We start from the raw sequence: 54,768 nt of genomic DNA on the forward strand, positions 1-54,768 counted from the left end.
TGGCGGGGCGGGGCGTAAGAAGCAACCGCAGCAGCGCCGGAGGGGGCACGGTTAAAAGAGCAGCTCGAGCGCCTCTGCCAGGGTGGAGACCTCGCGGACCTTGAAACCGGACGGAATGTTCCCGGGCCCGCTGGGAGAGGCAGGCACCACTGCGTGCGTAAACCCGAGGCGTTCGGCCTCGTTGATGCGCCGCCCGATCCCCGGGACCGGGCGTACCTCGCCGGCCAGGCCCACCTCGCCGAAGGCAATCAGCTGTGCCGGAAGAGGTTTGTTCATTTTTGCCGAGGCTACGGCCAGCGCCACCGCCAGGTCCGTCGCCGGCTCACCCAGTTTTACGCCGCCCACCGTGGATACATAGCTGTCATCCTTGGCCAGGCTCATTGACGCCCGCTGTTGCAGGACAGCAAGCAGCATGGCCACCCGGGAGGAATCCACGCCGCTGGTGGCACGCCTTGCCTGGGCGTTGCCGGTTTCAGCGACCAGGGACTGCACCTCGGCGACCAGCGGACGCTTGCCCTCGAGCGTCACAGTGATGCAGGTGCCGGAAACCGGATCCTTGGTCCGGGAAACGAAGAGCCCGCTCGGGTCCGCGAGTCCTTCAATGCCGTCTTCGGTCAGGTCAAAACAGCCAACCTCATCCGTGGGTCCGTAACGGTTCTTGACCGCCCGCAGCAGGCGCAGCCGGGAATGCCGATCGCCGTCGAACTGGCAGACGACGTCCACCAGGTGCTCCAGCAGCCGGGGACCCGCAATGGAACCGTCCTTGGTCACATGCCCTACCAGCAGGGTGGTCATGTTCCGCGTTTTGGCAGCATTGATCAGGGATGCGGCTACCTCCCGGACCTGGCTGACGCCGCCGGCGCTGCCGTCCACTGCGGTGCTGCTCAGAGTCTGGACCGAGTCCACAATCAGCAGTCCCGGAGACACCTGCTCCACCTGGCCCAGCGCCTGCCCAAGGTCGGTTTCGGCACTTAGGTACAGGTGATCGGACACGGCACCGATGCGTTCAGCGCGCAGTTTCACCTGTGCGGTGGATTCCTCGCCGGTCACGTACAGGACATCACGGCCGGCACCAGCCACGCGTGCCGCAACGTCAAGGAGCAGGGTGGACTTACCCACGCCCGGCTCGCCGGCCAGCAGGATCACCGCCCCCGGGACCAGCCCGCCGCCGAGTACCCGGTCCAGTTCGCCCACACCGGTGGCCTGGTAGGCGGCCGTGGTGGCATCCACGTCACCGATCCGCAGGGCGGGCCGGGCAACCACCGTGGCGGCCGTAGTGCGGGCCAGGACCTCCCCGGCTTCCTCCACGGTTCCCCAGGCCTGGCACTCGCCGCAGCGGCCCACCCATTTAGCCGTGGTCCAGCCGCATTCCGAGCAGCGGTAATTGGCGGCCTTCGGCCGTGCAGTCTTTGTTGCCATATCTTCAGGCTATCCCGCGGCACCGACAGTCCCGCGGCGTACGAAGCCGCGCAGTTACGGAAATGGAGGACAGTACCGACGGGAATAGGAACCGGCTGCCGGATGCCCGTTCGGTGCTTCGGCCAGCCGGCGGCTAGATCTCCGAGAGGTACGTGACCGCCTCTTCATGGGTGAGTCCGGTGGATTCGAGCAGATCCACCACGAGGGGGCGGAAGAGCATGATCAGCGCATCACCCTGCAGGTCAGTGATGCCCAGCGCCTTGGGATGCAACCGGCTGCCCACGGCGGCCAGTTCGTTGCGTGCCTGGCGCAGATGGCGCAGCCTGGCGTCATTGCCTTCCCCGCCGCCGAGCGCCCGGGCCAGGATGTCGACGGCGTCGGCCGTGTCGTTGACGACCTCGGCGACGTTTTCGATCGCCTCGTCGTTGAGCGAGGCGTGGTTGATGACCGACGTCGTTCGGCGCGCGAAGACGCGGCTGTTGCGCACCGCCAGGTCCAGGAAGCCGATAGAGCCGCGCAGATCACCGAGCTCTGCCAGATACCGCCGGTAGGCAGGGGAAATGCGGGCAACTTCCCGGGCATCCCGGACGCTGCGGGCCAGGGTGTCCAACTGGGGCTGGGTATTGCGTGCCCGGACCAGTGCGTGCCAGGCGACGGTGGAATCGCTCTTGGCGATCGCCTCGGAGCATTGGCGCAGGACCGCCGAGAGCTCGTGCAGCAGTTCCCGGATGTTGGATTTGGGCTCGCGCCGGGGATCCCGCGGGGCAAGCATGGTGACCACAAGGGCGAAGACGCCACCCACAATGGCATCCACGCTGCGGGTGAAAACGCCGCCGTCGGGGGCCGGCAGCAACACCACCAGCAGCGACTGCAGGGCCAGCTGCGTGGTGAAGATGACGCCGCGGTCCAGGAAGCGCGCGAGCATCACGGAGGTAAACAGCACCACGGCGGCCTGGATCAGCCCCACGCCTAGCAGCGTCAGCAGGATTTCACCGACGGTGATGCCCAGGGTGCAGCCGATTCCCACTTCCAGTACCCGGCGGGTGCGCGGTTCGCGTGAGAAACCGAGCGAGATCAGGGCCGCGGTGGCCGCGAACAGCGGACCTTCGTGGCCAAGTACATACTCGGCAAAGGCATAGGCGCCCACGGCGCAGACGGTCATCTGCAGGGCGGGAAAGACCGAATGCCGGCTTCGCTGCAGGCCCACCCGGACACGGTTCCGCAGGAAACCCCGGCTTTTGGCGAAGGAGCTGCGTTGGGGCATGGACCCAGTCTAGGGCGAGGTACCGGAACCTGTGGGCGCGGTTACTTCCGGCTGTAACCGGGATGGCGGTGACCCTGATGTTCCACGGTTCCCCCGCCCCCGTTAACTTTCCGTTCACCTTGCTTAGCCACGCTTGGGAAGGAACGTGCAGCGACTTTCGCAACAGCGGAAGCGTCCGCGCGGCCAGCCTCCCGGCGCATCCGCGCCCCACCACCCTCGAAAGGGAAAAGCGTGTTGGTTCAGAATCTCGGCCGTACCACCTCTTTGCTGTCAGTATCCGCTGTTGCCGTGCTTGCCCTGGCAGCCTGCGGCACGGACAGTGCAGCGCCCGCCTCCACTCCCGCTGCGGCTTCGGAAAGCACGGTAGCGGGCACCCTCTCGGGCGCCGGCGCCAGTTCCCAGGACTCGGCCATGCAGGCCTGGATCGCCGGTTTCGGCGAAGCCAATCCGCAGGCTGCCGTTCAGTACTCCCCGGACGGCTCCGGTGCCGGACGCGAGGCGCTGCTGGCCGGCGGGGTGCAGTTTGCCGGTTCCGACGCCTACTTGGATGAGGAAGAAGCCGCAGCCGCGGAGGAAGTCTGCGGACCGGAGGGCGCCCTGCACATCCCCGCATATATCTCTCCGATTGCCGTGGCGTTCCAGCTGGAGGGCATCAGTGAACTGAATCTCGACGCCGACACCCTGGCAGCCATCTTCCGGGGTGACATCACGGTCTGGAATGATCCGGCCATCGCCTCGCAGAATGAGGGCGTCAGCCTGCCGGATACTCCCATCACCGCGGTGCACCGCGGTGACGAATCCGGAACCACCAAGAACTTCACCGAATACCTTGCCGCCGCCGCTCCGGAGATCTGGACGGAGAAGCCCTCCGGCGAATGGCCCGCCGGACTGCCAAACGGGGAAAACGCATCCGGCACGGGCGGCGTCATTTCAACCGTGACCGCTACGGAAGGCGGGATTACCTACGCGGATGCCTCCGCCGCCGGGAATCTGGGGACCGTCCGGGTAGAGGTGGGCGGGAACTACGTGCCCGTCAGCGCCGAAGCAGCGGCACTCGCCGTCGAATCCTCCACGCCGGTCACCGGCGGGAACCGTCCGGCTGCCGACATGGCCATGCAGCTGGACCGGGACACCGCAGAATCCGGGGCCTACCCGGTGGTCCTGGTGAGCTATCACATATTCTGCACCGGCTACGAGGACCAGGAGACGGTGGATCTTGTCCGTGCCTTCGGGGACTACGTTGTCAGTGAGGAAGGACAGGCGGCAGCAGCGGAGGCAACCGGAAGCGCGCCGCTCTCCGCGGCTCTGCGTGAACGCGCTGTCGAAGCCTTGGAGACCATCAGCGTCCGGTCCTAAACGCCGCATTTATCTCCGGTTCCCCCGTTCGCGGGCGGGGGAGCCGGTCCGCCCCGCCGGGCAAAGTACCTAAACTGATAGAAAAGCCCGCAACACCGTCGAAGGGTCTGAGCATTGTCGAGCAAGTCAATAACTGGTGAGGGCGGCGCCGGCCGTGCCGGAGACAAGATTTTCTCCGGCATCACGGTGGCAGCCGGGTGCCTGATCCTCTTTGTGCTCTTCTGCGTGGCCGTGTTCCTGATGTGGCAGGCGCTGCCGACCTTCCTGGCCGACCCGTCCGACATCTCCGGAGGCGGCGGCTTCGGCAAGTACATTCTGCCGCTGGTCATCGGCACCGTCATTGCCGCGGCGATAGCACTGCTGATCGCCACCCCGGTGGGGATCGGCGTCGCGCTGTTTATCTCCCATTACGCGCCCCGCCGCCTGGCGCAGGGGCTGGGCTACCTGGTGGACCTGCTCGCGGCCATCCCCTCGGTGGTCTACGGCGCCTGGGGCATGACAGTGCTGGCCCCCGCCCTGGTGGGACCGTACAACTGGCTCGCCGAGAACGCGGGCTGGATCCCGCTGTTCTCCGGGCCCGCAAGCCAGACAGGCAAGACCATGCTCACGGCAGGCATTGTGCTCTCCGTGATGGTGCTGCCCATCATTACGTCGCTGACCCGCGAGATCTTCCTGCAGACTCCCAAACTGCATGAAGAGGCAGCCCTGGCCATGGGCGCCACCCGCTGGGAAATGATCCGGATGGCCGTGTTCCCCTTCGCCCGCCCCGGCGTGATCAGCGCAGTGATGCTGGGCCTGGGCCGTGCCCTCGGTGAGACCATGGCAGTGGCACTGGTGCTTTCCTCCGGCGGCCTGATTGCCAGCCTGATCCGCCCCGGCAACCAGACCATTGCCGCGGAGATTGCCCTGAACTTCCCTGAGGCGTTCGGGCTGCGTCTCTCCGAACTGATCGCCGCCGGACTCGTGCTGTTCCTGATCACCCTGGCAGTGAACGTCATTGCCCGCTGGATTATCAGCCGCCACAAAGAATTCTCGGGAGCCAACTGATGCTCGAATCACCCTCCGTACTGAACCGGCCCGGAGCAATGCTGACCAAGAACCGGCTGCCGCGCTACATGCCATGGGTCATCCTGGCCGTAGCGGTGGTCCTGGGTGCGGCAATCTCCGCCCTTATCGGTTTTTCCGTGGCTGCCTTCACCATTTTCACGGCGCTCATTTTCGTAATCGGCGGCACCGCCGTGACCTGGATGGTGGAGGGCCGCCGGCACGCCGTGGACCGGCTCGCCACGAACCTGGTCTACGGGGCATTCCTGCTGGCGCTGCTGCCGCTGGTCTCGGTCATCTTCACCGTCCTGGTCCGGGGCCTGCCCGGCCTCAACCCGGATTTCCTCCTCACGTCCATGGGCGGAATGACCGGCGCAGTGGACAACGCCACGGTCCAGGACGGTTCCCCGGTCCTGGGCGGTGTCTACCACGGCATTGTGGGCACCCTGCTGATCACCTTCTGGGCCACCGTGATTTCCGTACCGGTGGGATTGCTGGCCGCCGTGTACCTCGTGGAATACAGCCGCGGCGGTGCCCTCTCGCGGGCCATCACCTTCTTCGTTGACGTGATGACCGGCATCCCCTCGATCGTGGCCGGCCTGTTCGCCGCTGCCTTCTTCGGACTCGTGTTTGGTCCGGGCACCCGCACCGGCTTCGTGGCCGCCGTCGCCCTGTCGGTACTGATGATCCCGGTGGTGGTCCGCTCCACCGAGGAAATGCTGAAGATTGTTCCGAATGAACTGCGCGAGGCCTCCTATGCCCTGGGTGTGCGGAAATGGCGGACCATCCTGAAAGTGGTGGTGCCAACGGCCATTTCAGGCATTGCCTCCGGCGTAACCCTGGCTATTGCCCGCGTCATCGGCGAAACCGCCCCGCTGCTGGTGACGGCCGGTTTTGTGAACACCATCAACTTCAATGCCTTTGCCGGCTGGATGAGCACCCTGCCCACGTTCATCTACCGGCAGCTGATGAGCCCCACCTCGCCCACGAACACGGATCCCAGCACCCAGCGGGCATGGGCTGCGGCGCTGATCCTGATCCTGATGGTGATGCTGCTGAACCTGGCCGCACGCCTGATCGCCCGGATCTTCGCCCCCCGGACCTCCCGCTAAGCCCTGCCGCGACTTACCCCAAAGGAACACATGTCCAAGCGCATCGACGTCAAAGACCTGAATGTCTACTACGGCAACTTCCTTGCCGTCCAGGACGTCAATATCAACATTGAACCCCGCTCCGTCACCGCGTTCATCGGCCCGTCCGGCTGCGGCAAGTCCACCTTCCTGCGCACCCTGAACCGGATGCATGAGGTCCTGCCGGGCGCCCGGGTTGAAGGCGAAGTGCTGCTCGACGGCGAAAACCTGTACGGCCCGGGAGTGGATCCCGTGACCGTGCGCAGCCACGTCGGAATGGTTTTCCAGCGGCCCAACCCGTTCCCCACCATGTCCATCCGGGACAACGTGCTGGCAGGCGTGAAGCTGAACAACAAGCGCATTTCCAAGGCGGACGCTGATGATCTGGTGGAACGTTCCCTGACCGGCGCCAACCTGTGGAAAGAGGTCCGCGACCGGCTGGATAAGCCCGGGTCGGGGCTATCGGGTGGCCAGCAGCAGCGCCTGTGCATTGCACGCGCGATTGCCGTCTCACCCGAGGTCATCCTGATGGATGAGCCTTGCTCGGCACTGGACCCCATCTCCACCCTCGCCATCGAGGACCTCATCGAGGAGCTCAAGAGCGATTACACGGTGGTGATCGTGACGCACAATATGCAGCAGGCTGCGCGGGTTTCGGACAAGACGGCGTTCTTCAACATTGCGGGCACCGGCCAGCCCGGCCGGCTGATTGAGTACGCCGACACCCCGGTTATCTTCAGCAACCCGGCAGAGAAGGCCACCGAGGACTACGTCTCCGGCCGCTTCGGATAACCCCTACAGCAGGGGGCTCAGCGCCAGGAACAGAATCCCGCCCAGGACCGCGGTCACCGGTGCAGTGGTCAGCCAGGTGACCAGGATTTCCCGCAGCGGAATGAACCGCACGGTGGCGAACCGCTGGTTGGCTCCGGCGCCCACAATGGCGGAGGCCATGGTCTGGGTGCTGGACAGCGGGATATGCAGCCAGAAGGCGCCCAGGAACAGCATGGAGGAACTCACCGCCTGGGCGCTCATGCCGCGCAGCGGATCCATTCGCACCAGGCGGTGGCCCAGGGTGTGGGTAATCCGCCAGCCGCCGCAGAGTGTGCCGGCCGCCAACGCCAGGGCAGCGGAAACCTGGACCCATGTCGGTATGCCCGCATCGGTGGTTTCACCCGCCGCCAGCAGGGCGAGCACCACCACGGCCATGGTCCGCTGACCGTCCTGGATCCCGTGGCCCAGGGAGAAGACGGAGGTGAAGACGGACTGCGCAATCCGGTTCCCGGCGTCACCGCGGCGGGGCGAGCTGTACCGCATCAGCCACGTGGCGGGGAAAACCAGCAGGTAGGCCAGGGCGAAGGCGATCACCGGGGACAGCAGCAGAGGCAGCGCAAGCTGTTCCCAGATCACGCGGGAAGATCCGGCAATGTTCTGCCCGCCCACCAGGGTTGAGGCCGCCCCTGAGCCCACCACTCCGCCCACGAGCGCGTGGGTGGAGGAGGAAGGCATTCGCCGCCACCAGGTCCAGATACCCCAGCCGCAGGCGGCCGTAAGCCCCGCGATCAGGATGCCCAGCCCCTGCGGGCCCTCGGGCAGTTCCACAAAACGGACCGTCAGGGCCACGGCCAGGGCGGTACTGACCAGCGCCCCCAGGAAGTTGAAGGCGGACGCCAGGGCGATGGCCACCGTGGGGGTCAGGGCGCGGGTGCGCACTGACGTCGCCACGGAATTGGAGGCATCATGAAAGCCGTTGAGGAAGGCGTAGGCGCCGGCCAGCAGTACAACGGCGCACAGGAGGAAGAACGCCACCCTAGGATTCCCGCACGAGGACGCCGCCTACGAACGTGGCAGCACGGCGAAGCTGGGTGGCGGTGCCGGAAAGACGGTCGGCGAGGTCCCGGTGCCGGGCATAGGGCATGGGTTTATGCTCACGCATCAGTTCCGCAACCCAGATCCGGCGGGTGCGTTCGGCCCGCCGGGCAAGCCGCAGCATCTCGATCCAGTACTCTTCCAGGTCCTCGAGCGAAGCCAGCCTGCGCATGGCTGAGGCCGTCAGCTCCGCCTGCCGGCCGATCACTTCCAACTGTTCGGAGGCGCGGCCGGAAACCCCGGTGAGTTTATAGAGGGAGACCGTCTCGGCTGATGCGTCCAGGCATTCCATGGCCGACATCAGAATCAGGGAAAGCTCGTAGAGGTCTTCCCGGGGGAGGGGGTTGATGAAGCTGGTCCGCATCTGGGTGAGCAAAGCGAAGTGCAGGTCCGTGGTCTCAGCATCGATCTGGTGCAGCTGCTCGGTGAGGCGGTCGAAGTCTTCCGGATCAGCGCCCAGGATTTCGGCCATTATGCCCGTGCCGCGCAGCAGCTGGGAGGCCATGCGCGAAAGCAGCTCCAGGCCCGCGTTTTCCTGCGGGAAAAGTCGAAGTTTCACGCCGGACGCAATTCGTCCGCGGAAGGAGGATCCTGCACGAAGGTTCTCACTGCCTCAGAATATCCGATGGGAGGCCGTGGATCGGGCTAAAGGTGCGGCACAGCCGCGCTGATACCCGATGAGGAAATGTAACGGTGCCGGACCGGGAGCGCCTCTCGGCGGAAGGCCGCTCGAAGCGGCTCAGAGTTGAAGCCCGGGGGTTCCGCAGTCCGACACCAATTTCAGTTTTCTACGCCTGCCCGGCGATGTCAACACGGGCCCTGGTGCAGCCGCAGAGGTGTGACGAGCGCCATGGCAAGGGGCTCCTGCAGCCGGCTCAGTCCAGTTCGCCCCGCCGCCAGGCAGCGGCTGAGTGCTCCAGATCCTCTGCGGTGCGCACCAGCTGCCGGGCATTACGGGTGAGCATGGTGGCGCGGTTGCCGTTGGAGGCCTCGGAGGAGTCGGCGTGGTTCGTCTGCCCCAGGGCAACCACCCGGCAGAAGGCAGCGAAACGCTCCAGTGCGACGTCGAATTCGCCTTCGAAGGCGCCGGAGAGGATGGTGTCTGCCATGGCCCGCACCTCGTCTGCGCCGAGAGGTTCGGCGACGCCGGCAACCACCTTGGATACCTGGGCAACGTCTTTGCCGGCGGAGTAGAACGCAGCCACCCGTTCCGGGTTCTGCTGGATGGCGGCCCGCAGGGCGTAGAGCCGCCAGAGCGCGCCGGGCAGCGAACGGGCCGGACTTTCGGCCCACATCTCGGCGACGGCTTCGACGCCCTGCTGGTCTGCGAGTTCAACCAATCGGCGGGTGACTTCCGGATCGGTGCTCTCGCGGCCGTGGTGGACCAGTGCCTGGGCGGCCAGATGGGCGGCCTCGGAGACGCGGGCCGGATCGGCTCCGCCGGGGAAGTTGGCGAAGTCCACGGGTGCAAGGGGCTTTGGCTTGTGATGGCGCGGCATTGAATTGGACTCACTCATAATTTGAGAATACTCCCGCCAATCCGCAGAATCGAGGCGTCTTCCGGTGCACCCGGCGGCCGGGCTGCGGGACTGTTTCCGACGTCCGCCGGGCCCGGGTCCAGCAACGGCAATCCATCCGGTGCCAGGTTTTCCGCGATCTGTGCCGTGTGCGATAAAGTGGGACAGTCGGTCCGCGGCATTCGCCTCCGGACCGGTGGGAGCGCCTATAGCTCAGTTGGTAGAGCAACGTCCTTTTAAGTCGTGGGTCGCAGGTTCGAGCCCTGCTGGGCGCACTCCCGATACGAAAAAGAACGGCCCGTGTAAACGGGCCGTTCTTTTTTATGCTCCCGTTTATAGGCTCTCGCGCGGCAACGGGGAGCCCGGGTACGTCCGGTCTCAGTCTTCCGCCGGTGCAGCTTCCCGGGCCGGTGCAGCGGCGTCCTCTGCAGCCTGCCGGGCCGGTTTGGGCACGGGCCGGCGGCGGGTGGTGTCGAACTTCATCAGTTTGTGCGTACCGTCGCAGTACGGCTTGATGGCTGACCCGCCGCAGCGGCACAGGGCCACGGTTTCGCGGTCCCGCGGCAGTGGAACGCCGTCGGGAGTGACAATTTCAAAGTCGCCCCGGACCAGCAGCGGTCCGTTCGGATAGGCAACTATGGACGCCGGGGCGGCAGGTCCCTTGGAAGCGGGGAGGTCCTGAGGTGCGGGAAGGTCCTGGTCCCCGCGGACCGGCTCCCGGGGTTCAGCAGCGGTCACGGGGTCACACCGCCGGCCATGGCCGCCATGGCCGCCGCGGCCAGCGCGGCGGAGGCGGCGGTGTCCGGAGCATTGTCCTGCGTGCCCTGCAGCGGCCGCAGCAGAGCTGATTCCCCGGCCTTCCACGCAGTGAGCTGCTCCTCACCCAGCAGGGCATCGATGGCCAGGACGCTGGCGGCACCGAAGATGATGTCACCCAGCAGTTCGGGTTCCGCTTCGGCGAGTCCGCCCGCCAGGTCCCGGGCGGCTATCTGCTCGTGGACGGCGTCGGCCTCCACATGCTCGTCAAAGTAGTAGGTGACGTTGTCGTCGAATCCGTGCCGGCGGAAACCGCGGGCATAAAACGAGTTGGGAATCGAGGAAGTCATTTCAAACGCCGCGAGGTGTCCGGCGATGGCGCCGCGCAGCCGCCGGTTCAGGCCAAAGAGGGACATGGCATTGGAGGAAGCCAGCGTGAGCGCGGGCACCTCGTCAATGTAGTAGCCGTACCCGGCGTTGAGCCCAAGGCCCTCCATGGTGGTGGCGAAAAGCTTCGAATGCATCCGTTCGGGGCGGCCGCCGCCGTACTCGTCGGCCTGGATTTCAATTAGCGCGGCCTTTGCCCGGCCGGCCGGCAGGCGGGGGATGACCCAGCTGTGCGGGTCCGCTTCCTTGAGCTGGTAGATGGAGCGCAGGATCAGGAACTCCCTCAGCTGCTCCACGCTTGCCTTGCCGGCAACGTAGCGGGACACGTCGGGTCCGCTGTCCTCTGCGGCAAGGCTGAAGAGCGTAGCCGCCACGTCCTCGCTCCTGGGAGCCGGGAGCACGGGAACCGGCACAATATCCCGCAGTACTGCTTCAAACGCGGCTTCCAGCCGGGACCGGATGGCGATCAGCTGCGGATCCCACTCAGCCGCATCCTCCACGCCCTCCAGTCCGCTGTAGTGCAGTTCGTACAGGCAGAAGAGGGTCAGCTGCAGGTCCTCGTCGCGCAGGAGGTCCGTGCCGGCGGCCAGTGACTCCTCAACGGCAGCAACCAGGGACGGATACCCCTCGTTCCGGGTGGTACTGGTGAGCAGGTCGAGCAGGGTGGCGCTGACGCGCCCTCGGGGGGCGGGAATCTTCATTGCTTTCCTTACGTCTCCGGCACTTTTGGCGCGGGTGGTGGTCCTTGGACATGGAAAAGAATCCAGCTGTCAGCATACTTGGTATCCCGGTTCCGGCGCTTCGGGACGGACGGGTCCGCCATTGACCTTTGCCTCCGGGTTAGGTGCAATGGAGGCAGGAAACGCAAGGAAAGGAGCCGACATGCCCGAGGCTGGCCCGACCCTCGTCCTGCCGCTGCTGCTGCTCGCCGGTGTGCTGGCAGCCGGCGCTGCCGGTCTGGACCGGGCGCTGCGCAAACGGGACGGTGAGAGCCTGTTCTGGACCGGCTTTATTGCCTTTCTTGGCGTTCTCCTGACTGCTGCCTGGGGTGTCAGCACCGGGCCCGGCGGCACCGCAGCCATCGGTATGCTGCTGGTGGCCGGCAGTACCGCGGCCGCCGCGTGGCTGGCCGGCCGGCACCGGGCACGCGTCCGCCGCCTGGAAAGGAAACAGCGGCAGGCCGCCCTGGCTGCGGTCTCCGGCCGGCACCGCGAGATCCTGACCCGCTGGAGCGCCTATGAACTCGATCCATGGCTCGCGGCCGAGCATCCGCAGCTGCAGGATGTCCGCTCGCCGGAAACCCGGGACTTCATCCGGGCGCTGAAGGAAGCTGAACGCCTGCGCCCGGAGGTTGCTGCCGGGGCGGATGCGGATGATTCCGCCGCCTATGCCGAAGCGGTTGACCGCCTGGAGGAGTCACTGAGCCGGGCCGAACAGGCCGCCCGCGGCGGAAGGGCAGCCTGAGGGCGCCCGTGCGTGTGCTGCCGGGGTAAACCCCGGGGTAAACCACGGCGCGGCAGGGCAGCCCTGTGCGGGGTGGACCGAGGCGTGATTGCATGGCAGTCTCGGCCTATGACATCCAAAGACATCAGTGTCTCGCGCAATGACGGGCTGGACCGGTACGAACTGCGGCTGGACGGGGAGCTTGTTGGTGTTGCCGACTATGAAAGGCAACCCGACGCCGTCGCCCTCACCCATACGGAAATGGAGCCCGCCTACCGGCACCAGGGGTACTCCTCGAAGCTGGCCAGATATGCCGTGGAGGACATTGTCAGCGAAGGGAAACGGGTAAAGCCGTACTGCTCCTACATGGCCACCTACCTCGGCAAGCACCCGGAGTACAGCCACCACGTATCCTGGCCGCAGGAGTGACAGGGGCTCCGCTGCCGCCGGCCTCCCGGTTCCACGGGCTGCCCCGTCCTTAAGTGGAGCTGGCTTCCCGCTCTGCATATGGGGGGAACGCAGAAGGGGAAGCCAGTTCGAACAGTATAATTCGATCTATCCGGGGAAATCCAATCGAGGGGGCGAAAAATGGCTGTGCCTGCCAAGTCTTTCCAGAGTTGGCGGGCGGCGATCGCACCGGGTGAATCCAACGCCGACCTCTGCCGCCGGACGGGGATTAAAAGGTCCACGCTGGCCCAGCAGATTGTCCGGGGGAAAGTCGCTGAGATCACGGTGGTCCGCGTGGCCAGGGCCTATGGGCGAAACCCGGTTGAAGCGCTCTCGGATTTTGAGGAGTACTCGGACCTTTTGAGCGGTCCGTGGCGGCCGACAACCGCTGAACTGGTCAGCCAGGTTTCCTATGTCTGCATTCTGAAGATGATCCTGGCCCGGGCTACCCAGGGTGGCGTGGAAAGCGCATCCGGCGGGGAAATCGCTGAGTTCGGTCACCGTAATGCCATCCGGTCCTGGTTTGAAGCGGTGGATCCGGGGGACCTGCGCCAGCAGCTCAGCGCAAAGACGGGGGTAGCTCCCCAGAACATCTCCGCACAGCTGTCGGCCGGGCGGCTGGCACCGGAACTGGCGGTGGAAGCCGCACGTCTGGCGGACGTCTCGCTTCCGGGCGGGCTGGTAGCCATCGGTTTAGTCACCCCGGGTGAAGCGGGCTGGCCCGAAGGCGGGCAGGAAAGTGCCCTTGCCTCGCTCAGCGACTCCGAGCTTGTCCTGCTTGCCCGGGATCGCTTGGATGCATTGGGGAAAGCGATGAGGAAACTCGAACACGACGATGAAAACGAACTAACGCTTCTGGAGCACTTGGGATGAGTCTCGCTACCACCGTCCACCTCTCGGCTCTCGCCGTTTCGGGCCTGATTACCCTGACCCGACTTCCGCAGGCCATCAAGGGCCGGAATCCGCTGCTTTTCTGGGCGCTGCTTATGCTGACGGTGGCAATTGCCCTGGCCAATTCCGCCATCTATCTTGCGGTGGACAATGTGCTGGGTGGCATCAACATTGCCAACCTCATAATCCGTTTCGCAATGTACGGATTCGTCCTTATTCTCGGACTCAAGGCTTCTGTGGCTTTCCGCTCCCCCCTCGCAGGAAAGTGCATTGGCGGGTCTATTGGCCTTGCCGTGCTGGGGGTCCTTGCCGTGCTGATGGTTGTGCTTTTCGTCCTCGCCGACATGCCTTCGTCCTCACCGGGCCTGCGGGACTACGCCCAGCAATTGCCGGTCATCCTTTACACAGCGCTGGGCCGCGCCTATCCCGCCTACGTGTCCGCCTGTTTGATAGGCCCGGCCTTTGCGACGGCGGCTCACCGGCGCCGTCCTGCCCTTATCCGCACAGCCTCCGCCCTGATCGCTCTGGGCCTGAGCGGTGCGGTTCTCTACGCGCTCCAGGACCACACACCGTGGGATGTGAGTCCGTGGGACCATCTGGTGCCTTATTCCGCACTGATTTCCTGCACCTTGGGGCTGGCGCTGCTCGGCGGCCGGCGGATGGCCTTGAATCGGGAGGAAAAGCAAACCCGCCTGACGCAAACCTATGTCAGATGACAATTAGGTAACCTTGTTCACATTTTCATGCGCATGTGCCAGAATAATGAATATGTAACATCCGCTGCCTGTGGGGGGTCAGCGTGAGGTTGCAACGAAGCCAGCGGCATTGCCGCTGGCTTCGTTATTTAAACCGGGTACTGGATGCCGCCTATTGTGCATCCAAATCGGTTTCCAGAATTTGCACCAGTGCGTCAAGCGCCTCTTCTGCGCCCGTATCGTCCGAGCGGAGCACCACCACGTCGCCGTGCGAGGCGCCCAGACTCATCAGCGAAAGCATGCTGGATGCATCCATCGCTTCCTCCGCCGGCGCACCGTCCATCGCTATGGTCACATCGACGGGCTGGGCCGCCGCAGCTTCAGCGAAAATCGAAGCCGGCCGGGCATGGAGCCCTACTCTGCTGGCCACCGTGGCTTTGCGTTCTGCCATTTTGTTGTTCCTTCCGTGGTTGCTTCCGAACTCAGGCCCTTACAGGCCAAGCTGCTCAAGGATCGGCAGCCGGCTGCGCACTATGGTGCGTGCCTCGGCTGCCGTGTGGGCTGCAAGGGCCCGTGCGGCAAGCTCCTGTGCCTGCTCCAGGGAGACCGATGCCAGGACCGCCCCGACACTGGAGAGCGCCCGCGGTGTCATTGAAAGCGTGTTTACTCCGATGCCGGTGAGGACGACGGCGAGGGCAGGGTCAGCGGCCGCCTCACCGCACACCCCCACGGTTTTGGATTGGGCGGCCGCCGTGGCGGACCCCGTCTCTGCGGGGAGCGCCGCGGTTGCCCGGGCGGCGCCGGCCACGGTTGCCGAAATCAGCTGCAGGACAGCCGGCTGCCACGGATCATTCAGGGTCGCCAGGGATCCGAGCTGACGGTCCGCCGCCATGGTGTATTGCGTCAGGTCGTTGGTGCCCAGGGATGCGAAGCGAACCCGGGACAGCACTGCCTCGGCCATGATCGCTGCGGCGGGGACTTCGATCATGACTCCCGGCATCCCGAGCCCTGCGGCGGTACACAGGACGGCAAAATCCGCAGCCTCCTCCGCCGTGGACACCATGGGTGCCATGACCCATACATCGGCTTCGTGCGCACCGGAAGCCACTGCGATAGCTTCCAGTTGCCGGGCGAGGACGCCGGGACTGGTGCGGTCGGTCCGGAATCCCCGCACACCCAGCGCAGGGTTGGGTTCGGAGGCATCCGTCAGGAAGGGGAGGGGCTTGTCAGCGCCGGCGTCCAGGGTTCGGATAACCACCTTCCGCCCCGGGAAGGCCTCGAACACGGCGCCATAGGCGGCTACCTGTTCCTCCAGACTGGGCTCGGAGTCGCGTCCCAGGAAACAGAATTCAGTGCGGAGCAGCCCGATTCCCTCCGCACCTGCCTCCGCAGCCGCGCGGGCGTCCTTGCCGGACCCCACATTGGCCAGCAACGGAACGCGGTGCCCGTCGGAAGTGGATCCCGTGCCGTTGAAGACCGGCAACGCGGACCGGGACGCATACTTCTGCGCCGCTTCCCGTTCGGCGACACCCGGTTCAACCACCACCGTTCCTGAAGCACCGTCCAGGTACAGCTCGGCCCCGTCCCCAACGTCGTTGGCTCCCGGTGCGCCGACGACGGCGGGCAGGCCCAGCGACCGCGCCAGGATGGCCGTGTGGGACTGCGGGCCACCCTCGCTGGTCACGAGTCCGATGACCTTGGCCGGGTCAAGGGTGGCCGTGTCAGCCGGCGCCAGCTCCACGGCGGTCAGGATGAACGGCACGTCGGAGGCGGGGATTCCCGGTGCCGGCAGCCCGTTGAGTTCCGCCACAATCCGGGCACGGACATCCAGTACGTCCTGGGTCCGTTCAGCCATGTACCCTCCGAGGCTCTGCAGCATGGCGGCCACTTCCATGCCGGCCTCCCAGATGGCCCGGTCCGGTGCCATACCCGCATTGATGTGCTTCCCGGCCGCCTTCAGCAGCATCGGGTCCGTGGCCATCATCGCCGTGGCATCCAGGACAGCCCTGGCATCTCCGGAGGCAGTTTCAGCCCGGTGTTTGAGGTCCGCCCGGACGGTCTCCGCTGCGTCCTTCAAACGCGCCTTTTCACCGTCCACCGTGCTGTCGGCACTGAACTTTGCGTCGGCATCGGGCTCGGGTACCGGAGGCGGCATCCTGCGGGAAGGGCCGAGGACCCGTCCGGCACTTACTCCGATTCCCTTGATGGTCCGCATCATTAAAGCCTTCCTGTTTCCGACAGTGTCTTATGCAATGGCTGGTTCCTCTGCATTCTTCCGGGGGCCTACGAACCGTTTCAGGGCCACGTAGACAAACCCGGTGACGGCCGTGCCGGCCAGGATGGCCACAACGAACATCAGGATGTTGCCAATGGCGAAGAACACGAATATCCCGCCGTGGGGTGCCTGTGAGGTTACTCCGGTTGCCATGCAGATGGCACCGGCCACGGCACCTCCGAGCATTGTGGAGGGGATAACCCGGAAGAAATCGGCGGCCGCAAAGGGAATGGCGCCTTCGGAAATAAACGCCGCTCCGAGCAGCCAGGCGGCCTTGCCGTTCTCCCGCAGGGCCATGCTGAACTGGTTTTTGGCCAGGACGGTGGAGGCAAGGGCCATACCCAGTGGCGGCACCATGCCCGCAGCCATGACAGCTGCCATGATCTCCCACGGGACCTGGTTCTCGAAGCTGCCTTCACCCAGTCCGGCCACCGCGAAGGCATAGGCAACCTTATTGATGGGACCACCCAGGTCCGAGCCCATCATCAGACCCAGAATGATGCCCAGTCCGATGGCTGCGACGCCGGTCAGGCTGGTCAGCCAGTTGTTCAGCGCCAGGGTCAGTGCGGCTATCGGCCCGCCGAGGACCAGGATCATCAGGCCGGAGGCTATCAGCGAGGCCAGCAGGGGAATGATGACCACCGGCATCAGCCCCCGCAGCCACGAGGGAACGGTCCAATTGCCGATCCACCGGGCCATGTAACCGGCCAGCAGGCCGCCCACAATGCCGCCAATAAAGCCGGCGTCCATAAACAGGGCCACTGATCCGGCAGTAAAGCCCGGGGCAATGCCCGGCCGGTCCGCCAGGGCATAGGCTATGTAGCCGGCCAGCGACGGGACCAGGAACGCCAGGGACAGGTTGCCGATCTTCCAGAACACCGCACCGAGGTAGGCGATGAAGCCCTCCGGCGGCGGATTCAGAATCGAGGTGCCGTCCAGCATCCGGTCACCGTTGGCAACCTCGTCCACCTGCAGGGAGAGCTCGTAGCCGCCCAGCAGGAAGCCCAGCGCGATCAGCAGGCCGCCGCCGGCCACAAACGGAATCATGTAACTGACGCCGGTCAGCAGTGCCCGCTTCAGTTGTCCGCCGAAGCTCTCCCCGCCTGACGCCGCCCCTTCGCGCTCGTCTCCGCCGCCGCCCCCGCCGGAGACCCGGCGGGCATTGGGGTTGTTGATGGATTCGATTGCTTCATCGATCATCACGCCCGGCTCGTCGATGCCGCGTTTTACCGGACCACTGATAACCGGTTTTCCGGCAAAGCGCCCCCGGTCCCGCACATCAACATCGGTGGCAAATATCACGGCGTCGGCATTGCGGATGATCTCCGGATCCAGCGGTGTGGATTTTGCCGACCCCTGGGTTTCGACCTGCAGGTCGATTCCGCGCTCGGCGGCTGCGGCGGCCAGTGAATCCGCGGCCATATATGTGTGGGCAATGCCCGTGGGACAGGCGGTGACGGCCACGAGGTGCGGGGACTTCGAGGTATCCGACGCCGTGGCGCCCGTGCCGCCCTCTGATGCGGGGGCGTCAGCCCCGTGCCCGCCGTTCCCGGTTCCCGCCGCGCCGGCCCCCGCCGCCGTCGCACCCGCGCCGGTCCCGGAGCTGCCTGCGGTTCCGGAACTGCCGGTGGCGGAACTCCCTGCGGCGCCCGTGGAGCCTGCTGCCGTGGCGCCGGTGGCGGCCCCGCCTGCCGCTGCCGGGCCGGCGGCGCCGGAGCTGTCTGTTCCGGCCGGACCCGGACCGAGCCCCAGCGCGCCGTCGACCAGTTCAACAACGTCGCCGGGGGTGGCCGCCGAACGTAGGGACGCGGTGAAATCCTTGCGGATCAGCGACCGGGCCAGCTTGGCCAGCAGCTGCAGGTGTTCCTGGTCGGCGCCTTCCGGAGCAGCAATGAAAAAGACAATATCCGCCGGTCCGTCCTTCGCTCCCCAGTCCACCGGCGGGTCGATTCGTGCCATAGCCAGGGTTGCCTTGGTGACGGCCGCGGAGCGGCAGTGCGGAATGGCGATGCCGCCGGGAACACCGGTGGCTGTTTTTCCTTCGCGGGCCATCGCGTCGGCGTACAAATCGTCGTAACTCTGCGCGCGGCCGGCTGAAACGACGGCGCGGGCCAGGTGGGCAATCACCGAGCCTTTGTCTGCGCCAAGGTTTTGGTCAAGGGTAACCAGCTCCGGGGTGATCAGATCCGACATCAGCGTTCCTCCTTCGAGGGCGAGGCAGTGCTTGTCCCGGAGGCGGCAGGGCCGCCGGGACCGTTCAGGGCGGTGACGGTCACGGCCGCGGGGTCGGTGTCCGCGAGGGCAGGAAGCCGGGTTCCGGGCAGTGAGGCCGCTGCGGCACCGTGCGCCACGGCCTGCCGCAGGCAATCGGACGGGGAAAGTCCTGCGACTTCCGCCAGGAGGTACCCCGCCAATGCTGAGTCACCGGCCCCCACCGTTGACCGGGCCTGGACCGGAGGGCGGGAGGCGAGCCAGCTTCCCTCCGCGGTGACGAGCAGCGCCCCCTTCGCGCCCAGCGTTGCAAGGACGGCCCCGACGCCGCGCTCGAGCAGCATGTGGGCAGCACGGACGGCCAGCAGCGGGTCTTCCTCGAGTGCCGCTTCCGATGAGAACCCGGTGGCTTCGGCGAGTTCCTCGGCATTGGGCTTCACCAGATCCGGTCCCGCACCGTGCAGCAGTGCACCGGTCAGGGGCGGGCCGGAGGAATCCAGGGCAATCCGCGGGGCCTCCGGCCCCAGCCGGTCCCGTACTGCCGAGGCGGTCACTGCGTAGAAGTCCGGTGGCACGCCGGGCGGCAGAGAGCCGGCCAAAACCACCCAGGCAGGGCTGCCACTGCCGTCCTTCACAGCGCAGGCCCCCACCAGCAGGGCAATCAGGGCTTCCTGCTCCACCGGGTTCAGGGGAGGTCCGGGGGCGTTGACCTTGGTGGTGGTTCCGTCCGGTTCCGTGAGGGTGATGTTGCTCCTCAGCGGTGCCTCAATCGGCAGGTTGACGTACTCCACGCCGGTTTTCCGCAGGCCGCCCATGACCGGGTCCGCGTCCGCTCCCGGGAGAACGGCGACCGCCCTTACCCCGGACACCGTCAGGGCACGCGCAACATTGACCCCTTTGCCGCCGGATTCCTCCTCTGAGGCGGAAGCCCGCTGTACGGCGCCCCTTACCAGTGCACCCGGAAGCCCGACGGTCCGGTCCAGGCTGGGATTGGCGGTGAGCGTGATGATCATGAAGGGAATCCATCCTCGCCGGATATCCACGGAACGGCCGGTGGAGCACACCGGACCGTCCGGCAGGGCGGTTTCCGGCGCTTATTCCGGTGGTTATGAGGGCTTCTGATCGGATCCATGCACACCCGCAATCTGTGGCAAATACCACTGTTTATGCGCTGATGCGACTTTACTTTTGGTGCACCGCCCGTGGCAATGGTGGCGGGGCGGGGGTGCCCGTCGGGGGCTGCAAACGCGGGCGCCGGCGCTAGGCTGGCCCGATGGAAAACGTGACATGGTCCGCACCGGCGGACCGGCGCCGGGGGCGGGAGCTGGTTGTCCTGCTGCACGGCTATGGATCCGGGGAAGAGGCCATGGAACCGTTGTTCGCGGCGCTGCCGGAGTCAGCCGTGGGTGCTGCCGTCCGCGGCGGGCTGGAGGTGGGCGGCGGCAGCGGGTGGTTCCTGCTTGACCCGCTGCTTACTTCGGATTCCTCGGAGGTGCTGGAAGCTGCCCTGAAACTCCTTTCCCAGCTTGACCGCCTGCGCAGCGAATATGCCTTCAGCGGGGTGTCGCTGGCAGGTTTCTCGCAGGGAATGGCCATGGCCGGCACCCTGCTCAGGCTGCGGCCCCAGGAGTTCCGCGCCGTCGTCGGCCTGTCCGGTTTCATTGCCCCAAACCCGCTCCTGGCAGCCAGTGAACCGCTGCCGGTGCGGGTGCCTTTTTTCTGGGGGCGGGACCGGCAGGACTGGGTCATCAATGCCGATGCCGTAAACCATACGCAGGACTGGCTGGAGGAAAACACGGCACTGACTGCACGGACGTATCCAGGCATGGGACATTCCATCGGGGCACGGGAAATAGCCGATATCGGTATTTTCCTTCGCCGCTTTGCCGGTTCCGACACGCCGTCGGGAAAATCGCCACGCGCGCGGTAACTAACACAGTTTCCCTTTTTAGGGAATTCCTGTCCGACTACTGACTAAGCATGCTGATCAAGTAGGCTGGAGGAAAGCGCTGCTCACAAGGCGGCGCTGGAAATCACTGTCACTCACACAGCAAGGAGAATCAAATGGGTATCATTGCGTTCCTTATTCTGGGTCTCATCGCAGGTGCAATTGCAAAGCTGATCCTTCCGGGTCGTCAGGGCGGCGGCTGGCTCGCCACTCTGGTCCTCGGTGTTATTGGCGCTCTGCTCGGTAGCTGGCTCGGCAGCCTGGTCATGGGAGACGGCGGCGAGCTCTTCAGCCTGACGTCGCTCTGGACCTGGGTCCTGGCCATCGTAGGCTCGATCATCGTTCTGCTGATCTACGGCTTCGTTACCCGCAAGAGCGGCAGCCGCGCCTAAGTAGTGCGTGAACGCCGCTGACGCGGCGTGCTGATTTGGAGGGCGGGGCCCGGCTGGAATATTCCACCGGATCCCGCCCTTTAGCTTTAAACAGACGAAAGATCCACGCCGGCACCGGATTTCCCCAAGGAGAGTTCTAGTGAAGCGACGCAAGTTCAATCCCGCAGCCAAACTGGCCGGCCGGGCCGCCTTCGGGCCGGACGGACAGCCCAAACCGCACGTGGTCCGGGGTATCGAACGCGCGATCGAAGTGCAGCGGCCCCTGGTGCTCGCCAATATCCGCCGGCTGCAGCGCAGGCATCCCTCAGCCGATGCCGCGGAGCTGATTAGCATCCTGGACCGGCACTACCTCAATACGGTGATGGGTGGTGGCGCAGCAGTTGGTGCCACCGCGGTTATACCGGCCGTAGGAACTGCCGCCGCCCTGGGCCTCTCGGCCGCGGCAACGGTCGGGTTCCTCGAGGCCACCGCACTGTATGCCCAGTCAGTGGCTGAGCTGCACGGCGTGCGGCTGGCGGACCCGGAACGTTCCCGCACGATGGTGATGGCCATCATGCTGGGCGAGGAGGGCACTTCCATGATGCAGTCGCTTGCCGGGCGGGGCAGTGCCTCCACCTGGGGCAGCACCATCGGCAACATGCCCTCGGGTGTGCTCGGCTCCGTAGGCGCAGGCATCCGGAAGCAGTTCCTCAAGCGGGTGATGGCGCGCCAGGGTACTGCGCTGCTGGGACGTGCCCTGCCGCTTGGTGTGGGCGCCGTCGTCGGCGGCGTAGGCAACCGTGCCATGGGCAAGGGCGTTATCCGCGCCACCCGTGCAGCCTTCGGCGAACCGCCCGCAACCATTCCCGGGCAGCTCGCCGGCGAGCTGGACCGCCTGGACAAGCCCGCCTAGCCAACCGGACGGTTGGCTCCGCCGGCGGAGCGAGGCGGCTAGCCGAAAACGGCGGAGGCGACCGTGAAAATGGCCAGACCGGCCAGGGAACCCACCACGGTGCCGTTGATCCGGATGAACTGCAGGTCCTTGCCGACCTGCAGTTCAATCTTCTCCGAGGTTTCCTGCGCATCCCAGCGTTCCACCGTTTCGGTGATCACACCGGCGATGTCGCTGCGGTAGGTGCGGACCAGATAGCCGGCAGCGTCCGCAACGTAACCGTTCACCTTCGCCGCAAGCTCCGGATCATTGACCAGGCGCGTACCGAAGTCCTGCACAGCAGAGGTAAAGTTCCGGGTCAGTTCGCTCTCCGGGTCCTCCGCAGCAGTCATCAGTGCGTTCTTGATGGTGGTCCACGTCTGCGTCATCAGTTCGCGGACCCGGGGATCGTCGAGGACCTGCTCCTTCACGGCGTCGGCCTTGGCCATGGTTTTGGGGTCTTCCTGCAGGTCCCTGGCCACCCCGGTGAGGTAGTTATCCAGCGCCACACGGAGCTGGTGGTTCGGATTCTCCTGGACATCGAGCAGGAACCGCTCGGCCTGGACCTGCACCCGTTCGCCCACCAGGTCATCCAGGAACGAGGGGACCCACGACGGCGAACGTTCGGCTACCAGCCGGCTGATCACTTCGGGGTTCGCCAGCACCCAGTCGGCAAGGCTGTCCACGATCAGGTTCACCAGCTGGTGGTGGTGGCCCTCTTCAAAGACCCGCTGGGCCATCCGCCCGGCCGGCGGGCCCCACTGGGGATCCACCACATGCCGGCGGAACATCGATTCGAGGACGTCGCGGACGGCGTCGTCATCCAGTACGCGCAGTGCACCGCGGATGGCGGCTGCGCCTTCGGTAGCCACCCGTTCGGCGCCCTCGGGCCGGGCCAGCCAGGTGCCTGCCTTCCGGGCCACCTGCATGGAGTCAAGTTTGGTCCGGATGATCTCCTCGGACAGGAAGTTCTGTTCCACGAACTGGCCCAGGGAGGCGCCGATCTGGTCCTTCTTTTCCGGGATGATGGCCGTATGCGGGATCTTGATGCCCATCGGATGCTTGAACAGCGCGGTCACGGCGAACCAGTCAGCAAGGGCGCCCACCATGCCGCCTTCGGCAGCGGCCCGGACGTACGCCAGCCACGGATACCGCTCCTGCAGGGCGAAGGCAAAAAGGAAAATCACCGCCAGGGCAATCAGCAACCCTGTCGCCAGCATTTTCATGCGGCGCAGGGCGAGGGCGCGCTCCTCGTCGGTGGGGGCTGCGACGGCGCTCACGCGCGGGCCTCCTTCACGGACAGTGCCATTGTTGACGCGAGTTTCAATACCACTCCCTAATCCAGTGAGGGGTCCGCGGCCGGCAGCTGAACACCGGAACGGCCCTGACCCAATCTAATCAGTGATTGGCTCGGGTGCGCTACGAGCACGGGATCCGGCCGGAGCGGTGTGGTTGAGTAGTGCCATGGCATCCCCGGTAGAGTTTTCTGCGGCGTTCCCCCTCCCGGATACCGTCACGGCGGCCACCGTGCCGCCCCAGCTGCCCTGCCCCATCGAGGACTACGCGCTTGTCTCCGATTTGCACACCGGCGCACTGATCTCGCGTACCGGCAGCATGGACTGGCTGTGCCTGCCCCGGTTCGATTCGCCGTCCGTTTTCGGTGCGCTGCTGGGTACCAGCGAACACGGCCGCTGGCTGCTTGCCCCCAGCGATCCGGCGGCCACCGTGACGCACCGCGGCTACCTCGAGTCCACCTTCGTGCTGCGCACGCACTGGCAGGCACCCGGCGGGGCGGTGCGGGTTACCGACTACATGCCGGTGGGGGACCGGCGGGCTTCACTGGTACGCCGAATCGAAGGCATCAGCGGCACGGTTGCCATGCGGCAGGAGCTGAAAATCCGTTTCGGCTACGGAACCGTGATGCCCTGGGTCTTCCGCGGTACAGACAGCGGCGGGGAACATCTCTCAGCCATCGCCGGTCCCGGTGCATTGGTGCTGCGGAGCAAGCACCTGCCCGTGGCCAGCAACCACAGCCACATCGGAGAATTCGAGGTCTCCGCGGGCGAGTGCCTGGACCTGGAACTGACCTGGTACCCCTCGCACCGGCCGGTTCCGCCGCCGCAGGACCTGGACGCGGCGTTGAAGCGCACATCGGCTTACTGGCAGGAGTGGGGGCACCGGCGTCTGGAATCCAGCGGCTACGAGCAGGCGGTCCGCCGCTCACTGCTGGTGCTGCGGGCCCTGACGCATGAGGACACCGGCGGCATTGTTGCAGCCCCCACCACCTCACTGCCTGAAGAAGCAGGCGGCGAACGCAACTGGGACTACCGCTACTGCTGGCTCCGCGATGCCGCCCTGACCCTGGTGGCCATGATGACGCACGGTTATCAGGAAGAGGCGCTGCAGTGGCGCAGCTGGCTGCTGCGCGCAGTGGCGGGAGATCCCGAGGACCTGCAGATTCTCTATGCGGTGGACGGCGGCCGGGAATTGCCCGAACAGGTCCTTCCGCAGTTCCCCGGCTACGGGGGTGCGGCGCCGGTGCGGCTGGGCAATGGTGCCGTGGGACAGTACCAGGCGGACGTGGTGGGCCACGTTATGGTGGCGCTGGCCCGGCTGCGGGACCGGGGGGTGCCCGAGGACCACTTCTCCTGGCCCCTGCAGCGCGCGCTGCTGAACTACCTCGAAAAACATTTGGAGGAACCGGACCATGGGATCTGGGAGATGCGGGGGGAGCCCCGGCACTTCACGCACTCGCGGGTGATGATGTGGGCGGCGTTTGACCGGGCAGCGGATGCGGCCAGGGAACACGGGCTCGAGGGCCCGGTGGAAGTGTGGGAGGGGCTGCGGGACGGACTGCGGCGCGAAATCCTGGAACGCGGCTTCGACCGGGAGCTGAACTCCTTCACCCAGTACTACGGCGGCACCGGGGTGGATGCCTCCCTGCTGCAGCTGCCGCAGGTAGGTTTCATCGGCTACAACGACGAGCGGATGCTGGGCACGGTGGCGCAGTTGGAGAAGCAGCTGCGCCACCCCTCGGGCCTGCTGCTGCGCTATGCCACCGAAACCGGTGAGGACGGGCTGCCCGCCGGGGAGAACCCGTTCCTGGCCTGCAGCTTCTGGCTGGTGGAGCAGTACGCGTACACCGGGCGGCTGCCGGAAGCCCGCCGGCTGATGGACCAGCTGGTGGGATACTCCAATGAACTGGGACTGCTCAGCGAAGAATATGATGCATCCAACGGACATATGGCAGGGAACTTCCCGCAGGCGTTTTCGCACCTGGCCCTGGTCCGGGCCGCGGACGCGCTGGCCGGCGCTGAGGCGCGGCCGCCGTCCGGGTAACCGGAAGCATTCACCGACCAAAGGAAACCGATGAACCGCAAGAGCCTCTCGGCTGTGGCGATGGCTGCCCTGCTGACTACCAGCGCCGTAAACCACTTCCGTAACCCCCGTTTCTACAATGCCGTGGTGCCCCGGAGCATCAGCACCGACACCGACGGCAAATACGGTGTGATGACCCGGCGGCAGTGGACCCATGTCAGCGGTGTCCTGGAGTTCGCGGCGGCGGCCGCCCTGCTGCTGCCGGCAACCCGGCGCACGGCGGCCACCGGTACGGCTGCCATGTATGTTGCTTTTATCGCCGGCCATATCAGTGCCCTGCAGCGGTCCTTCGGACCGCGCGGCGGGGATCGGGAGAAGCTGATTCACAGCCTGCGCCTGCCGTTGCAGCTTCCGCTGATCCTCTGGGCCTGGAGCCTGCGGAAGTAAATGTCCACTAAGCTCCTGCTCCTCGCTGACACGCATCTGCCCAAGCGGGCCAAGGCCCTTCCGGAGGAAGTCTGGTCAGAAATAGACGCCGCGGACATTGTGGTCCATGCCGGTGACTGGGTAAGCGAGGAGCTGCTCGACCAGTTGGCGGAACGCTCACGGAAGCTGGTGGCCTGCTACGGCAACAACGACGGCGCCGGCCTGCGCGCCCGCCTGCCCCTGGTGGGGCGGGCCCTGGTTGAGGAGGTGCGGCTGGCCGTCGTGCATGAAACCGGGCCGGCGCCCGGGCGGGAAGAACGCATGGATAAGCAGTTTCCGGACACCGACCTGCTGGTTTTTGGACACAGCCACATCCCCTGGGATTCAGTCACGCCGGCCGGTATGCGCCTGCTGAATCCCGGCTCGCCCACGGACCGCCGCCGGCAGCCGTTCTGCACCTACCTGCGACTGGAAATCAGCGGAAGCGCCCTCACGCCCGAGCTGCGGCGGCTTCCGCTGCGGGAGGTCCGGCGGCGCTAGCCGGCTAGGCAGAGAGCGGCACGCACCCTCCGGCTCCGGCCACGGGCGGGGACAACAAAAAACGCCGGGCCTGCCCCGTGGGGGCAGGCCCGGCGTTTTGGCCGTGCATGCGAAGCAGCAGCTAAGCGGCCGGCATTCAGTCGCGGACGCCCGGCTGGAAGACCACCTTGATGCAGCCGTCTTCCTTCTTCTGGAACTTTTCGTAGAGCTCGGGGGCATCTTCCAGGGACGCCTGGTGGGTGACCAGGTTGGTGACGCCCAGTGGATCCGCGGAATCCTCCACCAGCGGCATCAGGTCATCGGTCCAGCGCTTGACGTTGCACTGGCCCATCCGCAGGTTCAGCTGCTTGTCGAACATGTTCATCAGCGGCATGGGGCTGGCCGTGCCGCCGTACACACCGCTGAGGGAGACGGTGCCGCCGCGGCGGACCGCGTCAAGGGCTCCGTGCAGGGCGGAGAGACGGTCCGTTCCCGCGGTTTCCATGGCCTTCTGCGCAAGCTTGTCCGGCAGCAGGCCGACGGCGGTCTGGGCGGCCTTGCCGGCCGGGGAGCCGTGGGCTTCCATGCCGACGGCGTCCACTACGGAGTCCGGGCCGCGGCCGTCGGTCAGGCTGCGCAGCTCATCGGCGACTTCCTTGTGCAGGTCCAGGGTCTCCACGCCGTACTGGGAGGCGAGCTTCCGCCGTTCCTCGACCGGATCCACGCCGATGACGCGGTAGCCCAGATGCGTGCCGATGCGGGCCGCGAACTGGCCCACCGGACCCAGGCCGTAAACGGCCAGGGTGCCACCGTCGGGCACGTTGGCGTACTGGACGCCCTGCCAGGCGGTGGGCAGGATGTCGGAGAGGAAGAGGTAGCGCTGGTCCGGGAGTTCGGAGCCCACCTTGATGGGGTTGTAGTCGGCCAGCGGCACCCGCAGGAACTCGGCCTGTCCGCCGGGAACGGAGCCGTACAGCTCGGAGAAGCCGAAGAGCGCGGCGCCCATTCCCTTCTCGCGGACCTGGGTGACCTCACACTGGGTCTGCAGGCCCTGGCGGCACATGTAGCAGTCGCCGCAGGCAATCTGGAAGGGGATGACCACACGGTCACCCTTCTTCAGGTTGGTGACGGCGGAGCCAACCTCTTCCACGATGCCCATGGTCTCGTGGCCGAGAATGTCGCCCGGCTTCATGTAGGGCATCAGCACCCCGTAGAGGTGGAGGTCCGAACCGCAGACTGCGGTGGAGGTGACGCGGATGATGGCGTCAGTCGGTTCCTGAATCACCGGATCCGGAACCTGCTCGACGCTGACGGAGTTTTTTCCCTGCCAAGTAACTGCTTTCACGTGCGATCCTCCTGCTGGTTGCATGCTGAGTACGTTGAAAGAACTAAGGCCCATTCTGCCAATTGATAAGCGTACTGACAAAACGGCTGCGTTTCGGAACTACTCAACAGGGCCTGCCACAGGTCTGCCGCGGTGTCTGGATCGACCGGGAAGGCCGCTAGGAACCGGGGCTGTGTCCGGCAGCACGCCCGGCGCCGGGCTGAATGCGCGGTGCGGCGAGCACGCTCCGGTCCCGGGCCAGGATCATTTCAAGTGCACGGGCATTGTCCAGGGGGTCGCGCTGCAGCGCGCGGCCGTCCTGCGGGTTAGTCTCCTGCGGGTTACGCTCCTGCGGCCTGCTGTCCAGGGAGTCGGTTCCGACGGGCGCCGGACCGTCCTCCGTTCCGCCCGGCCTTCTGGTGATTTCCACCGGTCCGTCGATTTCACGGACGGCTGCGGCGAGAACGGTGAAGGCGTCGGATTCAACCCGGACCGCGCGGGTGAGGTTGACGCAGATGCTGGCCCCCAGCGTGGCTGTGTGCCGGAGGATCCGGAGCAGGGTCTCGCAGTTGGAGCCCGTGAGCGATCCCCGTACTTCCACCGATGCGGTGGCATCTCTGGTATCCACGCGTACCAGTACGCGAAGCGGCTCTTCCATGTCATCTCCACGGAGACGCGGGTCCCGGCCACTGCTTAACCGGGTCTGCCACCGTACCAACGCGCCATGCGGCCTGTCAGCAGGTGCCCGGTCTTTGGCCTGCCCCGCAGGGCGGATCGGTTATCGGGAAACACCTTCCATTAGAAGACGGGTTCCTGTTCCAGGTTCCCGACGACGGCGGCGGTGGCTTCCGCGATCGCTTCCTCCTCGTCCGTGGGCACCACCAGGGCGGGGATCGCTGAATCCTCCGTGCTGATCCGCCTGGCCTGCTTTCCCGTTACCAGGTTGGCTTCGGAATCGAGCCGGATACCCAGCGGGCCGAGCTGGTCCAGCACAAGCTGCCGGAATTTCCAGCCGTTCTCGCCAATTCCGGCCGTGAACACCACCGCCTGGGCGCCTCCCACGGCCACGTGGTACGCGCCGATGTATTTCGCGAGCCGGTAGGCGGCGACGTCCAGCGCCAGCCGGGAGCGCTCATCGCCCTGCTCCGCAGCTGTCTCGATGCTGCGCATGTCGGACTCTCCGGCCAGCGCGCGCAGGCCGGATTCGCGGTTCAGCAGGTCATCGAGGGTGTCCGCGTCGTAGCCCTGCCGGGCCAGGAAGATGAGGATTGAGGGATCCACATCGCCGCTGCGGGTGCCCATCACCAGTCCTTCAAGCGGGGTGAATCCCATGGAGGTATCAATGCTCTTTCCGTTCCGGATAGCCGCTACGGAAGCGCCGTTGCCCAGGTGCGCAATCACGGCGTTGAACCTGGCGGGATCGATGCCAAGGAACCGGGCGGCCGTCGGGGCTACGTAGCCGTAGCTGGTGCCGTGGAATCCGTAGCGGCGGATGCCGTAGCGGCGGTAAAGGGTGTTCGGCAGGGCGTAGTGCCAGGCCCGTTCGGGCAGGGTGCGGTGGAATGCGGTGTCGAAGACCGCCACCTGCGGGATTTTCGGCCACTTGTCATGCACTGCCCGGATGCCCATGGCGCTGGCGGGGTTGTGCAGGGGCGCCAGCGGGCTCAGCCGTTCAATGGAGCGGACAATTTCATTGTTGATCAGCACGGGCTCGCTGAAGCGCTCGCCGCCGTGGACCACGCGGTGTCCCACGGCGTCGATGCTTCGCCCGTCCAGTTCCTCCCGGAGCCGGCCGGCCAGTTCTTCGAGGGCAGCCGCATGATCCGGAACCACATCCCCGATCCGGTCAATGATGCCCTTTGTCAGCAGCTCTTCCGTGTCCGTTTCCCGCACCTGGTACTTCAGTGACGATGAACCGGAATTGATTACCAGAACCAGCATCAGTCCTCCTGCGCCTGGACCGCGGTGATGGCCACGGTGTTGACGATGTCTTCAACGGTGCAGCCGCGGCTGAGGTCGTTGACGGGTTTGCGCAGTCCCTGCAGGATCGGCCCCACCGCCACGGCTCCCGCGGACTGCTGGACTGCCTTATAGGTGTTGTTGCCGGTGTTCAGGTCCGGGAAGATGAACACCGTGGCCTGGCCGGCCACCGAGGAGCCCGGCACCTTAGAGGCCGCCACGGAGGCGTCCACGGCGGCGTCGTACTGGATGGGCCCTTCCACCGGCAGGTCCGGGCGGGCGGCGCGGACAAGCTCCGTGGCCTGGCGCACGCGCTCCACGGAGCCGCCTTTGCCGGAGGATCCGGTGGAGTAGGACAGCATGGCCACGCGGGGCGTGACGCCGAACTGTGCGGCGGTGGCGGCGGATGCCAAGGCGATGTCCGCCAGCTGCTCCGCATCCGGGTCCGGATTCACCGCGCAGTCCCCGTACACCAGTACGCGGTCAGAGAGCAGCATCAGGAACACGGAGGACACGATCTTCACGCCCTCCCGTGTGCGGATGAACTCCAGGGCGGGGCGGATGGTGTTGGCCGTGGTGTGGGCCGCCCCGGAGACCATGCCGTCCATCCGGCCGAGCTGGACCATCATGGTTCCGAAGTATGCCCCGTGCAGCATACGTTCCGCGGCGTCCTCCAGTGTGACGCCCTTGTGTTTGCGCAAGGAGGCGTACTCCCGGGCAAATTCATCCCGCAGGGCACTGGTGGCGGGATTGATGACGCTGATATTGGACAGGTCAATGCCCTCGCTGGCGGCCAGCTCCCGGATCTGCGCCTCCGGCCCCAGGACGGTCAGGGCGCATACGTCCCGGCGGCTGAGGATTTCCGCGGCCTGCAGGATCCGCACGTCCAGCCCTTCGGGCAGGACAATCCGCTGCCGGCTGGCGCGGGCACGCATGATCAGCTCATTCAGGAAGCGCAGCGGGGTGGTCGTGGCGGGGCGGGGGAGGGCGAGCCGCTCAAGCAGCTCAGCCTCATCCACATGCCTGGACCAGGCGCCCAGTGCCGCCGCGACCTTCCGCCGATTGCCGCTGGAGATTTCGCCGCGGACCTGGCTGACCCGGCGGGCCGTGGTGTAGGTGTCCGCGCCGACGTCGAAGACCGGGAAGGGCGCGGAGGCCAGCAGCCCCAGGATGGCTGGTTCCACCGGCAGGCCGCCGGTGAGGATCATGCCGCTGGCCACCGGGAAGTCGGAGGAGATGGAGGAGGCGAGGGTGGCCACCATAACGTCGGCACGGTCCGCCGGGACAATGACCAGCGTGCCGTCCGTCAGCTGGGGAAGGAAGTTGCTCACGGTCATGGCGGCGACCTTCACTGCGGAGACGTCGCGTTCAAGGGAGGGGCTGCCGGCCACCTGTCGCGCCTGCAGGGCCTTCTGCACCTCGGCTACGGACGGCTGGGAGATCTCGCTTTGTTCGGGCAGGACGTAGACCGGCCGTCCGCTGTTGCCCGGCCGCATGGCAGCACTGATGTCATCAAGCTCCGACGGCGCGGCCCGGTTGACCATCATGGCCAGCAGGTCGCATTTTGCCTCGGCGAGCTGGCGGCGGGAAACATCCACGGCGTCCGCGGTTTCCGCCGCGGTCATTTCCTGGGCATTTACGACGGCGAGCACCACGGTCCCCAGGTCATTGGCCAACCTGGCGTTGAGATCGAACTCCAGTGCAACGTCGTGCCCGGAAAGGTCCGTTCCCTCCACAATGACCACATCGCAGTGGGCGGCAATCTCGCTGTAAACCGCAAGGCAGCGGGCGTCCACTTCGCCCCGCTCACCTGCCACCAGCAGCGCGCGCAGCTGCGCGCGGGTCAAACCGCCGCGGCAGGTGGCCGGGCCAAGATTGAATCGGCGCTGCATCAGTTCCACCATCGGGTCTGCGGCGGGATTATCACCTTCAACAATCGGCCGGAAGAAGCCCACCCGGTCGGCATGGCGGCCCAGCATGTCCGCCAGCCCCAGGCTGATCAGGGACTTGCCGGAACCCGGCGTCATGGCACTGACATAGATTCCACGGGCCATAGCTGCGTTTCCGTTCGTTGCCGGGAGGGCACGCACCCGGGCGCCTGAGGCGACCCGTGGCGTGCATCACATCAATAGTCGCAAAAGCATCCCGGACTTGCCAGCGGACACCGTGGAGGGACCCTGCCGGCCGGCTCTTCGTGGACTCTCCCGTCTCAGCATGTGAGACTGACATAAGTGCCGCAGAGCGCCGAGCCTACGATTAAATGGTTAGATTTCCTCAAAACCCAAGGCGAGGACCCCCGTGAGTCTCTTCCGTACCAAACCCATTGAGAACTCCCTGGCGGATGCCGATGAGCCGGGGCGCCGGCTAAAGCGTTCGCTCACCACGTGGGACCTGATGATCATGGGTGTCGCGGTCGCCGTCGGCGCCGGCATCTTCTCGGTGGGGGCTAAGGCCGCCGCCGAGTTTTCCGGACCCGCCGTGACGGTCTCCTTCATCCTGGCCGCCATCACCTGCGCGCTCGCCATCATGTGTTACGCCGAGTTCGCCACGGCCATTCCCGTGGCCGGTTCCGCCTATGTGTTCAGCTACGCGACCATGGGCGAGCTGGTGGCGTGGATCATCGGCTGGAACCTGATCCTTGAACTGTTCACCGCCGCGGCGGTGATCGCCAAGTACTGGGGCATCTACCTCAGCGAAGTGTTTGCGCTGATAGGGCTGGACGTTCCCGCGACCCTGCACTTCGGGCCGATTGACCTGACCTGGGGTCCGTTCCTGATTGTTACCGTGTTCACCATCCTGCTGGTCATGGGCACCAAGCTTTCCGCCCAGGTGGGCAACGTTTTCACCATCATCAAGGTGGGTGTGGTGCTGTTTGTGATCGTGGCCGGGTTCTTCTACGTGAAGGCGGAGAACTACACCCCGTTCATCCCGGACTCCGTTCCTACCTCCGGCAGCGGCAGCGAGGGTGTGCTGCAGCAGTCCCTGTTCTCCTTCGTCACCGGAGCTGCCCCGGCCCAGTACGGACTCCTGGGAGTGTTTGCCGGTGCCGCCGTCGTCTTCTTTGCCTTTATCGGCTTCGACGTTGTTGCCACCTCGGCCGAAGAGGTCAAGGATCCGGGTAAAACCCTCCCGCGGGGCATCTTCGCAGGCCTGGCCGTGGTGACCCTGCTGTACATCGGCGTGTCCCTCGCCCTGACCGGCATGGTCTCCTACACCGACCTGGCGTCGGTGGAGTCCCCGAACCTCGCCACCGCCTTCTCCCTGGTGGGCAACAACGGGGCGGCTGCGGTGATTGCCGTCGGTTCCCTGATTGGACTCACCACCGTGATCATGGTGCTGCTGATGGGCCTGGCCCGCGTGGTGCTGGCCATGAGCCGCGACGGACTGCTGCCGCGTGCCCTGTCCCGGACCAGTGACAAGCACGCCACGCCTGCCCGCCTGCAGATCCTGTGCGGCGCATTGGTAGCCCTGGTGGCGGGGTTCACGCAGGTGGACGTGCTGGAGGAAATGATCAACATCGGCACCCTGTCCGCCTTTGTGGTGGTCAGCCTGGGCATCCTGGTGCTGCGGAAGAAGCGCCCGGACCTCCGTCCGGCATTCCGGGTGCCGTTCGGGCCGGTAATCCCGGTGCTTTCCGCGCTGCTCTGCCTGTACCTCATGACCAACCTGGCCGTGGAAACCTGGATCTACTTTGCCGGCTGGCTGCTGATTGGCTTCCTGCTGTACTTCGCCTACGGCCAGCGCCACTCACGGTTGAATGAGAAGTTCAGCAGTGTTGCCGCTGCCGAATCCGCCACGGACACCTCCGGGGCCTGAGCCCTGCGCATGCGCCGGACCGGCTCCGGTGGCAGACTGGGCGCATGCTTGTTGCCTTTTCCGTTGCCCCGTCCGGTGCCGGCCCGCTCACGCGGCCCGGCGGACCTGCCCAAGATGCCTCGGTGCATGACGCCGTCGCCGCAGCCGTAAGGATTGTCCGGGATTCCGGCCTGCCCAATTCCACCGACGCCATGTTCACCACGGTGGAGGGGGAGTGGGATGAGGTCATGGACGTGATCCGGCGGGCCACGGAAGCAGTGGGACAGTACGGCAGCCGGGTCTCCCTGGTGCTGAAGGCGGACATCCGGCCGGGCCATACGGGCGAATTGGCCGGCAAGGTCCAGCGGCTGGAAAACGCCCTCACAAAACTGGATGACCGGAGCGGGCACGCCTAACGCCGGATACGGCAGAGCGGGAGCGGCAGTGATGCAGGACTGGGAACAGGTGCAGGACTACCTGGACGGCCAAGTGGTCCAACCGGACGCCGCCCTCACCGGGATTGTCACTGCAACGGCGGACGCCGGGCTTCCGGCCATTGAAGTATCTGCCGCCCAGGGCAAGTTCCTGATGCTGCTGGCCGGTATCCGGGGTGCCCGGCGGATCCTTGAGATCGGCACCCTCGGCGGTTTCAGTACGGCCTGGCTCGCCCGGGCACTGCCGCCCGACGGCGAGCTGGTCACCTGTGAATACGAACCCCGGCATGCCGAGGTTGCCCGCGCCAACCTGGAACGGGCCGGGCTCGGCGGCCTGGTCACCATCCGCGTGGGCGAGGCCCTTCACACGCTGCCCACGCTCGCCGGGCCGTTTGACCTGGTTTTCATCGATGCGGACAAGGTGAACAATCCCGTCTACCTTGACTGGGCGGTGCGGCTCTCCCGACCCGGCAGCCTCATAGTGGTGGACAACGTGGTTCGCGGCGGCAGCGTGCTGGATCCCGACGGCGACGCCGCGGTGCAGGGGACACGGGAAGTCCTGCATCTGCTCGGCTCGGACCCGCGCCTGCAGGCGACCGCACTGCAGACGGTCGGGTCCAAGGGCTGGGACGGCTTCGCGCTGGCGGTAGTGCAGTGACGAAATCTGCCATGACACGGGATCCGCGGCGGTCAGCGAGCCGGAGCTACTGCTCTGCCCGCGGCCCCGGAAGCCCGCTGCGGGTGCTGGCAGCCCCGGCGCTTAAGCTGGAGGCATGAGCTTTAGCATCCGGCGTGCCACGCCAGACGACGCCGCGGACTTCGTCTCCGTACATCTGCAGTCCTGGCGCGAAAGCTATGCACACGTCCTCGGCGAGGAGGTCTTCCGGCGCCGGGAAGCGGACCGCAGCGCCGCCGTCGAACACCGGCGCGCAGCTCTGGCCGAGCAGGCCTCGGATCCCGCCATCCGGACCTGGCTGGCCCATGCCGGGGACGGCAGGCTTCTCGGCTTTGCCTCCGCCGGCCCGGCCCGGGACGAAGACATCCGTGCTGTCCTGCCGCTGGAGCTGTGGTCCATCTACATCCTGGCCGAGGCGTACGGCAGCGGAGTGGGCCAGGCCCTGCTGGAACACGCCGTGGCAGACGCACCGGCCTATGTCTGGGTGCTGGAAGACAATGTCCGGGCGCAGGCGTTCTACCGCCGGAACGGCTTTGTGCCGGACGGAACCGTCAAGGACCTGCCCCAGGTCTGGGCCGGGACCGGCATGGTGGAAATCCGCATGGTGAGAAACTGATGGGGCGCAAGCGGCCCGGTAAGGACCCCGTGGAAACGTCCGCGCCGGGTGCGGGGCCGGTGGCTGGAACCTACCCCATCGACACCGGAACCTGTGAGCTGGTGCCGGACTCCTTCGCCTCCGACAGCTGGATCCTCATGGTCAACGGGGTGCACAGCTCGCACATTGACCTGGCAGACCCGCGGCACCTGGATTTCGAGTACATGCGCTGGATTGCGGCCCTGGTGGAATCCCGCTGGCGCCCGGATGCCTCCCTGCGTGCACTGCACCTGGGCGGTGCGGCATGTTCCCTGGCGCGGTATTTTGCCGCCGTGTATCCGGGTGCGCGGCAGGTCGCCGTCGAACTCGACGGGCGCCTGGCCGAGCTGGTCCGCGGCTGGTTTGATCTGCCCCGGGCGCCGCTGCTGCGGCTCCGGGTCGGTGAGGCCCGGGCCGTCACGGAGACCCTGCATGACGGAAGCCGGGACCTGGTAATCCGGGATGTGTTCGCCGGCGCGAAGACGCCGGTGCCGCTGACGACGGCGGAATTCACTGCGCATGCCCGGCGGGTGCTGGCGCCGGACGGGGTCTACGTAGTGAATTGCGGGGACACTCCGGACCTGCGCGGTGCGCGTGCGGAGGCGGCCACCATCTGTGCCGCCTTCCGGTACACCGCAGCCATAGCCGATCCGGCCATGCTGAAGGGCCGCCGCTACGGCAACATCATCCTGGCCGGCAGCGATGCACCGTTTGCCGAGGATCCCGGCCTGCCTCGTGCACTGCTCGGCGGCGGCGTGCCGGCGCATCTCTGGGATGACGCGAAACTGCGCAGCTTCGCCGCCGATGCCCGGATCCTGCATGATCCGGTGAGTAGCTAACCTCACCTCAAGTGTCAGCCTGCTTACTAATTTAGTAGGGTGGAAAGACGCTGCCGTCTCCCGGCAGCCGGTCTGAACCACGATGGAGGCTACATGTCTGACAAGAGCACATCCGATCCCGACCTGCCCATTCCGGGCGCACCGGCGGCCTCGGCCCCGTCCCTGGCCGAGCCGATCGAACCCCGCGAGCCGTTGCCGCCCAAGCCGGACCAGGATGGACCGGAGACCGTGTCCCCCACCGGAGTTCCCACCGGCGCGCCGAAGTCCTCCAACGCCCAGAGCGGACGGTACCTGACCACCGCCCAGGGGGCACGGCTGCGGGATACCGACCATTCCCTCAAGGCCGGTCCTCGCGGGCCGGTACTCCTGCAGGACCACCACCTGCGCGAAAAGATCACCCACTTTGACCATGAACGCATCCCGGAGCGTGTAGTCCACGCCCGCGGTGCCGCAGCTCACGGCGTATTTGTGGCCAACGGCGCCGCAGAAGGGGTGACCCGCGCCGGTTTCCTGGCCAGGGGAACGGAAACACCGGTGTTTGTCCGCTTCTCCACGGTGTTGGGATCCCGCGGCTCCGCCGACACGGTCCGGGACACCCGGGGCTTCAGCACCAAGTTCTACACGGACGAGGGCAACTATGACCTGGTTGCCAACAACATTCCGGTCTTCTTCATCCAGGACGCCATCAAGTTCCCTGACGTGATCCACGCGGGCAAACCGCACCCGGACCGTGAAATCCCCCAGGCGCAAAGCGCCCATGACACTTTCTGGGACTTCGTCTCGCTCCACACCGAAGCGCAGCACCACACCATGTGGAATATGTCCGACCGCGGCATCCCGCGTTCCTACCGCACCATGGAAGGCTTCGGCGTCCATACCTTCCGCCTGGTCAACGCCAAGGGGGAAACCACCCTGGTGAAGTTCCACTGGAAGCCGCGTCAGGGCGTGCACTCCCTGGTCTGGGAGGAAGCACAGATCATCAACGGCATGGATCCTGATTTCCACCGCCGGGACCTGGCCGATGCCATCGAAGCAGGCGCCTTCCCGCAGTGGGATCTGGGCATCCAGGTGTTCCCGGACACCGAGGATGAAATGTTCGAGGGCATCGACCTGCTGGACCCGACGAAGCTGGTGCCCGAGGAACTGGCTCCGGTGCAGATCATCGGCACCATGACGCTCAACGCCAACCCCACCAACTTCTTCGCGGAAACCGAGCAGGTGGCCTTCCACCCCGGCCACCTCGTGCCCGGCATCGACGTCACCAATGATCCGCTGCTGCAGGGCCGGCTGTTCTCCTACATCGACACCCAGCTCACCCGGCTGGGCGGACCGAACTTCAGCCAGATCCCCATCAACCGCCCGCACGCCCCGGTGAACGACATGCTCCGCGACGGCTTCCACCAGGATGCCGACCATGCGGGTGTGGCCCCGTACCAGCCCAATTCCCTGGACGGCGGCTGCCCCTTTATGGCCGGCGCCGACATGGGTGCCTTCATTGACGTTCCAGCCGAAGTGCCGGCGTCCCGGAAGGTGCGGGAAAACCCGGCCAGCTTTGATGACCACTACAGCCAGGCACGGATGTTTTTCCGCTCGCTGACCCCGGTGGAGCAGGACCACGTGGTTCAGGCCTACACCTTTGAACTGGGCAAGTGCTACGAGGAGAACATCCGGCTGCGCCAGCTCCAGTCGCTCGCCAATATCGACGCACGGCTGGCCGCAGAGGTCGCCATGGGACTGGGCCTCGAAGCACCGGAACCGGAGCTTGCCGTGGAAGACACCGCACCCAGCCCTGCCCTGAGCCAGATCGGCGGCTCCTGGCCGGTGGCCGGCCGGATAGTCGGTGTGGTGGCGGATGACACCACCGACCTCGGTGCGCTTTCCGAGGTGCTTGCCACCCTGCAGGCGGAAGGAGTGGTTCCGCTGGTAGTGGCTCCCCACGGCGGGAAGCTGGGCGGAGAGATTACCGTCCAGCGGACCTACCTGACGGCCCGTTCCACTGAGTTCGACGCCGTGGTGGTGGCGGCCTCGGGTGCTCCGGCGACCGACGCCGTCGGCAGCCTGGACGCGAAGGCCGGCAACCCGGAGGGTCATCCCTCCCTCGACCCGAGGGTGACGCTGATGCTGGGCGAAGCCTTCCGCCATGCAAAGGCCATCGGCGCCTGGGGCGACGGCAGTTCCGTCCTGATGGCAGCAGGCATCCCCACTGACGCCCCCGGTGTTGTGACGGGGGAAGCTGCTGAGGTGACTGCCGGACTGACCGGCCTGCTGGCCGGCCACCGGGTCTGGGAGCGCACCGTCGCCGCCTAGCCTGCGGGCCTGCGTTTCCGTACGGGAAATAGAAGAGGGGATCCCCGGCTCATGAACTGGTCCCCGAAAGTTGGACTGGCCAAATAAAAGTCTAGGCCGCGAGGGCCTGAGCACGGTATTGCACCGGGCTCAGGCCCTCGAGCTTTGTCGAGATACGTTCAGTGTTGTACCAGCGGATGTACTCATCCAGCTGGGCCCTCAGGGCATCGGTGTTCAGGAACCGGACCCGGTGGAAGAGTTCCTCCTTGAGGTGTCCGAAGAAGTTCTCCATCACCGCGTTGTCGTAGCAGTTGCCCTTGCGGGACATCGATTGGACCGCTCCGGCGTTCTTCAGCAGCGTCCGCCACGAGACGTGCTGATACTGGAATCCCTGATCCGAATGCACGAGCGGCTGCGCCCCGGGCTCGAGACCGGTGAGGGCTTCACGCAGCGAGGAGTTAGTGAGCTCCAGATTCGGGGATAACCCGATCGAGTACGAGATGATCTGCCGGTTGAAGAGGTCCATCACCGGGGAGAGGTAGAGCTTGCGGTCACCGACGCTGAACTCGGTCACGTCGGTCACCCACTTCTGGTTCGGTGCAGCAGCTTCGAACTCCCGGTTCAGCAGATTCGGTGCCACCACGCCCTGTTCACCGCGGTAGGAGACGTAACGCTTCCTTCGCCGTACTTTGCAGACCAGCCGCAGCGAACGCATCAGCTTCAACACGGTCTTTTTCGCCACCGTCCACCCGTGCTTGAGCAGCTCAGTATGAATGCGGCGGTGCCCGTACCGGCCGTGGTTCTTCTCGAAGATCTCCCTCACGGCAGCCTTAATCTCAGCTTGCGGGTCTGGGCGCTGGAAGCGGGCCTGATGATAGAAAAACGTCGAACGGGCCAGGCCCGCGACGTCCAGGAGCACGTCCAGCCGGTGTTCGGCCTTGAGAGCGATGACAGCGCGGACCTTTACGGCCGTTCCTCGTCCCTCAAGGCCTGCACTTTTCCCAGGAACGCGACCTCTGCCCGCAGACGCTCGTTCTCGCGGCGCAATCGTTGTATCTCTGACTCTGGCTGCGTCGATGCCTCAGGATTTGTCTTCGGGCGGCCCTTGGGCTTCGCGCGCAGTCCGTCTTCGCCTTCCGCCCGGTACTGACGTGCCCACTTCTCGATCAGCTGCGGAGAGGACAGCTGGAGCTCTTTAGCCAGGGCGACTTTGCTCTCTCCAGCTTGAAATCGGCGCACGGCATCGAGTTTGAACTCGAAGGAGAACAAGCGTTTGGTTGGCTTGGCCACTAGCGTCGAACCTCCGCGAACTCTCCACCGGTCGTATAGCCGGCGGATTGCTTTCACGCGCACCCCGAGCCTTGTTGCTACGGAGTTGGGACCCCAACCGGTCTCGAACAACGCTACCGCGGCCTTGCGTTGTTCCTCGGATAACGAACTGCTCTTCTGCAAAAACTGCTCCCCGAAAGTCAGAACTGATTTCTCAGTCCAACTTTCGGGGAGCAGTTCATCACGCCGGGGATCCCCTCTTTGGCTATGGTCCGTGTCTAACGGCGGACCCGGATCAGGTCACTCAGACGCCGAGCAGCTCCGTGATCGGGCCTACGCCGAAGTACAGTGCGAAAGCTGCGGCGACCACGTACATCAGGGGATGCACTTCGCGGCCGCGGCCCTGGAAGAGGCGGATCACGGTGAAGGAGATAAACCCGGCCCCCAGGCCGTTGGCGATCGAGTAGGTGAACGGCATCAGCGCGAAGGTCAGGAAGGACGGCAGGGCCAGCCCGATGTCGTTCCAATCGATCTTGCCCACCTGCGAAACCATCAGGTAGCCCACAACCACCAGGGCGGGGGCCACGGCCTCAAACGGAACCAGGTAGATCAGCGGGGTGAGGAACATGGCCACGAGGAAGAGCAGGCCGGTCACCACGGAGGCCAGGCCGGTCCGCGCGCCTTCGCCGATACCGGCACCGGATTCCACGAAGATCTGGTTGGAGGAAACACCGGCGCCGCCGCCTGCCACCGCACCCGCGGCATCAACCAAGAGTACACGCTCCACGTTGGGGATGTTGCCGTCCTTGTCGATGGATCCGGCGCCGGCGGCCAGGCCCACCATGGTGCCCATGGCGTCGAAGAAGATGCTGAGCAGGATCACGAAGACCAGCAGCGAGGCGGCGATGCCGCCCAGGGTCTGGAAGGATCCGACCAGGCTGACATCGCCGATCAGGGAAAGATCGGGGGCTCCCCATTCGGGTGCGCTGGGTGTTACCAGCGACCAGCCGGTCGCAACGCCGGCGCCCTGGCTGCCCGGGCTGGCCAGCCACTCGACGAGTACGGCGAAAACAGTGGAGGCCAGGATGCCGATCAGGATGGCGCCGCGGACCTTGCGTGCCATCAGCACAATGGTCAGCAGCAGGCCGAAGACGAACACCAGGGTAGGCCAGCCGAGCAGTTCCCCTCCGTTGCCCAGGCCCAACGGAACCGTGGTGCCGGCCTCGTCCAGGTTGCGCCGGACAAAACCGGCGTTGACCAGTCCCACGAGTGTTACGAAAAGACCAATGCCCACCACAATCGCGGTTTTCAGGCTGGGCGGCACGGCACGGAATACGGCTGTCCGGAAGCCGGTCAGCACCAGGATGACCATGGCGAGGCCTGCAATGACCACCAGCCCCATCACATCCGGCCAGGTCAGGCCGTCATTGGAAGCCACAGTCACGGCCACGAAGGCATTTACGCCCAGGCCGGTGGCGATAGCGAAGGGGTGCTTGGCCCAAATGCCCATAATCAGGGTGAGGATGCCCGCAACGAGGGCCGTTCCGGCGGCAATGGCCGGCCCGGGCATGGTGTTGCCCATGGAGTCTTCGCCGCCAAGGATCAGCGGGTTCAGTACCACTATGTAACTCATCGCGAAGAAGGTGGCCAGGCCGCCGCGCACTTCGGTGGCAACGGATGAACCCCGTTTCGTGATCTCGAAGTAGCGGTCCAGCTTTGAACCTTTTTTGAGCATGACGCGTCCTCTGAACTGACGGTGGGATGAAGTGAGGGAAATCCTGCACTTTGATCTTATCGCGGCCCCGGAGGCGTCCCCGGCCGGGGGCGGCTAGGCTGAAACAGTGAGGAACTTCGTACGTAACAGACCGTCCCTGTCCGGTTTCACCGCGCTCGCCGCCTTCCTGTTCGCCGTATTCGCAGGGCTGCTGCTGTCCGCGCCGCCGGCGGCAGCGCACGATGAGCTGACGGGCTCGGTTCCCGCCGACGGTGCGGTGCTGGACTCCGCACCCGAGGCGGTGGAGCTGACCTTCTCCAACACTCCGGCCGCAATTGGCTCCGAGGTCAGGGTACTGGCCGAAGACGGCACCGACTGGGCGGACGGTGATGTGCGGATCCTGGACAACACTGCCACCCAGCGGCTGCGCGACGGCGCGCCGGCGGGCACGTACACCGTGCAGTGGCGGGTAGTGTCCTCGGATGCCCATCCGATTGAGGGGACCTTCGGCTTCACCGCCGCGGGAGGCGAAGCTGAGACGGCCCCTGCTGCAGGCCCGTCCGTGCAGCCGTCCGAGCCGGGCGATTCCTCGCAGACGCCGGTGCTGAACCAGGGGGAGGACACCGGTCTCTCCTGGCAGGTAATCGTCCCCGCCGTCGTCGTGCTTATCGCCGTCGCCGTTTTGATTGCACTGATTGTCCGGCGGCGGTTGCGCGAGGGCTGACTTTCGGCCCGTCCGTAGGCAGAATCACACCCGCGATGGCTTCGCCGGCGGCTTTCGCCTGGCGCAGGAGTTCACTGACCGTGGGCAGCATGGTCCCGCCCACGCCCACAAAATAGACGCCGGCCTCCCGCAGGGCGGTTACCGTTTCGGGCCAGGTGGCCACCCCGGCGGCTTTGGTCATCTTCCGCAGATCGGAGCGGGAGCAGCTGGTGAGGACAATGGTGTCGGCCAGCAGCACCCCCCGTCCCGTACGCACCGCCCACCTCCCCGTGCCGGCCACGGGGGAGGGGCGTAGCCCTGAGGGTGCAGCCCGGCGCAGATCCCTCGCCGGGGAGTCGCCGCGGATATCCAGCTGGTGGCTGGCAGCGTAGCCCTGCAGAATCCGGCGCAGCTGGTCCCGCTTGGTGTAGGGTTCCGGCTCCGCCGCCGCTCCCCGGATGGCCTCCGCATCCGGAACCGGCCCGTGCACCACAATGGAGTCCACGCCCTGCCTGCTCAGTTCGGCCGCTACGGCCATCCCGCTGAGTCCGCAGCCAATCACCACCGTCCGGGTCCGTTCGGGAATCGGCGTTTGACGCCCCGCGCCGTTGCGATCAGGGTTCATGCCGGTGTTGTCCTTCCGTCGGGTCCGGAACCTCCCCACAGGCCGCTGGCTCTGGGAGCGAACCATATAGCGGACCTCGTCGCAGCGGTAGCGTGTTCTGTTGCCGCAGCGCGGTACGCTACTGCTAAGGACAGCCGGACGCTGATTGCCGGTTGGGTACCGGAAGGAGCAGCACGTGACTGATTCGACCTGGGGAACCGGACCCGGCGCAGACGGGCCCGCGGGCATCGTGGTGGGCATCGACGGATCCGATCAGAGCATGTGCGCCCTTTTCTGGGCCGCCCGTGAAGCCCGGCGCAGGCAGTGCCCCCTTCACGTGGTGACGGCATACACGGTGCCGATCTTTGCCGCCTCTTCCATGGACGCCGGATACACCACGGTGGATGACGAGATGATCCGCGACGGCGCCCGGCAGGTGCTGGATGACGCCGTGGCGCGGATCAGCCATTACAACCTGGAAATCGTTCCCCGCGTGGAAACCGGCGACGCCGCCGCGGTCCTGCTGGAATTGTCCGAGGACGCGGACCTGATGGTGGTGGGTTCACGCGGACGCGGCGGATTTGTCGGCCGGCTGCTGGGTTCCGTGTCCAGCGCACTGCCCGCCCACGCAAAGTGCCCCACCGTCATTGTTCCCCTGCGCACCGCCGGGCGCCTGCCGGATTCGGGGGTGAAGCCGCCGGCCAACTCACCGGATCCTGATGCCGTGCACCAGGCCGTGGTGGTGGGAGTGGACGGCTCCGAGCAGGGCCGTGCGGCCTCGCTGGTCGCGGCGGAACAGGCCCTGCGCATGAACCTCCCGCTGCGCATCCTGTGCTCACTTCCGCCCTTCAGCGGCTCGCTGGCCTGGGTGCCCGCACCGCTGGACATCGAGGCCCTGCATGCGGAACTGCGCGAACAGCTCGACGCCGGCCGGGACTGGCTGCAGAGCCACTTCCCGTCACTGGAAATGACCGTGGAGCTGGTGGATGGGGCGCCGCCGGAGATTCTGGTGGAGCGGACCGCGAAGGTGGAACTGCTGGTGCTGGGTACCCGGGGCCGCGGCGGCTTCGCCGGAATGCTCCTGGGCTCCACCAGCCAGAGCGTGCTGCACCATGCCAAGGGACCGGTGATGGTGGTGCCTGATCATGAGGACCCGCGGCTGCTGGACCGGCGGGACTTCGGCCCCATGGTGATGGAGTAACCCGCGGCCCCTAGGCGTGCTGCTGCCCTTCGTGGACCGCGTGGCTGGCGGGCTCCAGTTGGAAGGTGCAGTGGTCGGTATCGAAATGGCTGCTGAGGCACCGGGTCAGCCCGTCCAGCACCCGGTCCATGCCTTCCGGGGTGAGGTGCTCCTCGTCCACCACCACATGCGCGGAGAACACCGGGACCCCTGAGGTAATGGTCCAAATGTGGATGTCATGTGCATCCGCTACGCCGTCGACCGAGACGATATGGTCCCGGATCAGCGCAATATCCACGCCGGCCGGGGTAGCCTCAAGCAGCACGTCGATGACTTCCTTCAGCAGCGACCATGCCCGGGGCAGGATCATCAGGGCAATCAGGATGGAGGCCCAGGTGTCCGCCTGCTGGTAGCCGGTGAGCATAATAACGACGGCGGAAACCACCACTGCCGCCGAGCCCAGCAGGTCCCCGAGCACTTCCAGATAGGCCCCGCGTACGTTCAGGGACTCCTTGCGGCCCGAATGCAGCACCAGCAGGGAGGCCAGGTTGGCCAGCCCGCCCACGATCGCCGCGATGAGCATCAGCCCGGTGTGGACCTCCGTCTGGGACCCCAGCCGGCGCAGGGCCTCGATGAAGATGACCGACGCGATGACGATGAGCAGCACCGCATTGGCCAGCGCTGCCAGGACCTCGGCGCGCTGGTAGCCGTACGTCCGCCGGGCTGTGGGCGGGCGCGCCGCAATCCACGCAGCCACCAGGGCAATGGAGACACCGGCAGCGTCCGAGAGCATGTGCCCGGCGTCGGCAAGCAGCGCCAGTGAACCGGACAGCAGCGCGCCGGCCACCTGGATCAGCACCACGGACATGGTGATGATGAAAACAATCAGCAGGCGGCGGCGGTGCTTCCCGGTGGCGGTGACGGGGCTGAGGCCGTGGCTGTGGCCGGAATGGTCACTCATGGTTTAAGGCTAGCCCCAACCGAGTTCGTGCAGCCGCTCGTCATCGATGCCGAAGTGATGGGCCACCTCATGGATGACGGTGATGCGGACTTCATCCACTACTTCTTCCCGGCTTTCGCACATGCGCAGCAGGGGTCCGCGGAACACCACGATGCGGTCCGGCAGCGAGCCGGCATCCCACCAGGAGTCCCGTTCGGTCAGAGGTGTGCCTTCGTACACGCCCAGCAGCTCGGTGTCCGGATCCTCGTGCGGGCCCGGTACGTACTCATCCTCAATGAAGATGGCCACGTTGTTCATGGCGCGGGAGAGATCTGCGGGAATGGTGTCGATGGCGGCTTCCACGCAGGCCTCGAACTCGTCGGCACTCATCTGAATTGGCACCCCTCCACTGTAGTGGCGTGTGCCTCACCGGAGGCGTTTTGTTTATTCCGGAAATAGGCCCTATAGTTTTAGAGTCCACAACGGAGCGAAACGACTGGTTCACCGGCCGCTTCAATCCATGTGTGTTCTGTTGGCCCCCATCGTCTAGCGGCCTAGGACACCGCCCTTTCACGGCGGCGGCACGGGTTCGAATCCCGTTGGGGGTACTCAGGAGTGGTAATTCAACCGGATTTCATCTGGTAGAGTTGACACTCGTGAAATGCAAGGCCCTGTAGCGCAGTTGGTTAGCGCGCCGCCCTGTCACGGCGGAGGTCGCGGGTTCAAGTCCCGTCAGGGTCGCTCGGATTTTCTGAAGCGATTTGGAAGATCTCGGTGATCATCGGTTGATGATGCCAGGCTCTGTAGCTCAGTTGGTAGAGCGTTCGACTGAAAATCGAAAGGTCACCGGATCGACGCCGGTCGGAGCCACCAGCTAAAACCCCGTAGCTGTCTCGGAAGAGGCAGGACGGGGTTTTTCTTTGTGTCCGGGCAGATGGCAGGCCCACCCGCCGCCCTGGGTCAGCGCAGCCGCCCACCCGCCGCCCTGCACAACCCGGGGCCGCCGGGATACGCTGAACCCATGGATGAGCTCCGGAACACACCAGCGCCCGTTGCCCCCGCGCACGCCGCCCCCGTCACCACACCCGCCTCCGCGGCTGCCGTGCCGCCGTCGGACACAGCCGGCCTCCCGGACGCCACCGGAATCGGCGGCCGTACGGCGATCAGTGAACAGGCCGTGGCCAAGGTCGCTGCGATAGCCGCCCGCTCCGTTTCCGGCGTGTATGCCCTCGGCAATACCACCGGACGCGCGCTGGGAGCCGTGCGGGACGCCGTCGGCGGCTCCAGTGCCACCCAGGGCGTGCATGTGGAGGTGGGTGAACGTGAAGTTGCCGTGGATATCAGCCTGGTGGCGGTCTATGGCACCGCCCTCACCACGGTGGCCAACAACGTCCGCGCTGCGGTCTACGGAGCGGTGGAGCAGCTGGTGGGCCTGCGCGTGGTGGAAGTGAATGTGGAAATCAATGACGTCCACCTGCCTGCCGAATCTGCTGACCCCGGCACCAAGCCTGTGACGGGCGCCAAAGCGGTATAGGGTCGAAAGCAGGTTCCTCGCAGGAGGCGCGGGTCGCGAGCGGATTATGAGGCAGGGGAAATGAAACCAACAGTGGTGGGAATGGCAACCGGGGCCGTACTGGCCTTCGCCGCGCTGATCTTCGATTTCTGGGGCTTTATGCTGACTGCCCTGTTCATAGCGGTGGGTGCGCTGCTGGGACGTGCAGCGGAAGGCAAAATCGACTTCCGCAGCGTCACTGATGCGCTCACGGGCCGCCGCTCCTCTTCGTGAGCACCGCCGTGATGACCGCAGCCGAGACCGGCGCGGTGCTATCCGGGCATAACCGGATCAGCACCCAGGCGCTGACCAGCACCGCCCAGGCAGCCGCCTCCGAATATTTCGGCGTCCCCGCGCAGCAGGTCCGCGTGCGCTGGGCTGATGACCGGGGGCTGCTGGCCCTGGCCGTGTCCCTGCCCATTGCCCTGCCCCCGCTCCAGGTCCTGCAACAGCACCCCGGCATGCTGCACCGTGCCGGAGGCACCGTGTGGGAACGGGCACATGCGGCCAAGCCCGTGTTGCTGCAGCGGATCTCCGAGCTCACCGGGTCCATGCTGTCCCGGGTTGATGTGCGCATCACCGGTGCGCTCCTGTCCGAAGGGCGGCGGGTGCAGTGAAGCGGGCGGACAGGGAACTGACCGGCAGGATCCTGCGGCGCGAAACCCATTCGGCGCGGACACCCGCGGCCGTGGCTGCCGCCGTCCTCGGCATCCTCTTTTGTGGCTACGTGCTGCTTGAATCCGTGCTCCAGGCACTCGGCCAGCCGGCCTGGCTGATTGATCCGCCCACCTTCGGGCACTGGCTGGCGGGTCTGCCCGCCGGCACCGATCCGCTCATTCTGGGACTCTCCGGAGCACTTATCCTCTTCGCCGGCCTCCTGTTCTTCCTGCAGGCGGTGCTGCCCGGCCGCCGCGCCCGCTATGCCCTGCCGAACCCGCGCGCCGCCGTCGTAGTGGACGCCGAGGTGCTGGCCGCATCGCTGGCCCGGTGCGCGCGGCTGCAGGCGGGTGTGACCCCCCAGCAGGTGCTGGTGACCGTGGGACGGACAGCCGTTGATGTCCAGATCCGGCCAACCTCCGGCATCCCGGTGGATGATGAAGCCATCCGCGCGGCGGTGGAGGATGAATTGCTGCTCACCAAACTCGATCCGCAGCCGGCCGTCCGGGTACGCATTGCCCCGGTGGGGGTGATCGGCCAGTGAATGCGACACCGCGTGCCCTGAACCGGCTCCTGCTGGGACTGCTCGGGCTGATCATGCTCGGGGTTGGAGCCGGCCTGCTGCTGATTTCCGCCTGGCCGGCTGCGGCGCGGGCCTGGCAGGCCTATGCTCCGGATGCCATGGCATCCATTGGCTCCGTGCTGGGCAGGACCGCCATTCCGGGGCTCGGCGGCAGCTGGGTGTGGGTGGGGCTGGCGCTGCTCAGTTTCGTCGGGATTGTGCTGATGATCCTGTGGATTGCGGCCCAGGGCGGCGGGCGCACGTCAACACTGATTTCGGAGTACAACGACGACGGCGCTCCCGGCACCGTGGCCCTCAGCGGCAACGTGGCGGAACAGGCGCTGCGCAGTGCACTGCAGGAGGACCCGGATGTGGCCGGTGCAGCAGTCAGTACCTATTCCATGAAGGGCCGCACCGCCCTGCGCGTCCGGATCACTCCGCGGCAGGGCGCAGCTCCGCATCTTATTGCCGCCGATGCCACTGCCCTGGTGGAAACACTGGACACTGCCCTGGGCTGCCAGACCCCGGTCCTGCTGAGCCTGGAGTCCGGCCGCCGGCTGCGGTTCAGCCGCGAGGACCGGGTCCGCTAAACGCGGTGCCCGCCTAGGATGCCCGGGCGAGCTGGCGGATGGGGATCCACCGGGACGCCAGCCGGCGGTAGGCGGCAGCTGCCCCGCCCATGTCCCCTTCGGCCAGGGATTCAATGCCCAGCCGCACGTCGGACGGGGAATCGTCGGGGAAGACCAGGTCCGCCACCGGGCCGTAGTCCAGTTCCACGACCGCCTCCGGATCGAAGACCTCCAGCCACTCGGTCAGTGCTGCCAGTTCATCCAGCAGGTCCAGCTCCGGGGCGGCCAGGGCCAGGGCAGCAGAGGCAGCTCGTGCCCGTTCGATGGCCTGCGGCACGGGGGCGGACAGCCTGACCGTCTGGACCCGCCCGTCATCCTCTACCACTTCGGTGTGATCATCCTCGTGCAGCAGGACAAACCAGCCGAAGGGAACACCCCAAGTGGCGGAGCGGGTGTGCAGCTTCGCCAGCGAGTCTGCGAAGGAATCCGGGTCCAGCCGTGCTGCGTGGGCCTCGCGGGCGACCTCGGGAACCAAGACGTCCACCAGCGGGCCGCGGATGGATTCGCCCAGGGATTCGGCGGCCAGGGAGGCGCGGACCGCGAGCTGGTTGGGGCAGTACAGCCGGTTGGTGATGCCTTCCTCGGCCGGGAAGTGCAGCACCCGGACCAGATCGGTGGCATTGTGCGGGAACGGGTCCGAGACCACCCGCACCAGCCGCCGGACAGCGTCGGTGCGCTCCAGGATCTCGGTTTCGTGCCGGCCCCGGGCGCGCTGTTCCATGATGGCCAGCTGCGCGGCGTCGTCGAACGCATCCAGCGGCTCGTAGACCCGCAGGTAGGAGACGAACGGGAACGTCCGGTACAGGGAGTGCTGCGGCGGCCGCGCCACGGCTAGTCCAGTTCCACAATCACGGGAGCGTGGTCCGAGGCGCCCTTGCCCTTGCGTTCTTCCCGGTCAATCACGGCGCCGGTGACGCGCTTGGCCAGGGCGGGGGAGCCCAGGACAAAGTCGATGCGCATGCCCTGGCGCTTCGGGAAGCGCAGCTGGGTGTAATCCCAGTATGTGTATACGCCGGGCCCCGGGTTGAAGGGGCGGACGACGTCGGTGAAGCCGGCGTCCAGGAACTCGTTGAAGGCCTGCCGCTCGGGTTCGGTGATGTGCGTGGCGTTCTGGGCGCGGAACCAGTCGATGTCCCACACGTCGTCATCCTGCGGGGCAATGTTCCAGTCACCCATAAGCGCCAGGTTCAGGGAAGGATCCGCAGTGATCCATTCGGCTGCATGGTTTTTGAGGGTTTTCAGCCACTGCAGCTTGTAGGGCATGTGGGGATCATCCACGGCACGGCCGTTGGGAACGTACAGGCTCCACACCCGTACCCCGCCGCAGGTGGCGCCGATGGCACGCGCCTCGGCCACCGTGGTTTCCTCGGTCTTGCCGAAGTGCGGCTGGTCCGGGAAGGTGCGTTCGACGTCGTCGAGCCCCACCCGGGACGCGATCGCCACACCGTTCCACTGGCTCAGCCCGAAGTGGGCCACCTCGTAGCCGTTCTTCTCGAACAGTTCCCAGGGGAAGTTCTCGTCCTTGGCCTTGGTTTCCTGGATGGCCAGGACATCGACGTCGGAGCGCTGCAGCCACGCCTCGATGCGGTCGGCACGGGCGCGGATGGAGTTCACATTCCAAGTAGCTATCTTCACAACTGCTACGTTACCGAATCCGGCCAGCTCCCACACTGTGGCCGTGGCCGGCCGGGCCGTTCCGCCTGCCGCCCCGCCGCCGGGCAGCGGAGAGCTGCCCGGCCGGGTGCAACGGTGCTATTTCCACCAGGTGTCGCTCAGCATTACCGGTACGGTGCGCTTGTGCCGGGTCATCAGGAACCGAGCTTCGATCTTCTCGGCGTCCTCAGCCGGAACATCTTCGCCTTCGAGGTAGCTGTCGATGGTGTCGTAGCTCAGGCCCAGCTCGGTCTCATCCGTCTGGCCGGGCTTACCGTCCAGCAGGTCAGCGGTGGGTGCCTTCTTCACCAGCCGTTCCGGTGCGCCCAGCTCGGTGAGCAGGGCCCGGTTCTGCCGTTTGTTCAGGCCGGAGAGGGGCAGGACGTCCGCGCCGCCGTCGCCGAACTTGGTGAAGAATCCGGTGACGGATTCCGCGCCGTGATCGGTGCCGATAACGAGCAGGTTGTGCTGGCCCGCGACTGCATACTGGGCGGTCATGCGGACCCGGGCCTTGATGTTGCCCTTGTTGAAGTCGGTGATCTTCTCGCCGGTCATCTTCACGTATTCGTCTTCAAAGCCGTCCACGGCCGGACCCACGTTGTAGACCAGGGACTCGGACGGGTTGATGAACGCCAGGGCTGCCTGGGCGTCCTCTTCGTCATGCTGGACCTTGTAGGGAAGGCGCAGGGCTATGAACCTGGCCTCGGTGCCCTCGGCCGTCAGTTCGTCCACGGCCAGCTGGGCGAGCTTCCCGGCCAGGGTGGAATCCAGGCCTCCGCTGATGCCCAGGACATAGCCCTTGGTATGTGAGGCCCGCAGGTACTCCTTGAGGAAGTCCACCCGGCGCCGGATTTCCCCGGCGGCGTCAATGGAGGGCTGAACTCCCAATTCGGCAATGATTTCCTTTTGTAGTTCACGCATGGACCTCAGCCTATATGCCACTCTTCTCCGGCGCCCGGGAAAATGACGGGATTGAGGTGCGGCACCTGCCCGGCGGGCGGCGTCGCAAAGCGGCTTAAATCGGGAGCCGCAGGGGCTGCCGGATAGGATTAAGGCATGACTTCGCCCGCGATCGCCCCGGCCCGTACCCGCCTGCTCGACCTGATCATGGAACTGGCGGTGGTCCGTGGAAAAGTGGTGCTGTCCTCCGGTGCCGAAGCGGATTACTACATTGACCTGCGCCGCGTCACGCTGCAGCACGAGGCGTCCCCGCTGGTCGGCGACGTGATGCTGAACCTGCTCGATGAAGCGGGCATCGAGTTCACCAACGCCGGCGGCCTGACCATGGGGGCTGATCCCGTGGGCACGGCGGTCATGAACGCTGCTGCGCGCGCCGGCCGCGCCGTGGACGCCTTCGTGGTGCGCAAGGCACAGAAGTCCTACGGCATGGGCCGGCAGGTGGAAGGCCCCGACGTCGCCGGACGCAACGTGGTGGTCCTGGAAGACACGTCCACCACCGGCGGGTCCGCACTGACCGCCGTTGAGGGCGTGCGCCGGGCCGGCGGCAATGTGGTGGCCGTGGCAGTGATCGTGGACCGGGACACCGGAGCCAAGGAACGCATCGAGGCTGAAGCCGGAGTGCCTTACCTGTTCGCGTTCGGCAAGGATGAACTCGGACTCGACTAGCGCCGCACCGTTCGGCGCAGACCTTCCTGTTCCGGAACCCGCCCGGGAGGCAGCGGAAACCCTCCGCAAGGCTGCCGAGCTGCACCGGGTCTCGCGCCGCCGCTTTCTGGCCGGTTCCCTCGCCGGGCTTCTCCTCAGCGCCGATCTGGGCATCACGCACCGGATTCAGCGGTACCGCGAGGAACTGGAGATCCTCCGGGTCGCCGATGAAGACGCCGAGCGGAGCTTCCCGCGCGCCATGTGGTTCCTGTTCCCGGGATACAAAACCAGCTGGGAAGAAGCGCACTGGATCCTCGGATCGCTCCGCCCCGCCCTGACCACCCGCGGCCAGCTCGCGGGCATCGGCTACTCCAACCTCGGGCTGAAACCCGGAGACATCCTGGAGGCGGTCCACGCCTACATCCGGAAACACCGGCTCGAACGCATCTACTTCTACGGGCACAGCTTCGGCGGCATGCTGGCCGTGCAGGTGGCTGCCGGGCTGCGGGAACGCGGGATCGCCGTCGAACTGATCATTCTGGATTCCAGCCCGGCCGGAAAGAACGATGTGCGGGACCGGGCAATGTTTGAGGGCACCGTATTCCTGTACGACGCCGGCTACCGGATTCCCATGGGCATGCGCGGCGGATACGAGCTGGGGGAGCGGGTGATGCACAAGAACGAACGCTCCTGGCGCACCATCGGGGAACAGACGCTGGCTCAGCTTTCCCCGCTGGCGCCCTCCACCACGCTCATCCAGTCCCAGGCGTCCTATATTTACCACTTCACCGCTCCGCGGTTCGGCGGATCCCTCGGGGACACCAAGGTGGCGTTCATTGGCAACCCCGAAGACAAAACAGTGAACTACTACTCCACCAGATCCGCGTGGAAGGCAGCCCTGGGCGCGAACCTGGTATCCGACTCCACGGTCACGGAGGGGGCCAGCCCCGCCCACGCCAGCCCGCAGTGGAGTCCGGGGGTGTATCAGGATGCGCTGGCGGAAGTGTTCCGCATCGTTGACCCGCCCGAGCCGACGGATGGCCCGGAGCCGCTGGAATAGCCGGCCCCGGGTGCTCCCGGATGTCCGGCCTAGACGGTATTGATCAGATCGGCTACCGAATTCATGATCTGCGTGGGACGGAACGGGTACCGGTTCACATCCTCGCGCTGGGTAATGCCGCTGAGCACCAGCACGGTGTGCAGCCCGGCTTCGATGCCGGCGACGATGTCCGTGTCCATCCGGTCACCGATCATGGCGGTGGTCTCGGAATGCGCGTCGATCTTGCGCATCGCGGAGCGGAACATCATCGGGTTCGGCTTGCCCACAATGTAGGGCTCCATGTTGGTGGCCGCAGTGATCAAGGCCGCGATGGCGCCGGTGGCCGGCAGCACACCCTCCTGCGAGGGGCCGGTAACGTCAGGGTTGGTGGCAATAAACCGGGCGCCGCCCAGGATCAGCCGGATGGCCTTGGTGATGGTGCCGAAGGAGTACGTGCGGGTTTCACCGAGCACCACATAGTCCGGGTTGGTGTCCGTAAGGATCATGCCCGCCTCATGGAGCGCCGTCGTCAGCCCGGCCTCACCCACCACGAAGCAGCGGCCGGGCGCGCCGGCGTTCTTGACCTGGTCCTTGAGGAACTCGGCGGTGGCCAGGGCGGAGGTCCACAGGTTCTCCTCCGGCACCTCCAGGCCCGAGGCCCGCAACCGGGCGGCCAGGTCCCGCGGGGTGTAAATGGAGTTGTTGGTCAGCACCAGGAACCGCTTGGAGGTTGCCACCCAGCGGTCAATGAGCTCCGCGGCTCCGGGAATCGGATGGTTCTCATGGACCAGCACGCCGTCCATGTCCGTCAGCCAGCACTCAATGTTCTCGTTTTCGCCCACGGTCTCCCATTTCTCGCATACATCGTTGTTGCCTTGCTTACCTGCCGCCGCGCCAGGGACCGGAGTCAGAGGGGACGCGGCGGACCCTGCCAGTCTTTCACCTTAGGCTGGAAGGGTGATAGACAGCCCCGAAGAACTCCCCGTTGACGCCGCAGACCCGGCCGCCGTTCCCCTGCACCAAGTGGGCGTGGGCCCCTGGGAAGGTCCGCTGCCCGATGGCGGTCACTGGGACCCGGAACTGCTGGCCAACGGCGATGCCCGCAACGTGGTGGATGAGTACCGGTACTGGAAGCATGATGCGATCGTGGCGGACCTGGACACCCGCCGGCATCCGTTCCATGTAGCCATTGAAAACTGGCAGCACGACTTCAACATCGGCACCGTGGTCCGCACCGCCAACGCGTTCATGGCCAAGGAAGTGCACATCATCGGACGACGCCGGTGGAACCGCCGCGGCGCCATGGTCACCGACCGCTATCAGCACATCCGCAACCACCCGACGGTGGAGGACTTCGTCGAGTGGGCGCGCAGCGAGGGCCTGAGCATCATCGGGATCGACAACTTCCCCGATTCCGTGCCGCTGGAAACCTACGAACTGCCGGAAAACTGCGTGCTGGTCTTCGGCCAGGAGGGCCCGGGCCTCAGCCCGGAAGTCCACGCTGCGGCGGATGCGACGCTGTCCATTGCCCAGTTCGGTTCCACCCGCTCCATCAATGCCGGGTCCGCCGCCGCCATTGCCATGCACGGCTGGATCCGCCGCCATGTCTTCGGCCAGAAGGTGAACTAGGGGACGGGCACCGGTTCCGTCCGCCGCGGCACGTTATCCGGTGACATCACCTGCTGCCGGCAGGATACTTATGGCTAGGATGTAGGAAGCCAACGAGGGCGCCAGGCCCTGCCACAATCGACCTTGGAGTCAGCATGCCTATTGCAACCCCGGAGATTTATGCCGAGATGATTGACCGCGCCAAGGCAGGGGGCTTCGCCTACCCGGCCGTCAACGTCACCTCATCGCAGACACTCAACGCGGCACTGGCCGGTTTCGCCGAGGCCGGATCCGACGGCATTGTCCAGGTATCCACCGGCGGCGCAGCCTACTGGTCCGGCGCCTCCGTGAAGAACATGGTCACCGGCTCCCTCGCGTTCGCGGCCTACGCCAAGGAAGTAGCCAAGAGCTACAACGTGAACATTGCGCTGCATACCGACCACTGCCCCAAGGACAAGCTGGATGACTTTGTCCTGCCGCTGCTGGCCGCCTCGGAGGCCGCCGTGAAGCGCGGCGAAGACCCGATCTTCAACTCGCACATGTGGGACGGTTCCGCCGAAACCCTCGAGGACAACCTGCGCATCGCCCAGGACCTGCTGGCCCGCACCGCGGCCGCCAAGATGATCCTCGAGGTGGAGATCGGCACCGTGGGCGGCGAGGAAGACGGCGTGGAGAACGCCATCAACGACAAGCTTTACACCACGGTCGCAGACGGTATGGCAACCATCGAAGCCCTCGGTGACGGCAGCAAGGGCCGCTACATCACGGCCCTGACCTTCGGCAACGTACACGGCGTGTACAAGCCCGGCGGCGTGAAGCTGCGCCCGGAAATCCTGAAGGAAATCCAGGACGCGGTGGGCGAGTCCATCGGCAAGGAACGCCCGTTCGACCT

General features: G+C 66.0%; 57 protein-coding genes and 4 tRNA genes (1 of these 61 only partly in view). 35 read left to right on the top strand and 26 right to left on the bottom strand.

Annotated features, from left to right (window positions below; all coding sequences use genetic code 11):
* Positions 1 to 51: 51 nt before the first annotated feature.
* Both radA and MUK71_RS00575 read right to left on the bottom strand, forming a co-directional pair.
* Positions 52 to 1,419, bottom strand: coding sequence for a DNA repair protein RadA (radA, locus tag MUK71_RS00570; RefSeq protein WP_227929679.1), 1,368 nt, complete (start codon positions 1,417 to 1,419; stop codon positions 52 to 54).
* A gap of 133 nt (positions 1,420 to 1,552) precedes the next feature.
* Positions 1,553 to 2,683, bottom strand: a complete 1,131-nt coding sequence (locus tag MUK71_RS00575) for an FUSC family protein (RefSeq protein WP_227929680.1) — start codon at positions 2,681 to 2,683, stop codon at positions 1,553 to 1,555.
* 231 nt (positions 2,684 to 2,914) lie between these two features.
* Here MUK71_RS00575 and pstS point away from each other — a divergent pair, with 231 nt between their 5' ends.
* The 4 genes from pstS to pstB all read left to right on the top strand — a co-directional run bounded on the left by pstS (position 2,915) and on the right by pstB (position 7,005).
* Positions 2,915 to 4,039 carry a phosphate ABC transporter substrate-binding protein PstS gene (pstS, locus tag MUK71_RS00580; protein WP_227903222.1) on the top strand — a complete coding sequence of 375 codons (1,125 nt, stop codon included), beginning with the start codon at positions 2,915 to 2,917 and terminating at the stop codon, positions 4,037 to 4,039.
* Positions 4,040 to 4,153: 114 nt separating this feature from the next.
* On the top strand, positions 4,154 to 5,086 hold the full coding sequence (gene pstC / locus MUK71_RS00585) for a phosphate ABC transporter permease subunit PstC (RefSeq protein ID WP_227903223.1): 933 nt from the start codon (positions 4,154 to 4,156) through the stop codon (positions 5,084 to 5,086).
* A complete protein-coding gene (gene pstA, locus MUK71_RS00590) occupies positions 5,086 to 6,195 on the top strand; it encodes a phosphate ABC transporter permease PstA (RefSeq protein ID WP_227903224.1) in 1,110 nt (369 codons plus the stop codon). Before pstC ends, pstA begins: the two co-directional genes overlap by 1 nt.
* A gap of 30 nt (positions 6,196 to 6,225) precedes the next feature.
* The gene (gene pstB / locus MUK71_RS00595) at positions 6,226 to 7,005 is read left to right on the top strand and encodes a phosphate ABC transporter ATP-binding protein PstB (RefSeq protein ID WP_227903225.1); all 780 of its coding nucleotides are present in this window, start codon (positions 6,226 to 6,228) and stop codon (positions 7,003 to 7,005) included.
* Positions 7,006 to 7,008: 3 nt separating this feature from the next.
* Here the strand turns inward: pstB and MUK71_RS00600 are convergent, their stop codons facing one another.
* The 3 genes from MUK71_RS00600 to MUK71_RS00610 form a co-directional block, all read right to left on the bottom strand.
* On the bottom strand, positions 7,009 to 8,019 hold the full coding sequence (locus tag MUK71_RS00600) for an inorganic phosphate transporter (protein WP_227903226.1): 1,011 nt from the start codon (positions 8,017 to 8,019) through the stop codon (positions 7,009 to 7,011).
* A 1-nt stretch (position 8,020) separates the two neighbouring features.
* Positions 8,021 to 8,638 (bottom strand): DUF47 domain-containing protein, encoded by a 618-nt coding sequence (locus MUK71_RS00605; RefSeq protein ID WP_227929681.1) that lies wholly within the window; start codon positions 8,636 to 8,638, stop codon positions 8,021 to 8,023.
* A gap of 316 nt (positions 8,639 to 8,954) precedes the next feature.
* Positions 8,955 to 9,596 carry a hypothetical protein gene (locus tag MUK71_RS00610; RefSeq protein ID WP_227903228.1) on the bottom strand — a complete coding sequence of 214 codons (642 nt, stop codon included), beginning with the start codon at positions 9,594 to 9,596 and terminating at the stop codon, positions 8,955 to 8,957.
* A gap of 202 nt (positions 9,597 to 9,798) precedes the next feature.
* Here MUK71_RS00610 and MUK71_RS00615 point away from each other — a divergent pair.
* Positions 9,799 to 9,871 (top strand) — tRNA-Lys (locus MUK71_RS00615).
* A gap of 103 nt (positions 9,872 to 9,974) precedes the next feature.
* Here the strand turns inward: MUK71_RS00615 and MUK71_RS00620 are convergent.
* Together MUK71_RS00620 and MUK71_RS00625 are read right to left on the bottom strand one after the other, a co-directional pair.
* Positions 9,975 to 10,334: a CDGSH iron-sulfur domain-containing protein gene (locus tag MUK71_RS00620; RefSeq protein ID WP_423724637.1), complete on the bottom strand. Its 360-nt coding sequence runs from the start codon at positions 10,332 to 10,334 to the stop codon at positions 9,975 to 9,977.
* Complete coding sequence (locus MUK71_RS00625; RefSeq protein ID WP_227929682.1) at positions 10,331 to 11,440, bottom strand: iron-containing redox enzyme family protein; 1,110 nt, start codon at positions 11,438 to 11,440, stop codon at positions 10,331 to 10,333. The genes MUK71_RS00620 and MUK71_RS00625 overlap by 4 nt, the downstream gene beginning before the upstream one ends.
* 181 nt (positions 11,441 to 11,621) lie before the next feature.
* Here MUK71_RS00625 and MUK71_RS00630 point away from each other — a divergent pair, with 181 nt between their 5' ends.
* The 4 genes from MUK71_RS00630 to MUK71_RS00645 all read left to right on the top strand — a co-directional run bounded on the left by MUK71_RS00630 (position 11,622) and on the right by MUK71_RS00645 (position 14,236).
* On the top strand, positions 11,622 to 12,203 hold the full coding sequence (locus MUK71_RS00630) for a hypothetical protein (RefSeq protein ID WP_227929683.1): 582 nt from the start codon (positions 11,622 to 11,624) through the stop codon (positions 12,201 to 12,203).
* A 108-nt stretch (positions 12,204 to 12,311) separates the two neighbouring features.
* Positions 12,312 to 12,611, top strand: a complete 300-nt coding sequence (locus MUK71_RS00635) for a GNAT family N-acetyltransferase (RefSeq protein ID WP_231710200.1) — start codon at positions 12,312 to 12,314, stop codon at positions 12,609 to 12,611.
* A 159-nt stretch (positions 12,612 to 12,770) separates the two neighbouring features.
* Complete coding sequence (locus tag MUK71_RS00640) at positions 12,771 to 13,502, top strand: hypothetical protein (RefSeq protein WP_227903232.1); 732 nt, start codon at positions 12,771 to 12,773, stop codon at positions 13,500 to 13,502.
* A complete protein-coding gene (locus MUK71_RS00645; RefSeq protein ID WP_227903233.1) occupies positions 13,499 to 14,236 on the top strand; it encodes a hypothetical protein in 738 nt (245 codons plus the stop codon). Before MUK71_RS00640 ends, MUK71_RS00645 begins: the two co-directional genes overlap by 4 nt.
* A gap of 151 nt (positions 14,237 to 14,387) precedes the next feature.
* Here MUK71_RS00645 and MUK71_RS00650 read toward each other — a convergent pair whose 3' ends face one another.
* Genes MUK71_RS00650 through MUK71_RS00665 form a run of 4 tightly spaced genes read right to left on the bottom strand, consistent with a single transcriptional unit; the run spans position 14,388 to position 19,714 of the window.
* Entirely contained in the window at positions 14,388 to 14,666 is a 279-nt protein-coding gene (locus tag MUK71_RS00650) for an HPr family phosphocarrier protein (protein ID WP_227903234.1), read from the bottom strand.
* A gap of 39 nt (positions 14,667 to 14,705) precedes the next feature.
* Complete coding sequence (gene ptsP, locus MUK71_RS00655; protein ID WP_227929696.1) at positions 14,706 to 16,430, bottom strand: phosphoenolpyruvate--protein phosphotransferase; 1,725 nt, start codon at positions 16,428 to 16,430, stop codon at positions 14,706 to 14,708.
* A 30-nt stretch (positions 16,431 to 16,460) separates the two neighbouring features.
* Positions 16,461 to 18,683 (bottom strand): PTS fructose transporter subunit IIABC, encoded by a 2,223-nt coding sequence (locus MUK71_RS00660; protein ID WP_227929684.1) that lies wholly within the window; start codon positions 18,681 to 18,683, stop codon positions 16,461 to 16,463.
* A complete protein-coding gene (locus tag MUK71_RS00665) occupies positions 18,683 to 19,714 on the bottom strand; it encodes a 1-phosphofructokinase family hexose kinase (protein ID WP_227903236.1) in 1,032 nt (343 codons plus the stop codon). The genes MUK71_RS00660 and MUK71_RS00665 overlap by 1 nt, the downstream gene beginning before the upstream one ends.
* A gap of 260 nt (positions 19,715 to 19,974) precedes the next feature.
* Between MUK71_RS00665 and MUK71_RS00670 the strand changes: the two genes are divergently transcribed.
* From MUK71_RS00670 to MUK71_RS00680, 3 genes are all read left to right on the top strand, one after another.
* The gene (locus MUK71_RS00670; protein WP_227929685.1) at positions 19,975 to 20,631 is read left to right on the top strand and encodes an alpha/beta hydrolase; all 657 of its coding nucleotides are present in this window, start codon (positions 19,975 to 19,977) and stop codon (positions 20,629 to 20,631) included.
* 134 nt (positions 20,632 to 20,765) lie between these two features.
* On the top strand, positions 20,766 to 21,041 hold the full coding sequence (locus tag MUK71_RS00675; protein ID WP_227903238.1) for a GlsB/YeaQ/YmgE family stress response membrane protein: 276 nt from the start codon (positions 20,766 to 20,768) through the stop codon (positions 21,039 to 21,041).
* Between the two features lie 139 nt (positions 21,042 to 21,180).
* Positions 21,181 to 21,933 (top strand): hypothetical protein, encoded by a 753-nt coding sequence (locus MUK71_RS00680; protein ID WP_227903239.1) that lies wholly within the window; start codon positions 21,181 to 21,183, stop codon positions 21,931 to 21,933.
* Between the two features lie 38 nt (positions 21,934 to 21,971).
* On the opposite strand, the gene MUK71_RS00685 is transcribed toward MUK71_RS00680, so the two are convergent.
* Positions 21,972 to 23,231 (bottom strand): DUF445 domain-containing protein, encoded by a 1,260-nt coding sequence (locus MUK71_RS00685; RefSeq protein WP_423723745.1) that lies wholly within the window; start codon positions 23,229 to 23,231, stop codon positions 21,972 to 21,974.
* Between the two features lie 259 nt (positions 23,232 to 23,490).
* On the opposite strand from MUK71_RS00685, the gene MUK71_RS00690 reads away from it, so the two are divergent.
* From MUK71_RS00690 to MUK71_RS00700, 3 genes are read left to right on the top strand one after another with little or no spacing between them, the layout of a single operon-like run.
* Positions 23,491 to 25,290, top strand: a complete 1,800-nt coding sequence (locus MUK71_RS00690) for a glycoside hydrolase family 15 protein (RefSeq protein WP_227929697.1) — start codon at positions 23,491 to 23,493, stop codon at positions 25,288 to 25,290.
* A gap of 30 nt (positions 25,291 to 25,320) precedes the next feature.
* Positions 25,321 to 25,716, top strand: coding sequence for a DoxX family protein (locus MUK71_RS00695; protein ID WP_227903240.1), 396 nt, complete (start codon positions 25,321 to 25,323; stop codon positions 25,714 to 25,716).
* On the top strand, positions 25,717 to 26,235 hold the full coding sequence (locus MUK71_RS00700) for a metallophosphoesterase family protein (protein ID WP_227929686.1): 519 nt from the start codon (positions 25,717 to 25,719) through the stop codon (positions 26,233 to 26,235).
* 136 nt (positions 26,236 to 26,371) lie between these two features.
* On the opposite strand, the gene MUK71_RS00705 is transcribed toward MUK71_RS00700, so the two are convergent.
* The 4 genes from MUK71_RS00705 to pta form a co-directional block, all read right to left on the bottom strand.
* Positions 26,372 to 27,559 carry a zinc-dependent alcohol dehydrogenase gene (locus MUK71_RS00705; RefSeq protein ID WP_227903242.1) on the bottom strand — a complete coding sequence of 396 codons (1,188 nt, stop codon included), beginning with the start codon at positions 27,557 to 27,559 and terminating at the stop codon, positions 26,372 to 26,374.
* A gap of 157 nt (positions 27,560 to 27,716) precedes the next feature.
* Positions 27,717 to 28,196, bottom strand: a complete 480-nt coding sequence (locus tag MUK71_RS00710) for a hypothetical protein (protein WP_227929687.1) — start codon at positions 28,194 to 28,196, stop codon at positions 27,717 to 27,719.
* Positions 28,197 to 28,336: 140 nt separating this feature from the next.
* On the bottom strand, positions 28,337 to 29,479 hold the full coding sequence (locus MUK71_RS00715; protein ID WP_227929688.1) for an acetate/propionate family kinase: 1,143 nt from the start codon (positions 29,477 to 29,479) through the stop codon (positions 28,337 to 28,339).
* Positions 29,479 to 31,551, bottom strand: a complete 2,073-nt coding sequence (gene pta, locus MUK71_RS00720) for a phosphate acetyltransferase (RefSeq protein ID WP_227903245.1) — start codon at positions 31,549 to 31,551, stop codon at positions 29,479 to 29,481. The genes MUK71_RS00715 and pta overlap by 1 nt, the downstream gene beginning before the upstream one ends.
* 244 nt (positions 31,552 to 31,795) lie before the next feature.
* On the opposite strand from pta, the gene MUK71_RS00725 reads away from it, so the two are divergent.
* From MUK71_RS00725 to MUK71_RS00750, 6 genes are all read left to right on the top strand, one after another.
* On the top strand, positions 31,796 to 33,313 hold the full coding sequence (locus MUK71_RS00725) for an APC family permease (protein WP_227929689.1): 1,518 nt from the start codon (positions 31,796 to 31,798) through the stop codon (positions 33,311 to 33,313).
* 44 nt (positions 33,314 to 33,357) lie between these two features.
* Complete coding sequence (locus MUK71_RS00730) at positions 33,358 to 33,708, top strand: thiamine-binding protein (RefSeq protein ID WP_227929690.1); 351 nt, start codon at positions 33,358 to 33,360, stop codon at positions 33,706 to 33,708.
* Positions 33,709 to 33,739: 31 nt separating this feature from the next.
* The gene (locus MUK71_RS00735) at positions 33,740 to 34,384 is read left to right on the top strand and encodes an O-methyltransferase (RefSeq protein ID WP_227929698.1); all 645 of its coding nucleotides are present in this window, start codon (positions 33,740 to 33,742) and stop codon (positions 34,382 to 34,384) included.
* A 115-nt stretch (positions 34,385 to 34,499) separates the two neighbouring features.
* Positions 34,500 to 35,018, top strand: coding sequence for a GNAT family N-acetyltransferase (locus tag MUK71_RS00740; RefSeq protein ID WP_227929691.1), 519 nt, complete (start codon positions 34,500 to 34,502; stop codon positions 35,016 to 35,018).
* Positions 35,018 to 35,875, top strand: coding sequence for a spermidine synthase (locus MUK71_RS00745; protein WP_227929692.1), 858 nt, complete (start codon positions 35,018 to 35,020; stop codon positions 35,873 to 35,875). Before MUK71_RS00740 ends, MUK71_RS00745 begins: the two co-directional genes overlap by 1 nt.
* 93 nt (positions 35,876 to 35,968) lie before the next feature.
* The gene (locus MUK71_RS00750; RefSeq protein ID WP_227929693.1) at positions 35,969 to 38,182 is read left to right on the top strand and encodes a catalase; all 2,214 of its coding nucleotides are present in this window, start codon (positions 35,969 to 35,971) and stop codon (positions 38,180 to 38,182) included.
* Positions 38,183 to 38,273: 91 nt separating this feature from the next.
* On the opposite strand, the gene MUK71_RS00755 is transcribed toward MUK71_RS00750, so the two are convergent.
* The 3 genes from MUK71_RS00755 to MUK71_RS00765 form a co-directional block, all read right to left on the bottom strand.
* Positions 38,274 to 39,080, bottom strand: a complete 807-nt coding sequence (locus tag MUK71_RS00755; RefSeq protein ID WP_244802774.1) for an IS3 family transposase — start codon at positions 39,078 to 39,080, stop codon at positions 38,274 to 38,276.
* Positions 39,081 to 39,124: 44 nt separating this feature from the next.
* Positions 39,125 to 39,451, bottom strand: coding sequence for a helix-turn-helix domain-containing protein (locus MUK71_RS00760; protein WP_244802772.1), 327 nt, complete (start codon positions 39,449 to 39,451; stop codon positions 39,125 to 39,127).
* A gap of 283 nt (positions 39,452 to 39,734) precedes the next feature.
* A complete protein-coding gene (locus MUK71_RS00765) occupies positions 39,735 to 41,165 on the bottom strand; it encodes an NCS2 family permease (protein ID WP_227906019.1) in 1,431 nt (476 codons plus the stop codon).
* Positions 41,166 to 41,271: 106 nt separating this feature from the next.
* Between MUK71_RS00765 and MUK71_RS00770 the strand changes: the two genes are divergently transcribed.
* A complete protein-coding gene (locus MUK71_RS00770) occupies positions 41,272 to 41,868 on the top strand; it encodes a copper resistance CopC family protein (protein WP_227929734.1) in 597 nt (198 codons plus the stop codon).
* On the opposite strand, the gene MUK71_RS00775 is transcribed toward MUK71_RS00770, so the two are convergent.
* On the bottom strand, positions 41,810 to 42,472 hold the full coding sequence (locus MUK71_RS00775; protein WP_227929733.1) for an NAD(P)/FAD-dependent oxidoreductase: 663 nt from the start codon (positions 42,470 to 42,472) through the stop codon (positions 41,810 to 41,812). The two genes, MUK71_RS00770 and MUK71_RS00775, sit on opposite strands and share 59 nt — an antisense overlap.
* 175 nt (positions 42,473 to 42,647) lie before the next feature.
* Here MUK71_RS00775 and MUK71_RS00780 point away from each other — a divergent pair, with 175 nt between their 5' ends.
* A complete protein-coding gene (locus MUK71_RS00780; RefSeq protein WP_227929732.1) occupies positions 42,648 to 43,652 on the top strand; it encodes a universal stress protein in 1,005 nt (334 codons plus the stop codon).
* Between the two features lie 10 nt (positions 43,653 to 43,662).
* On the opposite strand, the gene MUK71_RS00785 is transcribed toward MUK71_RS00780, so the two are convergent.
* Together MUK71_RS00785 and MUK71_RS00790 are read right to left on the bottom strand one after the other, a co-directional pair.
* Entirely contained in the window at positions 43,663 to 44,592 is a 930-nt protein-coding gene (locus MUK71_RS00785) for a cation diffusion facilitator family transporter (RefSeq protein ID WP_227929731.1), read from the bottom strand.
* Positions 44,593 to 44,601: 9 nt separating this feature from the next.
* Entirely contained in the window at positions 44,602 to 44,961 is a 360-nt protein-coding gene (locus MUK71_RS00790) for a metallopeptidase family protein (RefSeq protein ID WP_227906028.1), read from the bottom strand.
* A 145-nt stretch (positions 44,962 to 45,106) separates the two neighbouring features.
* Here MUK71_RS00790 and MUK71_RS00795 point away from each other — a divergent pair.
* The 8 genes from MUK71_RS00795 to MUK71_RS00830 all read left to right on the top strand — a co-directional run bounded on the left by MUK71_RS00795 (position 45,107) and on the right by MUK71_RS00830 (position 47,932).
* Positions 45,107 to 45,179, top strand: a tRNA-Glu gene (locus tag MUK71_RS00795).
* Between the two features lie 59 nt (positions 45,180 to 45,238).
* Positions 45,239 to 45,312, top strand: a tRNA-Asp gene (locus MUK71_RS00800).
* A gap of 56 nt (positions 45,313 to 45,368) precedes the next feature.
* Positions 45,369 to 45,444: transfer RNA gene (locus MUK71_RS00805), tRNA-Phe, on the top strand.
* Positions 45,445 to 45,592: 148 nt separating this feature from the next.
* Entirely contained in the window at positions 45,593 to 46,105 is a 513-nt protein-coding gene (locus MUK71_RS00810; protein WP_227905945.1) for an Asp23/Gls24 family envelope stress response protein, read from the top strand.
* A 60-nt stretch (positions 46,106 to 46,165) separates the two neighbouring features.
* Entirely contained in the window at positions 46,166 to 46,357 is a 192-nt protein-coding gene (locus MUK71_RS00815) for a DUF2273 domain-containing protein (RefSeq protein ID WP_227905944.1), read from the top strand.
* 11 nt (positions 46,358 to 46,368) lie between these two features.
* Complete coding sequence (locus MUK71_RS00820; protein ID WP_227905943.1) at positions 46,369 to 46,740, top strand: hypothetical protein; 372 nt, start codon at positions 46,369 to 46,371, stop codon at positions 46,738 to 46,740.
* Positions 46,737 to 47,324 (top strand): DUF6286 domain-containing protein, encoded by a 588-nt coding sequence (locus MUK71_RS00825; protein WP_227905942.1) that lies wholly within the window; start codon positions 46,737 to 46,739, stop codon positions 47,322 to 47,324. Before MUK71_RS00820 ends, MUK71_RS00825 begins: the two co-directional genes overlap by 4 nt.
* Complete coding sequence (locus MUK71_RS00830) at positions 47,321 to 47,932, top strand: hypothetical protein (protein WP_227929730.1); 612 nt, start codon at positions 47,321 to 47,323, stop codon at positions 47,930 to 47,932. The genes MUK71_RS00825 and MUK71_RS00830 overlap by 4 nt, the downstream gene beginning before the upstream one ends.
* 13 nt (positions 47,933 to 47,945) lie before the next feature.
* Here MUK71_RS00830 and MUK71_RS00835 read toward each other — a convergent pair whose 3' ends face one another.
* The 3 genes from MUK71_RS00835 to nadE all read right to left on the bottom strand — a co-directional run bounded on the left by MUK71_RS00835 (position 47,946) and on the right by nadE (position 50,545).
* Positions 47,946 to 48,800, bottom strand: a complete 855-nt coding sequence (locus MUK71_RS00835) for a DUF8083 family protein (protein ID WP_227929729.1) — start codon at positions 48,798 to 48,800, stop codon at positions 47,946 to 47,948.
* 2 nt (positions 48,801 to 48,802) lie between these two features.
* Positions 48,803 to 49,606: an exodeoxyribonuclease III gene (locus tag MUK71_RS00840; protein WP_227905938.1), complete on the bottom strand. Its 804-nt coding sequence runs from the start codon at positions 49,604 to 49,606 to the stop codon at positions 48,803 to 48,805.
* A 117-nt stretch (positions 49,607 to 49,723) separates the two neighbouring features.
* Positions 49,724 to 50,545, bottom strand: coding sequence for an NAD(+) synthase (nadE, locus tag MUK71_RS00845; protein ID WP_227905936.1), 822 nt, complete (start codon positions 50,543 to 50,545; stop codon positions 49,724 to 49,726).
* A gap of 135 nt (positions 50,546 to 50,680) precedes the next feature.
* Here nadE and pyrE point away from each other — a divergent pair, with 135 nt between their 5' ends.
* The gene (gene pyrE / locus MUK71_RS00850; RefSeq protein WP_227905933.1) at positions 50,681 to 51,250 is read left to right on the top strand and encodes an orotate phosphoribosyltransferase; all 570 of its coding nucleotides are present in this window, start codon (positions 50,681 to 50,683) and stop codon (positions 51,248 to 51,250) included.
* Positions 51,231 to 52,289, top strand: coding sequence for an alpha/beta fold hydrolase (locus MUK71_RS00855; protein WP_227929728.1), 1,059 nt, complete (start codon positions 51,231 to 51,233; stop codon positions 52,287 to 52,289). Before pyrE ends, MUK71_RS00855 begins: the two co-directional genes overlap by 20 nt.
* A gap of 29 nt (positions 52,290 to 52,318) precedes the next feature.
* Here MUK71_RS00855 and MUK71_RS00860 read toward each other — a convergent pair whose 3' ends face one another.
* Positions 52,319 to 53,071 (bottom strand): HAD-IIA family hydrolase, encoded by a 753-nt coding sequence (locus MUK71_RS00860; RefSeq protein WP_227906026.1) that lies wholly within the window; start codon positions 53,069 to 53,071, stop codon positions 52,319 to 52,321.
* Positions 53,072 to 53,228: 157 nt separating this feature from the next.
* Between MUK71_RS00860 and MUK71_RS00865 the strand changes: the two genes are divergently transcribed.
* Together MUK71_RS00865 and fbaA are read left to right on the top strand one after the other, a co-directional pair.
* Positions 53,229 to 53,897, top strand: a complete 669-nt coding sequence (locus MUK71_RS00865) for a TrmH family RNA methyltransferase (protein WP_227906025.1) — start codon at positions 53,229 to 53,231, stop codon at positions 53,895 to 53,897.
* A 134-nt stretch (positions 53,898 to 54,031) separates the two neighbouring features.
* Positions 54,032 to 54,768, top strand: partial view of a class II fructose-bisphosphate aldolase gene (gene fbaA, locus MUK71_RS00870; RefSeq protein WP_227905920.1) — the 5' portion only. 283 nt of this gene lie beyond the right edge of the window; 737 of the gene's 1,020 nt are visible here — the first part of the coding sequence; its start codon is at positions 54,032 to 54,034; its stop codon lies beyond the right edge, outside the window.

This window comes from Arthrobacter zhangbolii, assembly GCF_022869865.1.
GTDB classification, from domain to species: domain Bacteria; phylum Actinomycetota; class Actinomycetes; order Actinomycetales; family Micrococcaceae; genus Arthrobacter_B; species Arthrobacter_B zhangbolii.

What these genes read in the sequence shown, in the direction of transcription:
- MUK71_RS00635 (WP_231710200.1), top strand. Translation starts at nt 12,312, where the DNA reads ATGACATCCAAAGACATCAGTGTCTCGCGCAATGACGGGCTGGACCGG.
- MUK71_RS00730 (WP_227929690.1), top strand. Translation starts at nt 33,358, where the DNA reads ATGCTTGTTGCCTTTTCCGTTGCCCCGTCCGGTGCCGGCCCGCTCACG.
- MUK71_RS00740 (WP_227929691.1), top strand. Translation starts at nt 34,500, where the DNA reads ATGAGCTTTAGCATCCGGCGTGCCACGCCAGACGACGCCGCGGACTTC.
- MUK71_RS00695 (WP_227903240.1), top strand. Translation starts at nt 25,321, where the DNA reads ATGAACCGCAAGAGCCTCTCGGCTGTGGCGATGGCTGCCCTGCTGACT.
- MUK71_RS00855 (WP_227929728.1), top strand. Translation starts at nt 51,231, where the DNA reads ATGAACTCGGACTCGACTAGCGCCGCACCGTTCGGCGCAGACCTTCCT.
- MUK71_RS00645 (WP_227903233.1), top strand. Translation starts at nt 13,499, where the DNA reads ATGAGTCTCGCTACCACCGTCCACCTCTCGGCTCTCGCCGTTTCGGGC.
- MUK71_RS00860 (WP_227906026.1), bottom strand. Translation starts at nt 53,071, where the DNA reads ATGGACGGCGTGCTGGTCCATGAGAACCATCCGATTCCCGGAGCCGCG.
- pstA (WP_227903224.1), top strand. Translation starts at nt 5,086, where the DNA reads ATGCTCGAATCACCCTCCGTACTGAACCGGCCCGGAGCAATGCTGACC.
- MUK71_RS00745 (WP_227929692.1), top strand. Translation starts at nt 35,018, where the DNA reads ATGGGGCGCAAGCGGCCCGGTAAGGACCCCGTGGAAACGTCCGCGCCG.
- MUK71_RS00670 (WP_227929685.1), top strand. Translation starts at nt 19,975, where the DNA reads ATGGAAAACGTGACATGGTCCGCACCGGCGGACCGGCGCCGGGGGCGG.
- MUK71_RS00790 (WP_227906028.1), bottom strand. Translation starts at nt 44,961, where the DNA reads ATGAGTGCCGACGAGTTCGAGGCCTGCGTGGAAGCCGCCATCGACACC.
- ptsP (WP_227929696.1), bottom strand. Translation starts at nt 16,430, where the DNA reads ATGCGGACCATCAAGGGAATCGGAGTAAGTGCCGGACGGGTCCTCGGC.
- MUK71_RS00575 (WP_227929680.1), bottom strand. Translation starts at nt 2,683, where the DNA reads ATGCCCCAACGCAGCTCCTTCGCCAAAAGCCGGGGTTTCCTGCGGAAC.
- nadE (WP_227905936.1), bottom strand. Translation starts at nt 50,545, where the DNA reads ATGCGTGAACTACAAAAGGAAATCATTGCCGAATTGGGAGTTCAGCCC.
- MUK71_RS00715 (WP_227929688.1), bottom strand. Translation starts at nt 29,479, where the DNA reads ATGCTGGTTCTGGTAATCAATTCCGGTTCATCGTCACTGAAGTACCAG.
- MUK71_RS00785 (WP_227929731.1), bottom strand. Translation starts at nt 44,592, where the DNA reads ATGAGTGACCATTCCGGCCACAGCCACGGCCTCAGCCCCGTCACCGCC.
- MUK71_RS00630 (WP_227929683.1), top strand. Translation starts at nt 11,622, where the DNA reads ATGCCCGAGGCTGGCCCGACCCTCGTCCTGCCGCTGCTGCTGCTCGCC.
- MUK71_RS00710 (WP_227929687.1), bottom strand. Translation starts at nt 28,196, where the DNA reads ATGGAAGAGCCGCTTCGCGTACTGGTACGCGTGGATACCAGAGATGCC.
- MUK71_RS00775 (WP_227929733.1), bottom strand. Translation starts at nt 42,472, where the DNA reads ATGAACCCTGATCGCAACGGCGCGGGGCGTCAAACGCCGATTCCCGAA.
- MUK71_RS00735 (WP_227929698.1), top strand. Translation starts at nt 33,740, where the DNA reads ATGCAGGACTGGGAACAGGTGCAGGACTACCTGGACGGCCAAGTGGTC.
- MUK71_RS00665 (WP_227903236.1), bottom strand. Translation starts at nt 19,714, where the DNA reads ATGATCATCACGCTCACCGCCAATCCCAGCCTGGACCGGACCGTCGGG.
- MUK71_RS00765 (WP_227906019.1), bottom strand. Translation starts at nt 41,165, where the DNA reads ATGCTCAAAAAAGGTTCAAAGCTGGACCGCTACTTCGAGATCACGAAA.
- pstB (WP_227903225.1), top strand. Translation starts at nt 6,226, where the DNA reads ATGTCCAAGCGCATCGACGTCAAAGACCTGAATGTCTACTACGGCAAC.
- MUK71_RS00815 (WP_227905944.1), top strand. Translation starts at nt 46,166, where the DNA reads ATGAAACCAACAGTGGTGGGAATGGCAACCGGGGCCGTACTGGCCTTC.
- MUK71_RS00660 (WP_227929684.1), bottom strand. Translation starts at nt 18,683, where the DNA reads ATGTCGGATCTGATCACCCCGGAGCTGGTTACCCTTGACCAAAACCTT.
- MUK71_RS00650 (WP_227903234.1), bottom strand. Translation starts at nt 14,666, where the DNA reads ATGGCAGAACGCAAAGCCACGGTGGCCAGCAGAGTAGGGCTCCATGCC.
- pta (WP_227903245.1), bottom strand. Translation starts at nt 31,551, where the DNA reads ATGGCCCGTGGAATCTATGTCAGTGCCATGACGCCGGGTTCCGGCAAG.
- MUK71_RS00700 (WP_227929686.1), top strand. Translation starts at nt 25,717, where the DNA reads ATGTCCACTAAGCTCCTGCTCCTCGCTGACACGCATCTGCCCAAGCGG.
- radA (WP_227929679.1), bottom strand. Translation starts at nt 1,419, where the DNA reads ATGGCAACAAAGACTGCACGGCCGAAGGCCGCCAATTACCGCTGCTCG.
- MUK71_RS00640 (WP_227903232.1), top strand. Translation starts at nt 12,771, where the DNA reads ATGGCTGTGCCTGCCAAGTCTTTCCAGAGTTGGCGGGCGGCGATCGCA.
- MUK71_RS00820 (WP_227905943.1), top strand. Translation starts at nt 46,369, where the DNA reads ATGACCGCAGCCGAGACCGGCGCGGTGCTATCCGGGCATAACCGGATC.
- MUK71_RS00675 (WP_227903238.1), top strand. Translation starts at nt 20,766, where the DNA reads ATGGGTATCATTGCGTTCCTTATTCTGGGTCTCATCGCAGGTGCAATT.
- MUK71_RS00625 (WP_227929682.1), bottom strand. Translation starts at nt 11,440, where the DNA reads ATGAAGATTCCCGCCCCCCGAGGGCGCGTCAGCGCCACCCTGCTCGAC.
- MUK71_RS00750 (WP_227929693.1), top strand. Translation starts at nt 35,969, where the DNA reads ATGTCTGACAAGAGCACATCCGATCCCGACCTGCCCATTCCGGGCGCA.
- MUK71_RS00810 (WP_227905945.1), top strand. Translation starts at nt 45,593, where the DNA reads ATGGATGAGCTCCGGAACACACCAGCGCCCGTTGCCCCCGCGCACGCC.
- pyrE (WP_227905933.1), top strand. Translation starts at nt 50,681, where the DNA reads ATGACTTCGCCCGCGATCGCCCCGGCCCGTACCCGCCTGCTCGACCTG.
- MUK71_RS00610 (WP_227903228.1), bottom strand. Translation starts at nt 9,596, where the DNA reads ATGAGTGAGTCCAATTCAATGCCGCGCCATCACAAGCCAAAGCCCCTT.